The sequence below is a fragment of the Acinetobacter sp. DMC2 genome (assembly GCF_056314305.1).
This window is the reverse complement of sequence record NZ_JBQUYP010000008.1, coordinates 1-57,671: the sequence shown is the minus strand read 5'-3', so window position 1 is coordinate 57,671 and position 57,671 is coordinate 1. Positions and strand designations below refer to the sequence as shown.

General features: G+C 37.8%; 55 protein-coding genes (1 of these 55 running past the window's edge). 26 read left to right on the top strand and 29 right to left on the bottom strand.

Features of this window, described 5'->3' with window-relative positions; translation table 11 throughout:
* Together lldR and lldP are read right to left on the bottom strand one after the other, a co-directional pair.
* Window positions 1-54, bottom strand: partial view of a transcriptional regulator LldR gene (lldR, locus tag ACT53H_RS16960; RefSeq protein ID WP_004711163.1) — the 5' portion only. It extends 699 nt beyond the left edge of the window; the window shows 54 of its 753 coding nt (coding positions 1-54); it begins with the start codon at window positions 52-54; its stop codon lies beyond the left edge, outside the window.
* Between the two features lie 19 nt (window positions 55-73).
* Window positions 74-1,741, bottom strand: coding sequence for an L-lactate permease (gene lldP / locus ACT53H_RS16955; RefSeq protein ID WP_474772169.1), 1,668 nt, complete (start codon window positions 1,739-1,741; stop codon window positions 74-76).
* 374 nt (window positions 1,742-2,115) lie between these two features.
* Between lldP and ACT53H_RS16950 the strand changes: the two genes are divergently transcribed.
* On the top strand, window positions 2,116-3,486 hold the full coding sequence (locus tag ACT53H_RS16950; protein ID WP_476009723.1) for a phosphohexomutase domain-containing protein: 1,371 nt from the start codon (window positions 2,116-2,118) through the stop codon (window positions 3,484-3,486).
* Window positions 3,487-3,529: 43 nt separating this feature from the next.
* Here the strand turns inward: ACT53H_RS16950 and galE are convergent, their stop codons facing one another.
* The 15 genes from galE to tviB all read right to left on the bottom strand — a co-directional run bounded on the left by galE (window position 3,530) and on the right by tviB (window position 20,913).
* Window positions 3,530-4,546, bottom strand: coding sequence for a UDP-glucose 4-epimerase GalE (galE, locus tag ACT53H_RS16945; protein WP_476009722.1), 1,017 nt, complete (start codon window positions 4,544-4,546; stop codon window positions 3,530-3,532).
* Window positions 4,539-6,209 (bottom strand): glucose-6-phosphate isomerase, encoded by a 1,671-nt coding sequence (gene pgi / locus ACT53H_RS16940; protein ID WP_476009721.1) that lies wholly within the window; start codon window positions 6,207-6,209, stop codon window positions 4,539-4,541. Before pgi ends, galE begins: the two co-directional genes overlap by 8 nt.
* Window positions 6,206-7,468: a nucleotide sugar dehydrogenase gene (locus tag ACT53H_RS16935; RefSeq protein ID WP_004795442.1), complete on the bottom strand. Its 1,263-nt coding sequence runs from the start codon at window positions 7,466-7,468 to the stop codon at window positions 6,206-6,208. Before ACT53H_RS16935 ends, pgi begins: the two co-directional genes overlap by 4 nt.
* Window positions 7,469-7,585: 117 nt before the next feature.
* Window positions 7,586-8,461 carry a UTP--glucose-1-phosphate uridylyltransferase GalU gene (gene galU / locus ACT53H_RS16930; protein WP_151964444.1) on the bottom strand — a complete coding sequence of 292 codons (876 nt, stop codon included), beginning with the start codon at window positions 8,459-8,461 and terminating at the stop codon, window positions 7,586-7,588.
* Window positions 8,462-8,472: 11 nt separating this feature from the next.
* A complete protein-coding gene (locus ACT53H_RS16925) occupies window positions 8,473-10,347 on the bottom strand; it encodes a polysaccharide biosynthesis protein (RefSeq protein WP_174739963.1) in 1,875 nt (624 codons plus the stop codon).
* Window positions 10,348-10,488: 141 nt separating this feature from the next.
* A complete protein-coding gene (locus ACT53H_RS16920; RefSeq protein WP_476009720.1) occupies window positions 10,489-11,664 on the bottom strand; it encodes a DegT/DnrJ/EryC1/StrS family aminotransferase in 1,176 nt (391 codons plus the stop codon).
* Between the two features lie 26 nt (window positions 11,665-11,690).
* The gene (locus ACT53H_RS16915; RefSeq protein ID WP_476009719.1) at window positions 11,691-12,350 is read right to left on the bottom strand and encodes a NeuD/PglB/VioB family sugar acetyltransferase; all 660 of its coding nucleotides are present in this window, start codon (window positions 12,348-12,350) and stop codon (window positions 11,691-11,693) included.
* Window positions 12,347-12,955: a sugar transferase gene (locus ACT53H_RS16910; protein ID WP_174739976.1), complete on the bottom strand. Its 609-nt coding sequence runs from the start codon at window positions 12,953-12,955 to the stop codon at window positions 12,347-12,349. Before ACT53H_RS16910 ends, ACT53H_RS16915 begins: the two co-directional genes overlap by 4 nt.
* Window positions 12,956-14,098 (bottom strand): glycosyltransferase family 4 protein, encoded by a 1,143-nt coding sequence (locus tag ACT53H_RS16905; RefSeq protein ID WP_476009762.1) that lies wholly within the window; start codon window positions 14,096-14,098, stop codon window positions 12,956-12,958.
* A gap of 17 nt (window positions 14,099-14,115) precedes the next feature.
* Window positions 14,116-15,051, bottom strand: coding sequence for an acyltransferase family protein (locus tag ACT53H_RS16900; RefSeq protein WP_476009718.1), 936 nt, complete (start codon window positions 15,049-15,051; stop codon window positions 14,116-14,118).
* A complete protein-coding gene (locus ACT53H_RS16895) occupies window positions 15,048-16,274 on the bottom strand; it encodes an O-antigen polymerase (protein WP_476009717.1) in 1,227 nt (408 codons plus the stop codon). The genes ACT53H_RS16900 and ACT53H_RS16895 overlap by 4 nt, the downstream gene beginning before the upstream one ends.
* 10 nt (window positions 16,275-16,284) lie before the next feature.
* Complete coding sequence (locus ACT53H_RS16890) at window positions 16,285-17,379, bottom strand: glycosyltransferase (protein ID WP_476009716.1); 1,095 nt, start codon at window positions 17,377-17,379, stop codon at window positions 16,285-16,287.
* On the bottom strand, window positions 17,372-18,592 hold the full coding sequence (locus ACT53H_RS16885) for an MATE family efflux transporter (protein ID WP_476009715.1): 1,221 nt from the start codon (window positions 18,590-18,592) through the stop codon (window positions 17,372-17,374). The genes ACT53H_RS16890 and ACT53H_RS16885 overlap by 8 nt, the downstream gene beginning before the upstream one ends.
* A gap of 5 nt (window positions 18,593-18,597) precedes the next feature.
* Window positions 18,598-19,620, bottom strand: a complete 1,023-nt coding sequence (locus ACT53H_RS16880) for an NAD-dependent epimerase/dehydratase family protein (RefSeq protein ID WP_174742093.1) — start codon at window positions 19,618-19,620, stop codon at window positions 18,598-18,600.
* A gap of 18 nt (window positions 19,621-19,638) precedes the next feature.
* Window positions 19,639-20,913 (bottom strand): Vi polysaccharide biosynthesis UDP-N-acetylglucosamine C-6 dehydrogenase TviB, encoded by a 1,275-nt coding sequence (gene tviB / locus ACT53H_RS16875; protein WP_174742091.1) that lies wholly within the window; start codon window positions 20,911-20,913, stop codon window positions 19,639-19,641.
* A gap of 358 nt (window positions 20,914-21,271) precedes the next feature.
* Between tviB and ACT53H_RS16870 the strand changes: the two genes are divergently transcribed.
* From ACT53H_RS16870 to ACT53H_RS16850, 5 genes are all read left to right on the top strand, one after another.
* Window positions 21,272-22,372, top strand: a complete 1,101-nt coding sequence (locus ACT53H_RS16870) for a polysaccharide biosynthesis/export family protein (protein ID WP_174739055.1) — start codon at window positions 21,272-21,274, stop codon at window positions 22,370-22,372.
* Between the two features lie 5 nt (window positions 22,373-22,377).
* Window positions 22,378-22,806, top strand: a complete 429-nt coding sequence (locus tag ACT53H_RS16865; protein ID WP_174739057.1) for a low molecular weight protein-tyrosine-phosphatase — start codon at window positions 22,378-22,380, stop codon at window positions 22,804-22,806.
* An 18-nt stretch (window positions 22,807-22,824) separates the two neighbouring features.
* The gene (locus ACT53H_RS16860) at window positions 22,825-25,008 is read left to right on the top strand and encodes a polysaccharide biosynthesis tyrosine autokinase (RefSeq protein ID WP_476009714.1); all 2,184 of its coding nucleotides are present in this window, start codon (window positions 22,825-22,827) and stop codon (window positions 25,006-25,008) included.
* 191 nt (window positions 25,009-25,199) lie between these two features.
* On the top strand, window positions 25,200-25,925 hold the full coding sequence (locus tag ACT53H_RS16855) for an FKBP-type peptidyl-prolyl cis-trans isomerase (protein WP_174730251.1): 726 nt from the start codon (window positions 25,200-25,202) through the stop codon (window positions 25,923-25,925).
* 49 nt (window positions 25,926-25,974) lie between these two features.
* On the top strand, window positions 25,975-26,670 hold the full coding sequence (locus tag ACT53H_RS16850; RefSeq protein WP_217487287.1) for an FKBP-type peptidyl-prolyl cis-trans isomerase: 696 nt from the start codon (window positions 25,975-25,977) through the stop codon (window positions 26,668-26,670).
* Window positions 26,671-26,717: 47 nt separating this feature from the next.
* On the opposite strand, the gene murJ is transcribed toward ACT53H_RS16850, so the two are convergent.
* On the bottom strand, window positions 26,718-28,268 hold the full coding sequence (gene murJ, locus ACT53H_RS16845; RefSeq protein WP_171500752.1) for a murein biosynthesis integral membrane protein MurJ: 1,551 nt from the start codon (window positions 28,266-28,268) through the stop codon (window positions 26,718-26,720).
* A gap of 72 nt (window positions 28,269-28,340) precedes the next feature.
* Entirely contained in the window at window positions 28,341-28,910 is a 570-nt protein-coding gene (gene ampD / locus ACT53H_RS16840; RefSeq protein WP_476009713.1) for a 1,6-anhydro-N-acetylmuramyl-L-alanine amidase AmpD, read from the bottom strand.
* 171 nt (window positions 28,911-29,081) lie between these two features.
* Here ampD and nadC point away from each other — a divergent pair, with 171 nt between their 5' ends.
* Window positions 29,082-29,927, top strand: coding sequence for a carboxylating nicotinate-nucleotide diphosphorylase (nadC, locus tag ACT53H_RS16835; protein WP_016139677.1), 846 nt, complete (start codon window positions 29,082-29,084; stop codon window positions 29,925-29,927).
* Here nadC and ACT53H_RS16830 read toward each other — a convergent pair.
* The 6 genes from ACT53H_RS16830 to ACT53H_RS16805 all read right to left on the bottom strand — a co-directional run bounded on the left by ACT53H_RS16830 (window position 29,924) and on the right by ACT53H_RS16805 (window position 36,067).
* A complete protein-coding gene (locus ACT53H_RS16830; protein ID WP_000938939.1) occupies window positions 29,924-30,091 on the bottom strand; it encodes an ABZJ_00068 family colistin stress protein in 168 nt (55 codons plus the stop codon). The two genes, nadC and ACT53H_RS16830, sit on opposite strands and share 4 nt — an antisense overlap.
* A gap of 404 nt (window positions 30,092-30,495) precedes the next feature.
* Window positions 30,496-32,664, bottom strand: a complete 2,169-nt coding sequence (locus ACT53H_RS16825) for a phosphocholine-specific phospholipase C (RefSeq protein ID WP_476009712.1) — start codon at window positions 32,662-32,664, stop codon at window positions 30,496-30,498.
* Window positions 32,665-32,685: 21 nt separating this feature from the next.
* Entirely contained in the window at window positions 32,686-32,820 is a 135-nt protein-coding gene (locus ACT53H_RS16820) for a hypothetical protein (RefSeq protein ID WP_262444575.1), read from the bottom strand.
* A 133-nt stretch (window positions 32,821-32,953) separates the two neighbouring features.
* Window positions 32,954-33,670, bottom strand: a complete 717-nt coding sequence (rph, locus tag ACT53H_RS16815; protein ID WP_004795487.1) for a ribonuclease PH — start codon at window positions 33,668-33,670, stop codon at window positions 32,954-32,956.
* Window positions 33,671-33,844: 174 nt separating this feature from the next.
* A complete protein-coding gene (locus tag ACT53H_RS16810; RefSeq protein WP_476009711.1) occupies window positions 33,845-35,008 on the bottom strand; it encodes a fatty acid desaturase family protein in 1,164 nt (387 codons plus the stop codon).
* Window positions 35,009-35,041: 33 nt separating this feature from the next.
* A complete protein-coding gene (locus tag ACT53H_RS16805) occupies window positions 35,042-36,067 on the bottom strand; it encodes a ferredoxin reductase (RefSeq protein WP_476009710.1) in 1,026 nt (341 codons plus the stop codon).
* 173 nt (window positions 36,068-36,240) lie between these two features.
* Here ACT53H_RS16805 and ACT53H_RS16800 point away from each other — a divergent pair, with 173 nt between their 5' ends.
* Together ACT53H_RS16800 and ACT53H_RS16795 are read left to right on the top strand one after the other, a co-directional pair.
* Window positions 36,241-36,879, top strand: coding sequence for a TetR family transcriptional regulator (locus ACT53H_RS16800; protein ID WP_476009709.1), 639 nt, complete (start codon window positions 36,241-36,243; stop codon window positions 36,877-36,879).
* 137 nt (window positions 36,880-37,016) lie between these two features.
* On the top strand, window positions 37,017-37,664 hold the full coding sequence (locus tag ACT53H_RS16795; protein WP_004795493.1) for a TetR/AcrR family transcriptional regulator: 648 nt from the start codon (window positions 37,017-37,019) through the stop codon (window positions 37,662-37,664).
* An 87-nt stretch (window positions 37,665-37,751) separates the two neighbouring features.
* Here ACT53H_RS16795 and ACT53H_RS16790 read toward each other — a convergent pair whose 3' ends face one another.
* A complete protein-coding gene (locus ACT53H_RS16790; RefSeq protein WP_013199277.1) occupies window positions 37,752-38,369 on the bottom strand; it encodes a thiol:disulfide interchange protein DsbA/DsbL in 618 nt (205 codons plus the stop codon).
* 180 nt (window positions 38,370-38,549) lie between these two features.
* On the opposite strand from ACT53H_RS16790, the gene ubiG reads away from it, so the two are divergent.
* The 12 genes from ubiG (at window position 38,550) to ACT53H_RS16730 (ending at window position 49,500) form a co-directional block, all read left to right on the top strand.
* On the top strand, window positions 38,550-39,263 hold the full coding sequence (gene ubiG / locus ACT53H_RS16785; protein WP_476009708.1) for a bifunctional 2-polyprenyl-6-hydroxyphenol methylase/3-demethylubiquinol 3-O-methyltransferase UbiG: 714 nt from the start codon (window positions 38,550-38,552) through the stop codon (window positions 39,261-39,263).
* Complete coding sequence (locus tag ACT53H_RS16780) at window positions 39,260-39,961, top strand: HAD family hydrolase (RefSeq protein WP_476009707.1); 702 nt, start codon at window positions 39,260-39,262, stop codon at window positions 39,959-39,961. The genes ubiG and ACT53H_RS16780 overlap by 4 nt, the downstream gene beginning before the upstream one ends.
* A 68-nt stretch (window positions 39,962-40,029) precedes the next feature.
* Window positions 40,030-40,776 carry a YciK family oxidoreductase gene (locus ACT53H_RS16775; RefSeq protein WP_002120710.1) on the top strand — a complete coding sequence of 249 codons (747 nt, stop codon included), beginning with the start codon at window positions 40,030-40,032 and terminating at the stop codon, window positions 40,774-40,776.
* A 216-nt stretch (window positions 40,777-40,992) separates the two neighbouring features.
* Window positions 40,993-41,406, top strand: a complete 414-nt coding sequence (locus tag ACT53H_RS16770) for an RcnB family protein (RefSeq protein WP_004795500.1) — start codon at window positions 40,993-40,995, stop codon at window positions 41,404-41,406.
* Between the two features lie 241 nt (window positions 41,407-41,647).
* Entirely contained in the window at window positions 41,648-41,977 is a 330-nt protein-coding gene (locus ACT53H_RS16765) for an RcnB family protein (protein WP_174732179.1), read from the top strand.
* 120 nt (window positions 41,978-42,097) lie between these two features.
* Window positions 42,098-43,453 carry an amino-acid N-acetyltransferase gene (argA, locus tag ACT53H_RS16760; RefSeq protein WP_174732177.1) on the top strand — a complete coding sequence of 452 codons (1,356 nt, stop codon included), beginning with the start codon at window positions 42,098-42,100 and terminating at the stop codon, window positions 43,451-43,453.
* A gap of 334 nt (window positions 43,454-43,787) precedes the next feature.
* On the top strand, window positions 43,788-44,756 hold the full coding sequence (locus ACT53H_RS16755) for a sulfonate ABC transporter substrate-binding protein (RefSeq protein WP_476009706.1): 969 nt from the start codon (window positions 43,788-43,790) through the stop codon (window positions 44,754-44,756).
* 70 nt (window positions 44,757-44,826) lie between these two features.
* Window positions 44,827-45,810 (top strand): sulfonate ABC transporter substrate-binding protein, encoded by a 984-nt coding sequence (locus ACT53H_RS16750; RefSeq protein ID WP_476009705.1) that lies wholly within the window; start codon window positions 44,827-44,829, stop codon window positions 45,808-45,810.
* A gap of 26 nt (window positions 45,811-45,836) precedes the next feature.
* Entirely contained in the window at window positions 45,837-47,012 is a 1,176-nt protein-coding gene (ssuD, locus tag ACT53H_RS16745) for an FMNH2-dependent alkanesulfonate monooxygenase (RefSeq protein ID WP_476009704.1), read from the top strand.
* The gene (gene ssuC / locus ACT53H_RS16740) at window positions 47,009-47,806 is read left to right on the top strand and encodes an aliphatic sulfonate ABC transporter permease SsuC (RefSeq protein ID WP_005308906.1); all 798 of its coding nucleotides are present in this window, start codon (window positions 47,009-47,011) and stop codon (window positions 47,804-47,806) included. The genes ssuD and ssuC overlap by 4 nt, the downstream gene beginning before the upstream one ends.
* A 13-nt stretch (window positions 47,807-47,819) precedes the next feature.
* Entirely contained in the window at window positions 47,820-48,620 is an 801-nt protein-coding gene (locus ACT53H_RS16735; RefSeq protein WP_476009703.1) for an ABC transporter ATP-binding protein, read from the top strand.
* A 259-nt stretch (window positions 48,621-48,879) separates the two neighbouring features.
* Complete coding sequence (locus ACT53H_RS16730) at window positions 48,880-49,500, top strand: TetR family transcriptional regulator C-terminal domain-containing protein (protein ID WP_013199284.1); 621 nt, start codon at window positions 48,880-48,882, stop codon at window positions 49,498-49,500.
* A gap of 36 nt (window positions 49,501-49,536) precedes the next feature.
* Here ACT53H_RS16730 and ACT53H_RS16725 read toward each other — a convergent pair whose 3' ends face one another.
* Window positions 49,537-50,103 (bottom strand): 5'-methylthioadenosine/S-adenosylhomocysteine nucleosidase family protein, encoded by a 567-nt coding sequence (locus ACT53H_RS16725; protein ID WP_004795515.1) that lies wholly within the window; start codon window positions 50,101-50,103, stop codon window positions 49,537-49,539.
* A gap of 80 nt (window positions 50,104-50,183) precedes the next feature.
* Window positions 50,184-51,317 carry a TDT family transporter gene (locus ACT53H_RS16720; RefSeq protein ID WP_476009702.1) on the bottom strand — a complete coding sequence of 378 codons (1,134 nt, stop codon included), beginning with the start codon at window positions 51,315-51,317 and terminating at the stop codon, window positions 50,184-50,186.
* Between the two features lie 207 nt (window positions 51,318-51,524).
* Between ACT53H_RS16720 and ribF the strand changes: the two genes are divergently transcribed.
* The 5 genes from ribF (at window position 51,525) to ACT53H_RS16695 (ending at window position 57,111) form a co-directional block, all read left to right on the top strand.
* The gene (gene ribF / locus ACT53H_RS16715) at window positions 51,525-52,526 is read left to right on the top strand and encodes a bifunctional riboflavin kinase/FAD synthetase (RefSeq protein ID WP_476009701.1); all 1,002 of its coding nucleotides are present in this window, start codon (window positions 51,525-51,527) and stop codon (window positions 52,524-52,526) included.
* Window positions 52,527-52,587: 61 nt separating this feature from the next.
* Entirely contained in the window at window positions 52,588-55,425 is a 2,838-nt protein-coding gene (gene ileS / locus ACT53H_RS16710) for an isoleucine--tRNA ligase (protein ID WP_476009700.1), read from the top strand.
* Window positions 55,418-55,948, top strand: a complete 531-nt coding sequence (lspA, locus tag ACT53H_RS16705) for a signal peptidase II (RefSeq protein ID WP_003655819.1) — start codon at window positions 55,418-55,420, stop codon at window positions 55,946-55,948. Before ileS ends, lspA begins: the two co-directional genes overlap by 8 nt.
* Window position 55,949: 1 nt before the next feature.
* On the top strand, window positions 55,950-56,432 hold the full coding sequence (locus ACT53H_RS16700; protein WP_004640310.1) for an FKBP-type peptidyl-prolyl cis-trans isomerase: 483 nt from the start codon (window positions 55,950-55,952) through the stop codon (window positions 56,430-56,432).
* Window positions 56,433-56,568: 136 nt separating this feature from the next.
* Window positions 56,569-57,111: an NADPH-dependent FMN reductase gene (locus ACT53H_RS16695; protein ID WP_238612879.1), complete on the top strand. Its 543-nt coding sequence runs from the start codon at window positions 56,569-56,571 to the stop codon at window positions 57,109-57,111.
* A 43-nt stretch (window positions 57,112-57,154) separates the two neighbouring features.
* On the opposite strand, the gene ACT53H_RS16690 is transcribed toward ACT53H_RS16695, so the two are convergent.
* Complete coding sequence (locus ACT53H_RS16690; RefSeq protein WP_476009699.1) at window positions 57,155-57,466, bottom strand: ankyrin repeat domain-containing protein; 312 nt, start codon at window positions 57,464-57,466, stop codon at window positions 57,155-57,157.
* Between the last annotated feature and the right edge of the window lie 205 nt (window positions 57,467-57,671).

Here is a 57,671-nt window from a genome sequence, read left to right as displayed (position 1 = left end):
TCGCTCTTCAATTAATGCCTGCAATTTCATGACCACTTGATCGGAGATTCTCATCGCGTTTCCTTCACTGGAGTTATGGAATCATCCACGGAACCAGATAAGCCTGAACCGTAATAATGATGCCAACAAAGACAGTGAATATGATGCTATGTTTTACCGTGAAACGGAACAAGTCAGATTCTTTTCCAACTAAGCCTACTGCTGCGCACGCAATCGCAATTGATTGCGGAGAAATCATCTTACCTGTCACACCACCGCTAGTATTCGCAGCTACAAGCAACACTTCTGGAATACCAATTTGCTGAGCCGTAGTCGCCTGTAGAGCCGAGAACAAAGCATTTGAAGATGTATCTGAACCCGTAAGGAATACACCCAGCCAACCCAAAAATGGCGAGAAGAAAGTAAACGCATGACCCGTATGTGAAAGAGCCAAAGCCAAAGTTGCAGACAAACCTGAATAGTTCGCAATAAAAGCAAAAGCCAACACCATACCAATTGAGTAAATCGGTGTTTTTAACTCATTTACTGTTTCACCAAAAGTCGTTACTGCCTCACTCGCTTTCATTTTCAAGAAAATAGCGGTGATGATTGCAGCAATAAAAATTGCTGTCCCCGTTGCAGAGAACCAATCGAACTTATAAATCGCTTCGTATGGTTTTATCTCTGACACAATCGGTGGCATTTTTTCGACCAATTTATGTAAATACGGAACTTCAATTTTAAAAATTAAATGTTCCAGTGCACCGTCTTTTGCAAATAGTGCTTTAAATGGCTTAACACTCCAGATAGTGACCATCACCGTTAAGATTGCAAATGGAGACCACGCCTTGGCAATTTTTCCAATACTGTAACGTTGAATCGTAGTAGGTTGCTGAGTTAGAGTTTGACCAGCTTCAGGCTCAAAACGGAAAATATGTTTTGGTTTCCAGAAACGGAACAACACAGTCAAGCTCACCAATGACGCAATTGCAGCGGTAATGTCTGGTAATTCAGGACCAATAAAGTTAGATGTAAGATATTGGGCAATCGCAAAAGAACCACCACCAACCAATACAGCAGGCCAAGTTTCTTTAACACCACGCCAGCCATCCATAATCGCCATGATCCAAAACAGCACAATCAGCGTTAAAAATGGCAACTGACGACCCACCATCTGGCTAATTTCCATGGTGTCTACGCCTGACACCTGCCCTGCCACAATAATTGGAATACCCATTGCGCCAAATGCAACTGGCGCTGTATTTACAATCAAACATAAACCAGCAGCGTAAAGTGGCTTAAATCCTAAACCAACAAGGAGTGCAGCAGTAATTGCAACAGGAGCACCAAAACCTGCCGCCCCTTCAAGGAAAGTACCAAATGCAAAACCAACCAATAGCATTTGTAGACGTTGATCTTCGGTAATCGACAAAATGCTTGAGCGAATAATCTCAAACTGGCCTGTTTTTACCGAAATTTTGTATAGAAAAACTGCCCCAATAATGATCCATGAAATTGGCCATAGACCATAGAAGAAACCATAAATGATTGACGCAAAGGCCATTTGACCCGGCATTTGATAGAAAAATAGTGCAATCAATAATGCAATAATGACTGTGCCCGTTCCCGCGATACTGCCTTTTAAACGAAAAACAGCCAATGCCAAAAAGAAGAAAATAATCGGGATTAATGCAACCGCGCTGGACAGCCAAATATTATTTAAAGGGTCATAAAGTTGTTGCCACATATTGAGCATTGTCATCTCCTTGAAATGCCGGGGCGAATTTTTGTACCTTAAATTCTTAAACATTTAACACAATTGGTATGACCAATTAAAATTTAAGTGCAAATGTTATTCCTTAAACCGCAGATCGCATCATAAACACAGTTATTTGTAAGATCAATCATTAAATAGCCATCACAATTGGTAAGACCAATAGTACTGAATAAAATCAAGCTATTTCGAACTTCCAGTTTTATTTATTAGACTAAAGTCGTAAAAAGTATTCTTATAAATTTAAATCTGAGCTACAGAAATGAAGCGTAAAAATTGAATATAAAAACTATAAACATAACCATTTATTAAGAAATGTATAATAATGCTTAAAACTCAAATCATTTGTATTGAACTGAATAATGACTACTTTAACGTGTTTTAAAGCCTATGATATCCGAGGCAAACTCGGCACCGAATTGAATGAAGAAATTGCCTATAAAATTGGCCGCGCATACGGACAAATCTATAAACCAAAGACTGTAGTTGTAGGTTGTGATATTCGTCTAAGCAGTGAAGATTTAAAACAAGCAACTATCCGTGGTTTAAATGATGCGGGTGTAAATGTGCTTGATTTAGGCATGACAGGAACTGAAGAAGTTTACTTTGCTGCTTTCCACTTAGATGTACAAGGTGGTATTGAAGTTACTGCGAGCCATAACCCAATGGATTATAACGGCATGAAACTGGTACGAGAAAATGCTCGTCCAATTAGTGCTGATACCGGTTTAAAAGAAATTCAGGCTTTAGCAGAAACCAATAACTTTGAAGAAGTTAGCCAAAAAGGTACAACTCAAAGTTATAACATTTTGCCTGAGTTCGTTGATCACTTAATCACCTATATTGAACCTGCAAAAATCCGCCCACTTAAGTTACTGGTAAACGCGGGTAATGGGGCTGCGGGTCATGTGATTGATGCCATTGAAGAAAAATTTAAAGTGCTTAACGTACCAATTGAATTTATTAAAATTCACCATGAAGCAGATGGTACTTTCCCAAACGGAATTCCTAACCCAATTTTAATTGAAAACCGTGACAGTACCCGTAATGCTGTAATTGAGCATAAAGCAGATATGGGAATTGCATGGGACGGCGACTTTGACCGCTGTTTCTTATTTGACGAAAAGGGACAGTTCATTGAAGGTTACTATATTGTTGGTTTATTGGCTCAAGCTTTCTTGATTAAACAGTCAGGCGAGAAAATTGTTCATGACCCACGTTTAGTCTGGAACACATTTGATATCGTGGATGAATATAAAGGTATTGCTGTCCAGTCAAAATCTGGTCATGCATTTATTAAAGATGTCATGCGCGAACACAATGCCGTATATGGCGGCGAAATGAGTGCACATCACTATTTCCGTGACTTTGCTTACTGCGACAGCGGCATGATTCCATGGTTACTCACCGTTGCCCTACTCTCTGAAACAGGAAAATCTCTTTCAACGCTCGTTGAAAATATGATTACCAAGTTCCCTTGTAGCGGTGAAATCAACTTTAAAGTGGCTGATACACAAATCACTATTCAAAAGATTTTCGATTTCTATGCTGATCAAAATCCACAAATTGACCGTACAGATGGTGTAAGTCTAGACTTTGGTGCATGGCGTTTTAATGTCCGTGCTTCAAATACTGAACCGTTATTACGTCTCAACATTGAAAGCCGTGTAGACCGGCAAGCTAAAGCAATGCAGCATTATGTAGATGAGCTGACTGGGTTGATTCAGAACTAATTCATAATAAAAAAGGAGCGATAAGCTCCTTTTTTATTAGTATTTAATTATATCCATTAGGATTCTGCTTCTGCCAGTTCCAACTATCCTTGAGCATATCTTCTAAGCCATATTGAGGCTGCCAACCTAACTCAGCAACTGCACGGCTATTGTCTGCAAAAGAAGTCGCAACATCACCAGCTCGACGTGCTACAAACTCAAATGCTACAGGTATGCCATTAACTTGTTCAAAGGTGTCTTTAACTTGCAAAACAGATGAACCATTACCTGTACCAATATTCCATGCTCGACAACCTTTCGACTGTAAACGGTTATTCAAAGCACACAAATGTGCATTCGCTAAGTCAACCACATGAATATAGTCACGCACACCAGTACCATCTACCGTGTCATAGTCATTACCATAAATAGATAATTTCTCACGACGGCCAACAGCAACTTGAGTCACATATGGCATTAAATTATTTGGAATACCTTGTGGATCTTCACCAATACGGCCACTCTTATGTGCACCTACTGGATTAAAATAACGAAGTAATGCAATTGACCACTCTGGATTAGATGCGGACAACTTTTGTAATAATTGCTCAACAATCAATTTAGTATAGCCATAGTTATTACTTGGTATACCTGTTGGCATGTCTTCATTTAATGGCGATATATTGCCTTCATCATATACTGTTGCAGAAGAGCTAAATACAAGTGTGTAAACACCCGCTTTTTCCATTGAATTAACCAGTTGAATACTACCCGCAATATTATTATCAAAATAAATCAGCGGTTTTTCTTGGCTTTCACCTACGGCTTTTAAACCTGCGAAGTGAATAACAGCATCAATTGAATGATTTTTGAAAACACGATCAAGTTCATCCGCATTACGAATATCACCCTGCACAAAAGTTAAACTTTTTTGGGTGATATCTCGAACTCTATTTAAAGATTCTTCTGAACTATTCGAAAGATTATCAAAAACGATAACTTCATGACCAGTCTGTAAAAGCTCAACACATGTATGTGAACCAATATAACCTGCGCCACCAGTGACTAGAATTTTAGCCATCTACTTTTCCTAACAATATTTTAATTAATCCGCGCGTTGATGCATCAAGTGTTGAAAGATCATTTTGAACACCGTTTAAAATCGGAAGTAACTGATCAGCAATCTGCTTACCTTTCTCAACTCCCCACTGATCAAATGGATTAATATTCCAGATCACAGACTGCACAAAGACTTTATGCTCGTATAAAGCAATCAGCATTCCTAAACTATAGGGGTTTAATTCTTTCAATAATAATGTAGAACTGGGTTGATTACCTTCATATTGCTTATAAATTGGTAAATTCTCTAATTCAGTTGAGTCTAAAGCTTCATTACCAAAAGCTAATAATCTTGATTGCGCTAAACAATTTGAAAGTGCCAGATGATGTTGTTCAACTAGAGCTTCAGCATTTTCAACATAAGTAAAATGATCTGCGTTATAACGTTGAATTGGCGCAATAAAATCACAGCTTACTGCTTGAGAACCTTGATGTAACAATTGATAGAAGGCATGCTGGGCATTTGGTCCAACCTCACCCCATATAATAGGGCAAGTATCAAGCTCAACTTTTAAGCCATTGCGCTGTACTGACTTCCCATTAGATTCCATTTCTAACTGTTGCAGATAAGCCGCAAAATACTTTAATCGCCCATCATAGGGTAATACTGCATGGGTCTGAATATTTAAAAAGTTATTATTCCAGATTCCTAACAATGCCATCAAAACCGGAATGTTTTGATCAAAACTCGTATTTTGAAAATGTTCATCGACTGCATGAGCCCCTGCTAAAAGTTGCTGGAAGCCTTCCACACCAATCGTCAAAGCAATAGGTAAACCGATACAAGACCATAGAGAATAACGCCCACCTACCCAGTCCCACAGTAGTAACTGGTTTTCAGGCGAGATTCCCCATTCAGACATTTTTTCAGATTTTGTAGATACACCAATAAAGTGACTTTTTAATACACGAGCATGTGTTCCTAAGGCCTTTTCAAGCCACTGACGAACTGTTTGTGCATTTGATAAAGTATCAATCGTACCAAAAGACTTAGATGAAATAATAAACAAAGTTGTTTCAGGACGAAGTTGATGGAGCAACTCAGATAACTGACTACCATCCATAGTCGACACAAAGTGAATATTTAAAGGCTTAGCTGTTTTTACCTTAAAATCAGATAAAGCATGCGTGACCATTTGTGGTCCTAAATCAGAACCACCCACCCCAATATTAACAACGTCTTGAATCACCTCACCAGTTGAACCCCGATATTGCCCTGCATGGATTTTTTCCACTAAGGTATACATGCGTTGTAACTGGCTATGAACTTGTTCTGTTAAATCTGGAAATTTTGAATAATCAGCTGGTAAACGCAATGCCCAGTGCATTGCTTCACGTTGCTCAGTACAATTAATTTTATTCTTTGAAAAAAGGCGATGAATCCATTCGGTTAAATTTTTAGTATTTGCAAGAGCTACTAATTGTCCCAAAATATCTTTGGTTAAGCGGTGCTTACTATAATCAAAAAATAATTGATCAAATTTTACAGAATAATTTTGAAAACGATCTGGCTCTAAAGCAAATAACTCTTTTATATGTAATTTTGAGTTTTTTTCACCTAGAGTTTGAAGATGAGTTAAAGGTGAGGCTAATTCCTTTGGAAATTGCTCAATTGATTTACTCATAAGCGACCTACTCCTTCATAAGCAAAACCTTTCGCCTTTACATACGCAGGATCATAAATATTACGTCCATCTAAAATTAAAGGATGCTTCATTAACTGTTGTAGTTGCTTAAAGTCAGGACTCCAATATTGCTTCCATGCCGTGACTAAACATAGCGCATGAGCATCTCGCACCGCCTCATATTGGTCCGTACATAAAATTAAATCTTCACGATGTCCATAAGTTGCAGCTATTTCATCTAAAGCTTGAGGGTCATGCAGACGTACTATTACACCCTGTGCCCATAATGCGGCTAATAAAATATGAATCGGTGAATTATGTATATTCGAAGTATTCTCTTTAAAGGAAGCACCCCAAATCGCAACTGTTTTGCCATTTAGACTACAGTGATAATAATTCCATAACTTACGAAATAAAATTTCTTTCTGCTGCTCATTAATCGCCCATACCTGTTCCAAAAGGCGGCTTTTTGTTCCAGTTTCAGACACAGTACTTGAAAGTGTTAAAATATCATGCGAAAAGTTCTCACCGCCAAATCCTACACCTGGCGATAAATAGGCAGCACCAATACGTGTGTCAGCAGCGATACCATGCTTTACATTCGCAATATCAATACCTAACTTTTCAGCCACCATAGCCAAGTCATTCATATAACTAATGCGGGTAGCTAACATGCCTGAAATACTAAGTTTGGTGAACTCAGCATCTAAAATCGGCATAAATAAATATTGATAACTAAATTGAAAAAAAGGACGCAATAACTCCTGCATAGTTTCACTTGCGTCTCTAGATTCCACACCAACAATGACATGTTTTACATTCAATACACTGTTGATAGCATTCCCTTCCTGAATCACATCAGGAAAATAAACCCACTCATCTTTTGGTAAATGCTGTTTTAATTTCTCTGTACCATGCAAACCAAAAGTAGAGCCATTAATCATTAATCGCGGATGAACAATAGGTCGTTCGCTCAACTTCTCAACTGTTTTTAATGCAAGTTCAATTTGTGTTGGACTAAAGCAAAATAAATAAACTTCAATATCTAAAGGAATCTCAGAAAAAGGGCTCTCTTTTAAAAAACCCGCTTTTCGCTGCTTATTTAAATAATTATTTACATCTTGATCTTGATATGAGAGTACAGAAATATTTTCTTCACAAGTGACACTGGTACACCAGTAAATTTGATTACCATATTCAGCTAATAACGCTGCCATCACACCGGCATGTAACGTTGTTCCAAATACTGCGATTTTCATTGCACACCTGATTTTTTCGTATTTTATAGAATTCTCTTCCCTTTACAGGAAGAGAATATACTGCCCAGCTGCTATATTCAGCAGTTTTTACAAATACTTAAGCAGAACTACAAAACTTTATAATTTAAGTTCTTGAATCAGCTGTTTAAATTCTAATCCTAACTTAGGGTGTGCAACACCATAGTGTAGTACAGCTTTCAAATAACCGAGCTTACTTCCACAGTCAAAAGTTTGGCCTTGCATCCGATAGGCTTCAACGGTATCTGTTTCTTGAAGCATCGCAATTGCATCAGTTAACTGAATTTCATTGCCCGCGCCTTTCGGAGTATTTTCTAAAAGCTGCATAATCTTAGCAGGTAAAATATAACGTCCTACGACAGATAAATTAGAAGGTGCAGAACCTATAGCAGGTTTTTCGATAATTCCCTGCATAGCAATACTTTCACCCTCATTCGGGCTCTGCTTTACATCAACAATTCCATACTGATCTACAAGATGGTCTGGTACTGCTTCAACCATGATTTGAGCAGCTTGACTTGACTCATAGCGTGAAATCATACGTGATAGATCATTCTGTCCTGAATTATCTTGCACCAAGACATCTGGCAACAACACAGCAAAGTCATCTTGCCCAACAATACTTTTTGCACATAAAACAGCATGCCCTAAACCCAAAGGTTGGGGTTGTCTTACACTTACCACACTTACATGAGATGGAATAATCTGCGTAATTTCTTCAAGTAAATCGAACTTTTTCTTTTGCTCTAGAGTCGTTTCTAGTTCAAAGTTTCGATCAAAATAATTTTCAATTGATGCCTTAGATGAATGAGTTACCAAAATAATTTGTTCAATTCCAGCCTCTACAGCTTCACGCACTACATATTCAATTGCAGGACGATCAACTACCGTGACCATTTCTTTGGGAATTGACTTACTTGCTGGTAAAAAACGTGTACCTAATCCAGCTACCGGTAAAACTGCCTTTTTAATCACACATTCACTCTCTAATTAACCATAATGTCTTTACTACGTTTATAACCATCAACATAATGTTCGAGTTGACAAAGAGCCCAATCAATATCTTTTTGAATAGCAGTCATATTATTAACTCGATCAAAAACTTCTTGAATTTCAGAGAGTGGATAGAACTTTTCAAATGATCGAAGAATTCTACTGTGCTCGGTATATTCAGTATTTTCTTGATCAATTAACAATTCTTCGTAAAGTTTTTCTCCTGGGCGTAATCCACTATAGCGAATTTCGATATCCCCTTGAACTGAGTCTTGTTCACGAACAGTTAAGCCACTTAAAGAAATCATTTGTCGAGCTAAATCCTGAATACGAACAGGCTCACCCATATCAAGTAAAAAGACATCTCCACCTTTGCCTAACGCACCAGCTTGAATAACCAACTGAGATGCTTCAGGAATAGTCATGAAGTAGCGTGTTACATCCGGATGAGTCACAGTAATAGGACCACCTTTTGCAATCTGATGTTTAAATAACGGCACTACAGAACCCGAGGAACCTAATACATTACCAAAACGTACAATACTAATTTGAGTTTGCTTTTGAGCTTCAGCCATTGCCTGACAATAAAGTTCGGCCATGCGTTTTGAGGCGCCCATAACATTGGTTGGACGTACTGCTTTATCAGTCGAGATGAGAACGAATGTCTCCACACCTTTTTTCACAGCTGCATTTAAACTATTCGCTGTTCCAATCGCATTGTTCTTTAATCCTGCAATTGGATTACATTCTACTAAAGGTACATGTTTATAAGCAGCGGCATGATAAACAGTTTGTACGCTGTATTGCTCAATAATACGCTCTAATTTTTGTTGATCCTGAACAGTACCTAGAATTGGAACAATTTCACATTGAGCGGTTAGACGTAATTCTCTATCTATACTGTAAAGAGCAAATTCAGTAATTTCATAAATAATCAACATCTTAGGTTGATTTTTAATAATTTGTCGACATAACTCCGAACCAATAGAACCACCAGCACCTGTTACCATCACGATTTTATTATGAATATTTTTTGCAAGTAAATGATCTACAGGGGGTACTGGGTCACGTCCCAATAAGTCAACAATGTCTACTTCACGAATATCAGCAACTTTTAGCTCACCATCAACCAGCTGAGTAAGACCCGGAAGTTCAGTAATTTTAAGATGTGCAGGTTCTAGCTGTTGGATAATTTCACTTTTACGTACGCGACCTACTGAAGGTAATGCCAGTAAAATTTCATCAGTTTTATACTTTTCAAACCGTTGTAAGGCTTTTTCTAAAGATAGTACTTTTAGACCGCCAACCATATGGTCTTGCAAAGATGGATTATCATCAATGAAGAAAACAGGTAAATGGTTACCAGAACGATAAAGCACAGCTGCAATTTGCTGACCAGCATCACCTGCACCATAAATTGCGATACGCTTTCTCTCTTCCCCTGTGAGTAATGTAGCCTTTACAATAAAACGGATAAATGCCCGACTACACCAAACCCAACTAAACATTAAGAAACCAAACATCAATGGAATTGAAGTCGGAACAAAAGCTGCTGAGAATGCATTTAGGCTATATAAAACAACCACCATCAGGGCAACAGCAAGCGCTAATTTTGCAATAAAGGCTTCATTAAAAGTACGGACAATAAAGCGATATACCCCTGTGAGCATTAAACTTAAAATAGCAACGATAGTAACGATCGCTACTCCATAGTTAATACCTGGGATAACTTCAGCGCCTAAATCAAACAGTCGAATGGCATAACATAGCCACAAAATAACAGGAAATGCAAAAAGGTCTACAAGAACCAAAAAACATTGTTTAGCAAGTCTTGGGGCAGACGCAAACTGATAAATAATCTTTTTCACAATACTCTTCTAATCGTTCTAGTAACCGTGCGGTATTTATACTCATTTCTCATATAACTAGAAATAAAATTTACGCAGCGGTTACATAACTTTAAATCAGATCATAATTCAAAAGAAAGCTATGTGAATAGCTTCACATTTTTATGATTGTATAGCTCTACTAACTGCATTAATTGCACTAATTGTCTTTTCTATACTATCTTGGCTTAAAGTCGGATGCACCAAGAACATCAAGCTAGTGTCACCTAATTGCTGTGCATTTTCCAAACGTTTTTCTGGACGCCATGGAGTACCATCAAAAGCATGCTCTAAATAAACTTCAGAACAAGAGCCACTAAAACAAGGCACATCTTGGGCATTAATTTCTTGCATTATACGATCACGTGTCCAACCTTCTGGTAACGTCTCTAAATTCACTTGCACATAACATTTATAATATGCATGTACATAGTCATCAGAAGGGACATGAACGTTAAAGTAAGGAGAGTCTTCAAACGCTTTTAAAATCTTTCCGGCATTTTCAGTACGCTTTTTTGTCCATTCAGTCATACGTGTTAACTGAATTCGACCAATAACAGCTTGCATTTCCATCATGCGCCAGTTAGTACCAAATGAGTCATGCAACCAGCGGAAACCTGGAGGATGTTGTTTATTATAAATACTATCGTAGCTTTTCCCATGGTCTTTATATGACCACATTTTTTTCCAAAGTGCTTCATCATTTGTGGTGACCATACCGCCCTCACCACCAGTTGTCATAATTTTATCTTGGCAAAAAGACCAAGCAGAAATATGACCGATTGATCCTGCAGCTTTACCTTTATATTTTGCACCATGAGCCTGTGCGCAATCTTCAATAACATAGATGCCACGCTCAGCAGCAAGCTGCATAATCGGATCCATATCACACATCCAACCGGCCAAATGTACACAAATAATTGCTTTGGTATTTGGTGTAATGACAGCTTCAATGGTACGTCGTGAAATGTTTTGAGCATCTAATTCTACATCGGCAAAAACAGGATTAGCGCCCGCCGTTACAATAGAACTTGCTGAAGCAAGAAAGGTACGGGATGTCACAATAACATCATCACCTGCACCAATGTCTAAAGCTTTTAATGCAACATCGAGTGCCACGGTACCATTTGCCAAAGCTACCGCATATTTTGTACCAGAAAATTCGGCAAATTCTTTTTCAAAAATTCTACATTCTTGACCAGTCCAATAATTTACTTTATTTGATAGTAATACATTTTTGACTGCGTCAGCTTCTTCTGTAGTAAAACTTGGCCATGGTTCAAATGCAGTGTTTAACATTCTGATTTCCTAATAAAAAATACTTCTTACTTTCTTTCTAAAATTCTGGCGGGGTTACCGACAACTGTTACGCCAGCTGCTACACTTTTAGTCACTACAGCACCCATACCGACAACAGCGCCTTTACCAATCACTAAAGGCTTATCAGGTGTACCCTGTTTAATCACGGCTCCAGCACCGATGTATGCATGGTCTTCAATACGAATATTGCCATTACATTTAACACCTGGAGCAAATGTAACGTAGTCACCAATCACACAGTCATGCTCAACATAACTGTATAAATTAGCATGAAAACATTTACCGATTTTTATATTTGATGTAATTGAAACAAAAGGGCTTAGTGCAGCACCCTCACTGATTTCAACGTTATCCATAATTACTGAATTATCAGCTTGTACGGACCAAAGTTTAAGCCCATCAGCAATCAACTGATTGGCAATTTTTTCACGGATTTGACTATTCGCAATAGCAATTAATACATACTTATTAGAACATTCTATTGATTTAAAAGTTTGATAGTTCACAGCTGTATGTCCGTTTACTATCTTTTCTTCTTGTAAACTATCATCAATAAAATAAATTTCTGCTGCAATACCCTGACGTTGAAGCTGTTGTCTTGCAACAGGCATCAGACTTCGACCACAGCCTGAAGCACCATAAATTGCATAGATTTGGTTACTCATTTATCTGCTTCCGACTTTGAACCTGTAAACTTGGTCATCGTCGCCTCGCCAGCTTCATTGATATCATCTTTAGCGATTACTTTTCTAACGGTTTGTAGCATTATTTTAAAGTCCAACCAAAGCGATCTGTTTTCTACGTACCACGTATCAAGCTTAAATTTTTCATCCCAGCCAATCGCATTACGTCCATTAACTTGGGCGTGACCAGTCATTCCTGGTCGTACATCATGGCGCTTGGCTTGTTCTTTGTTATAAAGTGGTAAATATTCCATCAGTAAAGGTCTTGGACCTACAATACTCATATCACCTTTAATCACGTTCCAAAGCTCAGGCATTTCATCCAAACTGCTTGAACGAAGCATTTTACCAAATGGCGTTAGACGCTCACTATCAGGTAAAGGATTACCCTGTGCATCTGTTGCGTCTTTCATAGTTCGAAACTTAATCATTTCAAATGGTTTACCATGTAAACCTGGGCGAACTTGGCGGAACAATACTGGCGAGCCTAAGTTTTTTTTCACTTTATATGCAACATAAAAATATAAAGGTGAAAGTAGAATTAATGCTACAGAAGCAATAATGATATCAAGTAAACGTTTTAACACTTATTTAATTCCCATTTCTATCATCATATGATGATTCACTTGATGTACATCATATTTATGTAATGCAATTTCCCTAGAGCGTGTTCCCATAATTTCAGCCAGTTCAGGATTCTGAATAAACTTTTTCATTGCCATCTCTAAGCTAGTGACAGACTTTACTTCAACTAAATAACCATTTCCATCGTGCTCTACAGTTTCCCTACATCCAGGGGCATCTGTTGTAATAATAGCTCGTCCCATAGACATTGCTTCTAAGACAGTACGAGGTGTGCCTTCTCTATACGAAGGTAATACATAAATTGAACTTTCAGCAATAGCGGGACGAACATCAGAAAGCTTCCCCCAATATTTAATAATTTTTTCCTCAATCCATGAATCTAATTCTTGCTGTTTTATTGCGGTTGGATTTTCATCTATCCAACCCACTAAATTAAATTCAATTTGAGGATATTCTTTTTTAATTAATTTGGCTGCTTCTACATACTCTCTTATGCCCTTGTCTTCTAATAATCGAGCAATTAATAAAAATGAAACCTTAACTTGACCATTCATAGCACGAGGCAAACTTACAACTTCAAAATCAGTCACATTAACACCAGACCCGTTGACAACTACTGCTGGCACCTTGTTACTTAATAAATTTAATTGTTGGAATAAAGCTAGGTCATCAGGATTTTGAAAAAAAACCTTGGATGATCTTATTAATGCTTGTTTATAAAGCCAATGTACGATTTTTTGGAACGTACTTCTTTTACTTGTACTATCTACATTCTGAAAAGCATATCCCAACCCTGTTATAAGTGAAAAACGATTTGGCACTTTTGCAAAATAAGTAGCAAGCGTGCCGTAGATCACAGGTTTAATCGTATATGACAAGACATAGTCTGGTTTAATTTTCTTTGTAATTTTATAGATTTCAAATAGTGTTTTTATATCTGCAATAGGATTAGTCCCCGTTCTTTGCATTTCAACAGAGTAAACTGAGTAACCAAGAGATTTTAGCTTGTCCATTTCAGGCTGGAACAGCTGAAGATCGGGGGCAATGATATGAATTTCATGGCCTTGATGATGAATAGCCTCTAGTAATTTTCCACGAAAATTTAGAACTGAAGGCAAAAAACTACTAATCATTAAAAATTTCATTTTGTTTTCAACTTCACTCACAAAATAACCTTAATTTTTTTGTTTAACATGATCAATACGATAGAAGCTAAACAACTAAGAATAACTGTTACAAAAAATAATTCAATTGAATTGATATTAAAAGATTTAAGTAAATTTTGAAATAAAGGATGTATCAGATATAAAGCTGTTGAAAAGAGTGCCAACATCTTGCCTTCACCTTTAATATTTAAGTTAAAAACAAATATAAAGATAAAAGGAGATAATAACATTAAGGAAAACATTAGATCTAATGGATCTGTTTTACTTATAAAGAAGTAATTAATAAAAACTTCGAGATATAGGAGAATTAAAGATATTATTACAGCAAATGGAGCAATTTTTTTATATTTAGCAGTTAAATTAAGTTTATGAATAAGAAAACCAAACATCAAAAAAGGATAGCAGACGGTAAAAAAATTCCTATATACAGGATAAAAATTTAATATAGAATCAATCTTTTTTGGTAAAAAATGAAAATTTCCTAAATACTGAATAAAGCACCCTACTACAAATAATCCTATAGCTGAAAAAAGCTGAGTTCGCGTGCTAAAAGACTTTGCAATATACAATAAGATTCCCCCAGCTATTGTACCAGCCAAATACCATAAATGATGATAACCGAATATTAGAAAAAACATATTTTTTATAATAGCTTGACTTGAAAATGAAAATTCAAAGTAAAATAAAGAATAAAAAATCATCCATATTAGATATAGTAAAGTTACTCTTTTCAACCATACACGAATATCTTTAATTAAAAAGAAATAATACCCTGTAATGATTAGAAAAATTGGAACCCCTACTCTAAAAAAACCATTTACTGTAAAAAAAGATAATAAACTACTGAGGTCCGAAAAAATTTTTCCATGTAGAGCAATAATACATATTGCCAAAAAAATTTTTAATAAATCTAATGATATATTTCGTATCATTTTTTTCCACCTTTACTTAGTATTAAACTTAGCCCAAATGAAAACATATAAATAAATAGGTAAAGGTATAAAATATTTCTAATATAAGCAAGAATACTTCCTAATGAGTTTCTCTGTACCCAAAAGGCAACCAAGATAGCCAAAATCAAAAATAAAACGGCTCCAACAGAATTATTTTTTTTATATAAAAACCATAATACTCTTAAAGCTATCAATATAATTAAAGAATAAATAATTATTCCTGGAATACCCATCCAAGCATAAGCTTCAGCCCACGGGTTATAGGCCATTCCATAACTAATACTAGGAAAAAGATATGGTTGAAAGGCATCATTAAAATAACTTGATGAGAAATTAAAATATTCTAATGGAATAGGAAGAATAGCTAAAAATGATTTAAAAGAATTAATAAAGTCTATGCTAAAATTATTAACGACAACTGAATCTAGAATAGTAGAAGTAGATAAGAACTCACTTCCTAGAAATATATATTTTAATGAAAAATCATTTTTCCATTCTCCCAAGGAAGAACCCGCATATAAAGTACTATATAAAGTTTTACTTAAAATAATAGCAATCATTGATGCTAAACCAAATAAGAAAAATTTATATTTCGAAATTAATCTAAATTTATTATTTGAATTATAATAAAGAAGAAAACCTATTATTGCCATTGCCATAGGAGCTCTAGCACCTAATAAAGCAACCACAATTAGCATTATAAAAAACATTATAGTTGACAATTTTCTTTTTTGATGAACAGCAAGAAAAAAACCTACTAAAGGAAAGTACATAAATAGAATAAAATATATAATATTTGTAGAGGCTATTGCCTCCAACTTGTTTGCAGAATTCAATAATAAAGGTATATTAACTAAAAAACCAATAATACAGCATACTAGTGTAAAATTAAGAAATACTCGATCTAAAAAATAATTTAAACTCTGATCATTATCATTATTAATTTTAAAATTATTATTCATTAAAAGAAAAGGAATCGTCATAAAAAAGGCAACCCCCATAGAAATAAGAGTTAACCCATTTGGAACAATGGAAAATTCTTCAGTATAAACATTATAAATACTATTAAAAAACAATGGGATACTATACAGTGTTAAAAATATAATATAAATAGATATAAAATCAAAATATCTTCTCTTAAACAATAATAGTGTCAAAGAAGATATAGAACAAATCATAAAGAAAATATATGCTAAGGACATTTTTTAAATCTCACATTATCTTCAATTGCCACATACTACTATATTCACTCACAATACATTCTAAACTAAAATTCTTTTCAACATGCATACATGCCTTTTTAGAAATATCTTTCTTAAGCAATACATTCATATTAAGATAATCATTTATAAGTTTTATCAATGTAGTTATATCATGGATGGGTGCAATATTATTTTTACCGCCAACAATCTCCTTCGCATCACCTACATCTGTAGAGATACAAATAGCACCTGTTGCCATAGCCTCAATTAAAACATTTGGAAAACCTTCTGTAATAGAAGTCATTAATAACACATCAATACCATGATAAAAAGCTTCCATTTCTTTGACAGCATCAAGCAAAATAACATTAGTTCCAATTACAAATTTTTTAGATAAGTCTTCAATCTCTTTATCTTTTAAGGATAGGCCTTTACCAGCAACTCTAAACTCTATTCTAGGGTCATCTTTAAAGGCGGACATCACCTCAAATAAATATGGAATTCCTTTTGCTTTATGATTTCTGCCAACAAAGCCAATTGTAATAGGGCTACTAAAATCTCTTTCAACAAATCTAAACTTTTCCAAATCAATTCCGTTTGGAATAAAAACCTGATTTTTATTTTTAAAACCAAATCGCATATGTTGTTTTAAAGAAGATTGAGCACAGTAAACAATTCCTGTAGCCTTCTTTGATAAATATTTATTCAAATATATCGCAGCTTTTGTGCTCAAGGACTCTTCTGAAATTGAATTTAAAGAATGGTGTATACCCCAATATATTGGATAGCTCTGTTTACAAAAAGTGTTAGCAATCGTTACCATGAAATTGGCATGATACATCCAACTTTGAATTATGTCTGGTTGAATACTATCAATTTCTTTAGCTAAACTAGATATTGTTTTTGCTGTATTCGTAATTTTCCAATTCAAAGCTTTTGACAATTTAACTTGCTTTAAACTTTCTTCATAAATATCTGAAAGGTTAATAAGTGAAATAAGGTAGTGATCATATTCTGGTTGAGCAAGAATAAGCTTCTGCAACATCATTTCTGCACCGCCAAGTGCTGAAAAGTTAGTAATTACATGCAATACTTTTTTACGCATCTACTTTTCTCACCATATTCCTATATAAAATTAATGTACTCAAAATGAACTGAGCAGCAGAAGATGCAACGGTAGCCCAAGCTGCACCTAACAAACCATAAGCTGGTATTAAAATCCAACATAAGACTAAAGTAAAAATAGTTAGAAATAGAAATAATGGAAGTTGTATTTTTATTAGACCGAGGCTTGTCATCAAATATCCATTTACTACTGACAAGTAAGTAAATAATCCCGCAAACATTACAATATTTAGTATATCTATCCAAATCAAATAATGGGGGCCATAAAGAAGATTAACGAAAAAACCACCTAAAGTAATCGAAACTATTAAACCACTTATTCCTAAAAAACCTGCCATTCCCCACGCCTGCATAGTTAATTTACTTAGCTCATGCATTTTATTTTCTTTAAAAAGAATAGAGAATCTTGGACTAATAAATTGGCATATTGAATTTATTACTATTCCACCTACGATAATGAAATAATAAAAAACTGAAAAAACACCAACATACTCTAAGTTAAAAAATTTCTCTAAAAAAAAGCGAGGTATATTGCTTTGTAAAGCAACTAGCATTACAGATATCCCTAAAGGTAATGCTAAAATAATAATATTTTTAAAATCCACTACATTTAAATAAAAATATTTCTTATTTAAACCAATATTACGAAAATCTATCAGCAGTAAAGTTAATACATAAATTAATATTATACCTATCAAACCAATATTCAATAAATTATAAAAATATAGCAAACTTCCAAAAACTAAAATTAAAGCTAAAGATTTTATCGTAAGAGATAAGCTAATTAATTTCGTTTTCCCTTGAGCATTATAATATGCATAAATAATATCTGAGATTGCTTCTAATGCTTTAATACATCCAAGTAATAAAACTACTTTCCAAACATTACTACTAGATAAAAAAGATAGTAAAAAGGAAACCAATATAGCTAAAAATATACTATAAAATCTCAAAGCAAAATAAGATTTATAGTTAAAATTTGAATTGAGATTAAACTCAGCTACAACAATTGGACGAAGCTGTAAGTTAGTGAGCATAAAAACAGGTGTCACTAATGCCAATGCATATGTATATGCACCTACAGCTTGATTATCAGAAAAATGGCTAATAAAAATTAATATTAGCCATTGAGAAAAAGCAAATAAAATATTCCCACTTAGTAAGAACTTTGCTTTATTTAATAGAGATAACATGCGATTTAATTTAAGAAATGCTTATACCAAACCATTGCTTGTGATATACCTTCAAAAATTCTAAATTTTGGATCATATCCTAGTAATGTTTTGATTTTAGTTACATCTGCTTGAGAATGCCTTACATCACCAGCTCTAAATTCACGATAAACAGGTTCTTTGTTACAAGAGATTCCATTTTCGTTTAAAGCAGATTTAATAGCCTTAAATAAATCATTTAGGGTAGTTCTATCCCCTACCGCCACATTATAGACTTGATTTTTAGCCTCATCATTTGCGATGGCCGCTAAAATATTAGCTTGTACTGTATTTTCGATATAACAAAAATCGCGACTAGTCTCACCGTCGCCATTGATAAATACATCATCTCCTTGAATCATAGCTGCTGTCCATTTTGGAATAACTGCAGCATACGCTCCATTAGGATCTTGACGTTTACCAAACACATTAAAATAACGTAAACCTATTGCTTTAAAACCATATGTACGAGCAAAAACTTCAGCATAAAGCTCATTTACATATTTAGTTACTGCGTAAGGAGATAATGGATTACCAATATTTTCTTCTACTTTTGGTAATGCAGGATGGTCACCATATGTAGAGCTACTCGCAGCATAAGTAAAGCTTTCAACTTGGGCATCTCTTGCTGCAACGAGCATATTTAAAAAACCCGTAATATTGGCACTATTTGTCAATATTGGATCAGCAATTGAACGCGGAACAGAACCGAGAGCAGCTTGATGTAAAACGTAGTCAACGTTTGTACATGCCTTCTGACAATCTTCTAAGTTTCGAATGTCACCATTATAGAAAGTGAAATTCTTCCACTGTTCACTGGTAACTAAACCCTCTACCTCATCCAGATTATATTGATGACCTGTAGCAAAGTTGTCTAAACCAATTACTTTTTGATTTAACTTTAATAAAGTTTCTAACAGGTTTGATCCAATAAAACCCGCAACTCCAGTTATTAACCATGTTTTAGGTGTGTTCTTTAGCTGTTCCAATACTTGTTCATATTGTTTCATATTTTTTCTCAACAAATATTATAGACGGATATCTGACTCAGATTGAGCTAGAACATATTTCAGATCATAAAGAACATGTGATGCTTTACCTAAAGATCGAATTGCCTCAATACCCATTTCTTTAAATTCATTATGAGCAACTGCTAATATTACAGCATCATATTGACCTGCTGTAGGCTGGTTAACCGGAGTAATACCATATTCGTGTTGTGTTTCCTCACTATCAATCCAAGGATCATATACATCAACATCCATATGATATTCTTGTAATTCTTTTACAATATCAATAATTTTAGTATTACGAATATCTGGGCAATTTTCTTTAAAGCTTAGGCCTAATACTAAAACCTTAGCGCCTTCAACTTGAATTTTCTTTTTTATCATTCCTTTGACAAGTTGAGTAACAACATATGCCCCCATTGAATCATTCAATCGGCGCCCTGCTAAAATAATTTCTGGATGATATCCAATTGCTTGCGCTTTATGAGTTAAATAGTATGGGTCTACTCCGATACAGTGCCCACCAACTAAACCTGGGCGGAATGGTAAGAAGTTCCATTTTGTACCCGCAGCCTTAAGTACTTCTTCTGTATCAATACCAAGCTTGTTAAAAATAAGCGCCAATTCATTAATTAAGGCAATATTAACGTCACGCTGTGTGTTTTCGATAACTTTTGCAGCTTCGGCAACTTTTATACTCGCTGCTTTATGTGTTCCTGCTTCAATAATTAAATTGTAAACTTCATCAATATAATCAGCAATTTCTGGTGTTGAACCTGAGGTGATTTTTAAAATATTAGTAACACGGTGAAGTTTATCACCAGGGTTAATACGTTCTGGGCTATAACCCGCAAAGAAGTCTTTATTAAACGTTAAACCTGAAATGTCTTCGAGCACAGGGATACAAACTTCTTCTGTAGCACCCGGATAAACTGTAGACTCGTATACGACAATATCACCTTTCTTTAGAATTTTACCAATACTAGTAGAGGCTTTAACTAAAGGTGTTAAATCTGGCTGTTTATAATCATCAATTGGGGTTGGAACCGTAACAATAAAAAAATTACAATCTTTTAAATCTTCTAAACTTGCGGTGTAACTTAATTGAGCTGCTTGTTTTAATTCTTCTGGTGAAACCTCTAGGGTATGATCTTGACCGTTTTTTAATTCACTTATACGTTTCTCATAAATATCAAAACCCACAACTGGCACTTTTTTGCCAAACTCAACTGCCAATGGCAAGCCTACATAACCTAAACCTATAATCGCTATTCTTAAATCGGCAAGTTGCATAAAAGTTAGCCTTATTCCTTACAAATTGTATATATAATAAAAAATATATCTTGACTGGATATTGTCGTGCGTAACTATATCAGTTTTTTTTCAACAACTATAAAGCAATTGTATAAAAGTGTTTACAAGCTTTTTCACTGGTTATATTTAAGTAATTTTTAAGAAGCTATCCTCCTTTTTCTTAGAAATTCTAAATTATACAAATAAATTAATCATACAAAGCTGTACGATTTTTCTATGTTTTTTAATTTTTTTTCGGCTAGAATCACAACGTCTATATCTAAGATAAGCACTTAGTGCTAAACGATTAACGATATCAAGTGATATCAATTAAAGATAAATACACAAAGGGTTCCGTGTGAAATATTGTCAGTTTTTTTCTGTTCTTGCCTTGAGTTTAAGTGTGGCTAGTTGTGCTGTCACTTCTGGTTTACAAACTTATGATATTCCAGATGAGGGTGTGTATAGAACCGATCTCGGAACTACAGTTAATGTGGTTAAAATCTCTCAAGACACACTACCGGCAATCCAACCTGCACAAACTGATTATCGCAGCAACTACCAATCTTTATTTAAAAATCAGCAACCTATATATCGTTTAAGCTCAGGTGATGTTCTTTCTATCCAACTTTGGGCATATCCTGAAATTACTCCACCTGTAAATAATATAAACAATGAACAATCGATTCAGGCAAGTGGTTATCCAATCGACCAAACTGGCTACATTCAGTTTCCTTTAGTAGGCCGCTATAAAGCAGCTGGTAAAACTCTTGCTCAAGTAAACCGTGAATTACATAATCAATTAGCACGCTTTCTAAAAAATCCAGATGTGATAGTACGTGTATTATCTTATGAAGGTCAGCGCTTTTCTGTTCAAGGTAGCGTGATAAAAGGTGGTCAGTTCTATTTAAGTGATCAACCAGTAAGCGTTTATGCAGCTTTAGGTCTTGCTGGAGGGGTAACTGATAAGGGTGATAATACTTATATTCAACTTATTCGAAATGGCCAAACCTATAATCTAAATACGATTGATTTAGAGAAAGCAGGTTATTCATTACATAAGTTATTAGTTCAACCAAACGATACTATTTATGTAAGTACACGTGAAAACCAGAAAATTTATGTGATGGGTGAATCCGGTAAAAACCAAGCATTAGCAATGCGTGATCAAGGGATGACACTAAGTGATGCATTAGGTGAAAGTTTAGGATTAAACCCTTTATCTGCTAGTGCGAGTCGAATTTATGTATTACGTACCAATCCAAATGACCGAACAACAGAACTCTATCATTTAAACTTAATGAGTATTGGTGATTTCGGGTTAGCCAATCAATTTAAATTACGTAGTAATGATATAGTCTATGTGGATGCGACTGGCTTGACTCGTTGGCAACGTGTTGTCAACCAAATTATTCCGTTCTCAAGTGCGTTATATAACATAGACCGTTTGGGACAATAGTTGTTATGCAGTTTAAAAATATTTTAGTCGTCTGTATTGGAAATATTTGTCGTAGCCCTATGGCTGAGTATTTTTTAAAACAGCAATATCCCCAATTAAATATTGAGTCTGCCGGTATTTCAGGGCTTAGTGGTCATCAAGCTGATGAAAAAGCCCGACTTTGTATGCAACGATTAGGTATTGATATGCAACCACATGTTGCACGTAAACTTACTGCAGAACATATCAAGAGAGCTGATCTGATTTTAGTGATGAGTCAAAACCAGCAAAAACATCTTGAACAGACTTGGCCCTTTGCAAAAGGTAAAACCTATCGCTTAGGGCATTGGCAAAACAAAAATGTGCCAGATCCTTATCAGCATGATCAAACTATTTTTGATGAAACTTGCCAACTCATACAGCAATGTGTTGATGACTGGAAACCTTATATTTAACGCCAAGATTTTAAGCTTATGAACCAAAATACTAATACCGAAGATACAATTGATCTAAAGGAATTATTTTTTTCACTGATTGCTCAGTGGAAACTTATTGCCCTCTGCATTATTTTAAGCCTTGTATGTGCCTTACTCTATTTACGTGTAACACCAGATACCTATTCGGTTGATGCATTAGTTCAAGTTGAAGACAGCAAAGGAGCTTCTGCTGCACTTTTAGGTGATTTATCACAGATGATTGAGCAAAAGTCTCCTGCTCAAGCTGAAATTGAAATCCTAAAGTCTCGGTTAGTTTTAGGCTCGGTTATTAAAGAGTTACATCTAGATATTCACGTTTCTAGTACTGAAAATACGTTTACTCATCGTTTATTAAGTGACACTGAATATAAAGCTGAATACACTAAAAACTCAGTTCTATTTAAAGATGGCACTAAAAGTTTTGATATACGAAGATTTGAAGTACCTCCATATTATTTAGATAGACATCTTGTATTAAGCTTTGATCAAAAAACTTTTAAATTAGTAGATCCTGAGACTGATGAAGTTGTACTCACGGCTCCAATAAATCAAAATAACCAAATCACAGGAGCTTATGGAGTATGGAAAGTCGCAATCTTTACTAAAGATCTGTTAAGTTCAAAATATAATATTGAGAAACTATCTATTCCAGCAGCTGTAGATAATATAAGTTCAAATTATTCTGTAGCAGAACGCGGTAAATTAACAGGTATTCTTGGCTTAAATTACCAAGGACATGACAAAGAACATATTACTCAAGTCTTAAATGCTATTTTAGTAACCTACTCAGCCCAAAATGTTGAACGTCGTTCGGCTGAATCTGCTCAAACTTTAAAGTTTTTGGATGAACAGCTCCCAGACCTTAAAAAGCAATTAGATGATGCAGAGCGTCAATTTAACAAATTCCGTCAACAGTACAATACTGTCGATGTAACCAAAGAATCTGAGCTTTATTTAACTCAAAGCATTACTTTGGAAACTAAGAAAGCAGAGCTTGAACAAAAGCAAGCCGAAATGGCCGCAAAATATACTGCTGAACACCCTGCAATGCGTGAAATTAATGGTCAGCTTACTGCTATTAATAAACAAATTGGTGAATTAAATAATACATTAAAACAATTACCAGATGTACAACGTCAATATTTACAGCTGTATCGTGAAGTTGAAGTTAAAACTCAACTTTATACAGCACTACTCAACTCTTACCAGCAACTCCGTATCGCAAAAGCAGGAGAAATTGGTAATGTTCGCATTGTGGATACGGCAGTTGAGCCAGTCGAACCAATTAAACCTAAAAAGTTACAAGTGCTTATCTTATCTTTATTCTTAGGTGGATTTATTGGGACAGTTATTGCGTTACTTCGCAATATGTTACGTACAGGAATTAAAGATTCTGGACAAATTGAAAATGAACTGGATTTACCAGTTTATGCAACAGTTCCACGCTCTCCAATTCAAGAAAGTCGCATCAAAATTTTAAAAAAGAAGAAGAGTATTCCTATTCTTGCTGTTAAAAATAGTGATGATATTGCAATTGAGAGCTTACGTAGTATCCGTACTGCGATTCACTTTGCATTAGCGAGTGCGAAAAATAATATCATTATGATTGCTGGTCCTTCACCAGAAGTCGGTAAGTCGTTTATTTCGACCAACCTTGCAACAATTTTCGCCCAAGGTGACAAACGAGTACTATTGATTGATGCCGATATGCGTCGCGGTTATATGCACAAATATTTTGACGTTGATGTGAAACCAGGTCTTTCTGAATTATTGAGCGGACAAGCTGATCTACAAAAAGTTTTACATAAGACTCCTGTGGCAAACCTTGATGTGATTACGCGTGGTAAGAGCCCAACTAATCCTTCAGAGATTTTAAGCTCAAACCAGTTTAAAGAATTACTTGAACAGCTACAAAGCCAATATGACCATATCATTATTGATACTCCGCCAGTGTTGGCAGTAACTGATGGTATTATTATTTCTCAATATACGGGTGTGAACTTAATTGTTGCCCGTTATGCTAAGTCACAAATGAAAGAGCTTGAATTAACACTTAATCGCTTCGAACAAGCAGGTGTTAAAGTCAACGGCTTTATTCTCAATGACATTCAACGTGCTAGCGCAGGCTACGGTTATGGTTATAACTATGCCTATGCTTATAAAGCACAAAAAGAAGATTAATCGTAAAGTGATAAGAGAACCGGATCAAATGATCCGGTTTTTTTATTTAAGATTTTTTTAAGTATATCCCTACTAAAACTAACTAAAATATATAAAAAACCACTCGTTTTTTTTCTTAAACATTCTATGCTTAAGCATGCTAAGATCAAAAGCAGCCTTTTAGACTCAAATGATTATTTTTGGAACCTTTTATGAGTAAAGCCTTACCCATTGCTGTCGCTGTAGTTTTAGGCGGTGCTGCACTTGTACCAGTATATTATGCAAGCCAACATCCGACCACAGAAGTCGGAAGCAAGGCAAATAAGAATGCCTCTCCAATTGAAAAAATCAGTTATGTTCTTGGATATGAAGTTGCTCAGCAAACTCCACCTGAGCTAGATACAAAAGCATTTGTGAAAGGGATTCATGATGCTCGTAGCAAGCAGCCAAGTGCTTATACTCAAGAAGAGTTAAAAGCTGCTGTAGCAGCTTATGAAAAAGAATTGCAGCAAAAAATGCAGCAACAAAATAAACCGGAACAAGCTGCTGATGCTACTCCTGAATCTGCAGATGCGCAGTTCCTTGCAGAAAATAAATCAAAAGCTGGCGTAAAAACAACCGCTTCTGGTTTGCAATATATCATTACTAAAGAAGGTACTGGCAAACAGCCAACAGCTCAGTCAGTTGTTAAAGTACATTATGAAGGTCGTTTAATTAACGGTCAGGTTTTTGATAGTTCTTATAAACGCGGTGAGCCAGTTGAGTTCCCTCTTAATCAAGTAATTCCAGGTTGGACTGAGGGACTTCAATTGATGAAAGAAGGCGGTAAAGCGACTTTCTTCATTCCATCAAATCTTGCCTATGGTCCTCAGGAAGTTCCTGGCATTCCAGCAAACAGTACACTGATTTTTGATGTAGAACTTATTTCAGTGAAATAAAAACATTCAGGAGAGTAGAACATTACTCTCCTTTTTTTTGGAAAACAGCATGAAAAAAATCGGTTTAATGATTGCAGCATCAACAATGAGTTTATCTATTTTTGCTGCAACTCCTATAACGAATAAAAGTCCAGCAAAAGAACAATTTAGTTATAGTTATGGCTATTTAATGGGTCGTAATAATACGGATGCACTAACAGATCTGAATCTTGATATTTTTTACCAAGGTCTCCAAGAAGGCGCTCAAAGTAAAACAGCACGCTTAACTGATGAAGAAATGGCAAAAGCGATTAATGACTATAAGAAAACATTAGAAGCCAAACAACTCGTCGAGTTTCAAAAAACAGGTCAACTAAATGCTCAAGCAGGTGCGGCATTTCTTGCTGACAATGCAAAAAAATCTGGTGTGATGACGACTAAATCTGGTCTCCAATACCAAGTGTTAAAAGAAGGTAGTGGACAAAAACCGAAAGCTACCTCTCGCGTTAAAGTGAATTATGAAGGTCGTTTACTAGATGGAACCGTATTTGATAGTTCTATTGCTCGTAATCATCCAGTTGAGTTTCAGCTCAGCCAAGTCATTGCAGGTTGGACAGAAGGTCTACAAACCATGAAAGAAGGCGGAAAAACCCGTTTCTTTATTCCTGCCAATCTTGCTTATGGTGAAGTCGGTGCTGGTGACACGATTGGTCCAAATAGTACTTTAATTTTTGATATTGAATTACTACAAGTTTTACCAAAATAAATTTATTAGATATAAAAAAAGCGATCATTTAAGATCGCTTTTTTATTTTAGTGTTTTAAGTCTCTAGGACGAAAACCGGTGATGATTAAAACAACCAGATAAGCAACTACGCCGACAACACACAATCCCACTACTTCGGCAATACGTAACCACTGTGAAAGTTCACCGTTATACCAATTTAATGCAAACCACAGTGCTGCAATCATGGCAAGGTTTGCCAAACCATATTGAAGCCCTAATTTTTTCCAATGCGAATCAAATCGGAAAATATTACGTTTGTGTAAATAGAAGTAGAGTAGACCCGCATTCACTAAAGCTGAACCTGAAGATGCCAATGCAAGTGCCATATGCTCTGCCTGCCAATCAATCAGCTTAAAGAAACCAATAAATACAACGTTTAAAATAGCATTCGCTGCGACTGACATTAAACCGACACGTACGGGTGTTTTGGTATCCTGCTGCGCATAAAAACCTGGTGCAAAGACTTTAATCAGCATAAATGAAATCACGCCTGCACTCATACATTGCAATGCAAGCGCTGTCATTTGTGTATCATGGAGGTCAAACTCACCACGTTGGAATAATGCCTGAATAATCGGTGTAGAAAGCATAAATAAGGCAATACTTGCTGGTAAGCCAACTAATACAATAATTTTTGCAGCCCAGTCGATCATACCGCGGAACTTTGCTTGATCTTGCTCTGCATGACGGGCGGAAAGTGAAGGTAAAATCACTGTACCAATCGCAACACCAATTAAACCTAAGGGCAACTCAGTCATACGCTCTGCACTATAGAGCCAAGACACTGAACCATCTTGCATGAAAGAGGCCCAAATCGTATTTAATAACAGGTTAATCTGAGTAACAGATACCCCAAATAATGCTGGAAGCATTAATTTTAGAATACGCTCTACACCTTCATGTTTAAAATCAACTTTAGGTGGAATCAGTAGGTTTTTACGCCACAATTCAGGAATTTGTATAGCTAACTGTAATATCCCTGCCACGACCACCGACCAACCTAAGGCTTTGATGGGTTCAGCCATATACGGCGTAAGCCACCATGCACCTGCAATCATTGCGACATTCAGTAAAACTGGTGAAAAAGCTGGTGAAGCAAACGAACCATAACTATTTAAAATACTGCTAGCAAAAGCAGTCAGTGACATAAATAATAAATAAGGAATGGTCAGGCGGAACATGCTGACTGCTAAATCGAACTTTTCAGGATCGCTATGGAAACCTGGTGCGTACATATAAATAATCGCAGGCGCTAAAACCATAGCCACAAAAGTCAGTAAGGTCATGACTGTTAGCAAGCAACCAAATACTCGACTAATCAAGATCTGTACTTCAGCGTGTGCTCGACCTGTTTTATATTCAGTTAATACTGGAATAAAGGCCTGAGAAAAGGCGCCTTCGGCAAACAATCGTCGAAAGAAGTTGGGAATACGAAAAGCGACGACGAAGGTATCAAAATCTTTACCTGCACCAAACACGTTGAGCAATACGACGTCACGTACGAGCCCTAACACTCGTGACAACATCGTCATTGCACTGACAATAAAAGTCGATCGCCACAATGCCATCGTACTCACCTACAGCTATATTCGAAAGACGCTATTGTAATGAAACTAGAAAATCTTTTCGTTGTGAAATGATGAATGAACTCAACTTTTTTTCTGAACTAACAGTTGTCTAAAGTACTGCCATTTAAAATAAGGTCCCGGATCAGTTTTTCGGCCTGGTGCAATGTCTGAATGCCCTGCTATGTGGTTTTTAATTTCGGGATAAGCCTGACGAATAGCATTAACGACATCGGTTAATACTTCGTATTGTACTTCGTCAAAAGGTAAATCATCACTTCCTTCAAGCTCTATCCCAATTGAATAATCATTGCATTCTACTTTGGCTAAATAGCTCGAACGCCCTGCATGCCATGCCCGATCACTAAAATTAACAAACTGTAGGACTTCACCTGTTCTTAAAATTAACAGATGTGTAGAAACTTGCATGCCTTGAATGGTCTGAAAATAAGGATGCACTGACCAATCTAATTTATTTTGAAAAAACTGCTCAATATATCCACCTCCGAATTGAGACGGTGGCAAGCTAATATTATGAACGACGATCATTTGAATTTCGGTACCCGTCGGCCGCTGGTTAAAATTTGGAGAAGGGATTTGTCTCGCCCCTTTTAATTGTCCATCTATAACTTCATACGGTGTGATTTGCTTCATTGAGATGCCAATAAATTGCTTGCCAATTGTTTTAGTTTAAAGCAGTTATCTACTTTTCAAAGCAGTAAATACGATTGTTTATCGCGATTAATCTCATAAAACAGCTTATTTTTAAAGTCGACGGTGCTAATATATCGCAAGTTTTAGGGTCATCTACAAAATGGAAACCGTATGAGCATACCTCAGTCTTTGCTTGAACAATCAATTCAAATCAATATTCAACAAGCATTACAAGAAGATATTGGGGACGGTGACATTACCGCGATGCTTACACCTGAAGATGAGCAGGCAACCGCGACCATTATTAGCCGTGAAGATATGGTTTTAGCTGGCCAGCCTTGGGTAAATGCACTCATCTCAGCTTATGACAATACTGTACAGGTAACTTGGTTAAAACAAGAAGGTGACCGTGTTGCCGCAAATGAAGCCTTTTTAAAACTTGCAGGCTCTGCACGTAGCTTACTTACTGTAGAGCGCCCTGCTTTAAACTTTATTCAAACTTTGTCTGCTGTTGCAACAAAAACTGCTGAATATGTTCAACATCTTGAAGGTTTAAATACAAAACTTCTCGATACGCGTAAAACCTTACCAGGCTTACGTATTGCACAGAAATATGCTGTAGCTATTGGTGGCGGACAGAACCATCGTCTCGGTCTATTTGATGCATTTTTAATTAAAGAAAATCATATTATGGCGGCAGGTGGTATTGCTCAGGCAATTGAAAAAGCCCATCAAATTGCACCGGGTAAACCTGTTGAAGTCGAAGTTGAAACTTGGGATGAGCTAAATCAAGCGCTTGAAGCTGGTGCAGACATTGTTATGCTCGATAACTTCAGTCAACAGCAAATGATTGATGCCGTAAAACATGTGGCAGGTCGCTGTAAACTCGAAGCTTCGGGCAATATCACTATTGAAAACTTACGCGAAGTGGCGACTACTGGCGTTGATTACATTTCTATGGGCGTTCTGACTAAAGATGTTAGAGCTGTGGATTTATCAATGCGTTTTAATGCTTAGATAAAATCTGCATCATTATTGGTATTTTTTTGCGACTTGGTCATGTCTGCCGCTTGTGTTTTTTGCCATGCTGACTGAGTCGCTTGTGCTCCACTATCACGTGGGTCAGCAGCCATTAAAACAAATGTAACTACTGCTAATAATACAATAAAACCTTGTAGCATAAATTTTCCCCATTACTTTAAAAAATCAGGGTTTCAAGGTAAAAGAAAAATATGACGAGGCTTAGGAGATTCTGTTACAAAAGGTAAGTCTTTATTTTTATTATTCATCTAAACGACAAGTTATTAACTCTCTTCATTTATATTTCCCAACATTAGATTGTGCGAGATGTCATCTACAACCTGCCCAAAATTTATAAATATATTGTTTTTGCAATAAATCAGATATATGCAGAAAGAGAACAGGTTTTGTAGATGACAAATGCATTTGGTTACTTTGGGCGAAACCAAAGTAACGAATTAGCTACTTCCACTGGATGAATAAATGATAAGACTCCGTCGTGCTAACTAATTTAAAATAATGATCGACCTAAGACTTCATCTTAACATTCATGCATTACAGCAACTTAAGACTCTAAATACCCCATATATGGATCAGAAATTGAATCTTCTTGAGTTTCAATACGTCCTGCAAAACGGCGGCTGAAAGTAGCATCATCAGCTAAAGTCATAGTGAAGTCGTACCAACCTCCAAATTCAGACATATCCCAAACTAATTCTTTTTCAGAACTATTCGTTTCTATAGTCCATGTCTTATTTGGAAGATAAGCATTTGCTTTGACGTTAAGCTTGACTGACTTATTACCATCGTGACGAACTTTTAAATACAAATTCGCGTCACACTCTTCCACACACACTCTAATTTCTGGTAATGCTTGAGTTTGATTGGCTTGGATCAGATTACCTTCAAACGCGCGGTGGAAACCATTTGGACCAAGTACCCATAAATCGTACTGTCCATTTATAGTATTCCACACATCATCAAGCTGTTTACCCGCCTCAACCATATAGCGACGAGGAGCTACCGTAAGATCTAATCGGTTATACACATGAAAAACAGCTGCCTGCTTACCCGTATTTGAGAACATCAGCTTTACAGTTTTTTGAGTGGCATCGACTTTGGCACTGGTGTGTAAGATATATGGCAAAGCGCGCGATGGTCGAATTCCCATTTCCTGCTGAGGAAATTGTTGCTGACTCGGAACAGGAACTTGTGGCAATAAGGCTTGAGCAACACGAATCGCATCGGCTTCAGCTTTTGTTTTCTTCCCATCTAGTTCAGCAACAGGCAGAAGATTTGGGGTTTTAAAATTAAATGCTGTGGTTAAATCACCACATACGGCACGGCGATATGGGCTAATATTTGGCTCTTGCACACCAAAGCGTTTTTCTAAGAATTGTAAAATAGAGGTATGGTCAAAGACTTGTGAATTCACCCAGCCACCACGGCTCCACGGTGAAATCACATACATTGGAACGCGTACGCCGGGCCCATACACTCGCCCGTCTGTGGCAGGTTGAGATTTTGAAGTTGCTACTGCTGGATGGTTAAAGTATTCATAAGATACTTGCTGTTCAGTTAAAGTCGTTTTTCCATATACGACACCGTTTATATCTTTAGACGGCGCACTCGGTGAAGGAACATGGTCGAAGAAACCATCATTCTCATCAAAGTTCACCAATAAAACGGTTTGGCTCCACAGTTCAGGATTTTCAGTTAATGCATTTAATACTTCCTGAATATACCAAGCCCCCTGCACAGGACTAGATGGTCCCGGATGTTCACTGTAAGTTGCAGGAGCGACTAACCAACTCACTTGCGGCAATTTACCTTGTGCAATATCAGTTTTAAAGGTTCCCAAAAAACCACCATCCGGCATAGTGTTAGCAATACCTTTATAAAGTGGTTGAGTCACATCAATCTTTTCATCGTATGCAGGGCATGTTGGCGTGTCGTTACTGACAGGCTGACCCGATTGTTCATTTGCACGGCGATATTGTTTAAAGCCTGCAAGCGGGTTATCAGTAAAGTTATCCGGCATGTTTTGATAAACTTTCCATGTTACGCCAGCCTGCTGTAAGCGCTCAGGATACGTCGTCCATTCATAACCTTCTGTTGATGGCCCAATCCCATCAAATTCATTTACCACACTGGCAACACCTGCACCTGTAGGGCCATTCGTTCCCGTCCAAATAAACTTACGGTTCGGGTTAGTTCCCGCATGCATGGCACAATGGTAGGCATCACAAATCGTAAAAGCATTAGCTAAGGCAAATTGATATTCGACTTCCTGTTTTTTATAGTAACCCATCGACTGCGGTTTTTTATAAGCCACCCAGTCGCTCATGCGACCATTGTCCCAAGCTGCTTGGCCATCAGACCATGAGTGAGGAGTTCCTGAAACACGCTGAGCATTTCCTAAACGACTATCGAGATGGTACGGCAATACTTTATTTTTCTTGGCATCGTATTGCTCCCAAACCTTTCTACTTTCCGTCATTGGAATAGTAAAGCGGTCACCGAACCCACGCACGCCTTTTAGTGTTCCAAAATAATTATCGAATGAGCGGTTTTCCTGAGTCAAAATCACGATGTGCTTAACATCTTGAATAGTTCCACTTTCAACTTTGGCATCAATAGCCAGCGCTTTTTGAATACTCAATGGGAAACTCGCTAAAGCAGCTGTCCCAAACATAGTTTTTGTAGAATTTAAAAGAAATTCGCGACGATTCATTAGTTCTATCCTAAGTTCTTATTATGGTGCGCAGTGCATTTTGCAATTACTGGTTGGTGGTGTTGTTGGCGATGAATTATCTAGGTCGTTATCATCGTTACAAGCACTCAGTAAAAGTGCTAAAGAAGTAATTAATAGAAGTGAAATTTTTCGCATTGGTTTTTTCCAAACGGTTTAAATGCGAACTACTAATAAAGTGAAAAAGTGACAGGCAAGTGATGTTTTTATGTCGATTTGATGAATACATAAAAAAACGCATCCGAAGATGCGTTTTTTAGAAAGGGTAAAATTACCAGCCTAAAGCTTCTTGTTGCTTTTTAATGAGCTCTGCAATCCCTTTTTCAGCCATTTCTAACATGTCATTGCTTTGTGCACGAGTAAATGGTTTATCTTCGGCAGTACCTTGAATTTCAATAAATTCGCCTGCTTGTGTCATTACTACGTTTAAGTCAGTTTGACAGTTCGAATCTTCTTCATAGCAAAGATCAAGCAATACTTCGTCTTGATACATACCTACAGAAATTGCAGCAACTAATCCTTTAAGCGGATCATGCTTAATTTTCTTTTGAGATAACAAAACATTCATCGCATCAACTAATGCTACAGCCGCGCCAGTGATTGAAGCCGTACGCGTACCACCATCAGCTTGGATCACATCACAGTCGATGGTAATTGTGTTTTCCCCAAGCTTCTTCAAATCGACCATAGCACGTAAGCTACGACCAATCAGGCGCTGGATTTCCTGTGTGCGGCCCGACTGTTTACCACGCGCTGCTTCACGATCACAACGTGAGTGTGTTGAACGCGGTAACATGCCATATTCAGCAGTGACCCAGCCCTGTCCTTTCCCTTTTAAAAACCGTGGAACTGAATTATCGATACTTGCAGTACAAAGGACTTTGGTGTGACCAAATTCGACCAGCACAGAACCTTCAGCATAACGGGTGTAGTTTCGTGTAATTTTCACTTCACGTAATTGGTCTAATGCACGTTGGTCAATACGCATAATCCTTCCTAACTTCTCTTAAATACAAACTTGGGCATAGTATAGCAAAGGATTTTGACAGGTTGAGTTTATTCCCTACATTCAAATGTAAGTCTGCACTTTTCATGACACAAAAATAAAAATAGCCCCTTAAAAGGAGCTATTTGGAATGCCTTAAACAAGGCTCTATCTTTATTAAGCAGCTTTGCCAAACATACCTTTCACCGCCTCAACAAAGTTCCGCTTGGTCGCCACCAAATGGTCAACTATATTGTCAGGCAAAGAGTGAACAGCCAGACGTTTATATACACTCACAATTTGAGATCCAAAGGGTGCTGTATTGTACTGTTGACCGAACTCTGCACAAACTTCACGTACTTTAGGTGCCATCTCTTGATAGCGGTTGGCAGGTACATCAGGAAACAAGTGATGTTCGATTTGATGGCTCAAGTTACCACTCAAGAAATGCATGATTTTACCGCCAGTAAAGTTTGCTGAACCACGAATCTGACGCAAGTACCACTCTGCTTTGGTTTCATTATCAATGTTGTCAGTAATAATTTCAGAGTCTTCTGTGAAATGACCACAATAAATCACGGTCGATGCCCAGTAGTTACGGATCAAGTTAGCAAAAAAGTTACCAGCCAATACTGGCAAGAACATTGGTCCTGCAATGAGTGGGAACAGCACATAATCTTTACCAAACTGACGTACCATTTTTTTACGTAGATTTTTAGATTCTACATATACTTCTTTCCAAGTTTTGGTGCCATCAAACAACACTTTTTCCATCTCTAGACGTTGCAAAGCTAATAGCCATTCAAAACCCGTTGACAATACAAAACCCATTGGCACGTTGAATAAAAAACGGGTTTCCCACTTTTGCTCACGACTCATGCGCATCACACCATAACCGCTAATATCATGATCCATGCCAAACACATTGGTATAGGTATGATGCTTATAGTTATGGGTATATTTCCAGTCTTCACCAGTACACACCGTATCCCAGTCATAGGTTGCACCATTAAGCGTTGGGTCATTTAACCAGTCAAACTGACCATGCATCACATTATGACCGAGCTCCATGTTTTCAACGATTTTAGATATGCCGAGCATAGCCGTACCCAACAACCATACTGGTGGAATCCAACCACCAAACATCAACATGCCACGTGATGCAATTTCGGTATAGCGTACAAAATTACGTACTTTGTAAATATATTTTGAATCTTTTTCCCCGAGATCTTTCATCACTTCAAGACGAATTTCTTCGATACGGCGACCAAAAGCTTCTGTTTGCTCTGGGGTTAAATGTGCCGATTTCGGTGTTGCTTTCAATTCTACTGCCATATTCATAATGGTATCCTCAAATCTCTTTTATGTTTGTTTTTATAGATCAATCGTGACTGGGCTTAATGCCTGGTTCACGCATAACTTAATTGCACGATTTGGTTGATCGTCAATTTCGCCTGTTAATATATTCTGGGTGACACCACTGACTTTGGTACACGTACATTGGTTGCATACACCCATACGGCAACCATGCTGTGGACGTAAGCCAGCCTGCTCTGCACTGCTTAATAATGTTGTCGTGGCAATAAAGTTTTGTTGCGAGCGGCGAAATACGATGGGTTGTGCTTCATTAGACTGTTCGATTTGAACAGGCATGAAAAATTCTTGATGAAGCTGCGACTGAGCACTTTGGTGCGCATAAATTTCATTTGCCTGTTGCATCATGCCGTGGTGTCCACACACATACGTCGCAGTCTTTGCGTAATCAGGAACTAACTTTTGCAATAGGCCTTCAGTTAAATGCTGCTTTTGCTCAGCAGTATTAAAAAAATGATAGTGAAGCTCTGGATGCTTTTCTGACAAAGCTTTTAATTCAGCATGAAAAATTTCTGCACGATTAAAATAAATGACATGAATCTGTTTAAGCTGCTGCTTCAAAGCTTGCTGCAAAAGTGAATAAATTGCAGTAATACCACTACCTGATGCAATTAAAATTGCAGGCTGTTGGCCTTGGTGCAAAGTAAAATCACCTTGTGGCTGTGAAATCTCAATGCACTCTCCGACAGGTAATCGTTGAGCTGCACTAGACACCAAGCCTTGTACTTTAATACCTAAAGAGATTTCACCTTGAGGAGTTACTTCAATAATTGAATAACTACGCTGTTGGTAAACTCCATCAATAAGTAGCGTTAATAAAATACTTTGCCCAGCACGTACCTGATCGAACTTAAAATTACGATTCGGTTTAAGCTTAATAAGCACCATATCGGTATGTAGAGACTGAACTGCAATAACTTCTGCAATTACGCGTTTCCAAGCCCAAGTCACGTTAATTTTCTGCAAAACAAAATCAACGAAATCTTCTCGAACCAAATGTGGCTGATAACTAAGTGTTGCGTTCATACGTTCCTCTTTTGTATCTGGCTATTTATTTGAGTGAACACATGTTCGTATAGTGAACATATGTACACTATATTTATAACTGTTCACTCAGTCAACACTTGTTCACTATTTTTTTTATGAAAGTTTGCTCTTTTTTGTTAGACTCTGGCTCACGGTTTAAATAGGTTCTTTTAATGTCGATACGGGATGAACGAAAACAGCAAAGTCGTCAAGCACTTCTAGATGCAGCCTTGCATCTGAGCACGTCTGGGCGCTCGTTCAGTAGTATCAGTTTGCGTGAAGTTGCACGTGAAGTTGGTTTAGTACCGACAGCGTTCTATCGTCATTTTCAAGACATGGATGAACTCGGTAAAGAATTGGTTGACCAAGTTGCCCTACATTTAAAAAGTGTTTTGCATCAATTAGGTCAAAGTTATTTACAACATAAATCGACCAAAACTCAGACCAGCATTGAGCTATTTGTTCAGGCGGTAAATCATAGCCCTAAGCAGTGGCAATTTATGATTTCCGAGCGTTGGGGCGGTTCAGAAACGGTTCGGGCAGCCATTGCTAGAGAAATCGAATTTCTAATTGAAGATCTAACAACGGATCTGACTAAACTCGAAAATTTTAAACATATTCAACAACCTCAAGACTTAAATGTCTTATCTACCATTTTGACCAATATGTCATTTACATGGGCAATGACGTGGCTCAACCTATCAAAACAATATCAAGGTGAACAGCTCAAGCTGCATCAAGCTGCCTTTATTGAAAATGCTTCTACACAAGTTCGCCTACTCTTTAGAGGGATTGCAAACTGGGAACGGTAGAAGCGGCAAATGACAAAAAACAGGTTATGTGGTAATACGTAAAGAGAGAAAGAAAAAGGCTAAAAATTTCGAGAAAAGTCTTTTTCTTTTTACAGGAAGTAAATTATTAGTTAGGCCAAACTGGTGTGGGAATACCTATGAATCTTGATCGTCATACACAGTTTTTGATGCGCAAAGAAAAAATTCTAAGCGTGGCAGAAAAGTTGTTACTAGAAAACAATCAGGAAATTACTCTAGATGAGTTAGTGGCCGAGCTAGATATTGCTAAAGGCACACTTTATAAGCATTTTAGAAGCAAAAATGAGCTTCTACTTGAGCTCATTATTCAAAATGAAAAGCAAATTTTAGAAATTTCTAAAAAATATAATACAGATTTCAAAGAGTATGCCCCTCATTACATGCTTCACCATTTGCTTACACCTGGAAAAACCATTTTATTGCACCAACTTGAAGAAAATCTGACAATGACAGAGTCTAAGTTGAAGCATCTTTTTGAAGAGCTTTATGAAATCCGCCAACAGCGTATTTTAGCAATTAAAGATATTACAGAAAATTATTTAAAATCATTAAATTATGATATGTCAATCCGTGATTATTTGTCTTATATCTGGTCACTGACTTATGGTGCATCACTGCTTTTAAATTCTACCTATTACCAGCGCTCTATTGGTTCTCGCCAAAAATTAATTAATTTATATATTAATCAGGCATTATCACTACCGACCCAAACAGCTAATTTTGATGTTTTAAATTTTCAAATTGAAGATGAAAACCCACAAAATTAATTGAAAAATTTCGTGATAATTAACGATAAATTAAATATAAAAATGGGCTTCGTATGAAGCCCATTTTTGAAGTAAAGCCTAAATAACTTATTTTGCTTTACGTTCTTTCTCAATTAAATAATTAAGAACTTGAGTAACTTTACCATCTTCACCCTGCACAACATATTTACCATTAACGACAACCGCAGGAACACCTGTTAATTGGTACTGTTGAGCAAGTTTATTTGACTCAGCAACTTTTGCAGTCACAGCAAATGAGTTGTAAGTACTATTAAATTTCTGTTCAGGCACGCCATAACGAGTAAAGAACTTCGCAGCAGAAGCCTGATCAAAAATTTGCTGACCATTCACCTGAATCGCATGGAACAACGGTAAATGCGTGCGTTTACGTACACCTAATGCCTCAGATGTATAATAGGTACGCGCCCCTTGTTCCCACATTTTATTCATTGCAGCTGGTGTACGTACAAAACGCACATCGTTAGGAATCTGTTTTAACCACGTTTGCATATGCGGTTCAAGTTTAAAACAGTGTGGACATCCATACCAAAAGAACTCTCGAACTTCGATTTTCCCCGGAACTTCCACTTTGCCTGGATTGGCAATCACAGTGTAGTCTTTACCAGCAACAAAATCTGCTGCCATTGCACTACCCGATACGGCCATAATTGCTGCGCTTAAACCACCCAAAACCAATTTTTTCATTGCTACAGCTTTTCCTCTAAGTTGTTATGCATTAGCTTATGCTCTAAATATAAAACAAATATGCTAAATTCGTTTTGCTTCTGTGAAGTTTTTTATTGGGTTTATCGCTTTTTTCCCAATAATCGCTACACTAACGGCGAACTATATCCAAAAAGATAACCCAAGTTTAGAGGTAGCACCATGTCGCAATTGAATGTTGATTTACAAGAAATCGCAAAGTTTGAAGCACTTGCTGCCAAATGGTGGGATCAACATTCTGAATTTCGCCCACTTCATCAAATTAATCCACTACGTTTAAACTGGATTGATGAACGTGTAGGCGGCCTTGCTGGTAAAAAAGTACTTGATGTCGGCTGTGGTGGCGGCATCTTGACCGAAAGCATGGCACGTCGTGGCGCAGATGTATTAGGCATTGATATGGGTGAAGCACCTCTAGCTGTCGGCCGTTTACATGCTCAGCAAGAAAATGTTCAAAATATTGAATATCGTCAAATTCCTGTAGAAGAATTAGCACAAGAACAAGCAGGTCAATATGACGTGGTGACTTGTATGGAAATGATGGAACACGTTCCAGATCCGGCATCTATTGTAAAAGCTTGTCAGGCTCTGGTTAAACCGGGCGGCCATGTGTTCTTCTCGACCATTAACCGTAACCCAAAATCTTATTTATTTGCCATTATCGGTGCAGAGTACGTCCTACGCATGTTGCCAAAAGGTACGCATGATTATCATAAATTTATTCGACCATCTGAAATGGCACATGATATTCGTAATGCAGGTCTTACGTTAAAAGAAATGACTGGACTACATTACAACCCACTGACCAAGCATTACTGGTTAGCGCCAAATGTTGACGTTAACTATATGGTTCATACGATTAATACAGGTGCATGATGAAAGCTGTTTTATTTGATTTAGACGGTACGCTTATCGATACAGCTGCGGATTTCATTCGTATTATTCAGCAAATGTGCCGTGATGCAAGACGCCCTGTTGTAGAAGCCGATCTTATTCGCACTCAGGTTTCTGAAGGTGCACGTGCGATGGTGAAATTGGTCTATCCAGAGTTGGATGTAGCCAATCCAATTTTCTTGGCACATCGTCAAAACTTTTTAGATCTGTACGGCAATAATATTGTGGTTGATACAGATCTGTTTGAAGGCATGTATCCACTTCTAGAAGAGTTAGAAGCTGCGCAAATCCCGTGGGGTATTGTGACCAATAAACCACGTGGTTTAAGTGAATCTCTTTTAGAAAAGTTAAATCTGACACAACGCTGTGCGGTTTTGGTATGTCCTGAAGATGTCAGTAAAACCAAACCAGATCCTGAACCAATGTATTTGGCTGCTAAACAGTTAAACACCCAAGCAGATCAAATTATTTATGTGGGCGACCACCCACGTGATATTGATGCTGGTCGCAATGCCGATATGTATACCATCTTGGCAGCTTATGGCTATTTACCTATCGAACACCGTGATGATTTAGCATCATGGCAGGCCGATTCGATTGTAAATACAGTGACAGAATTACACGATATGTTACGTCAAAAGCTTCCTGCTCTACAGGAAAATCAGCGTATGATAAGTTAACATCAGAGTTTTATAGACTTTTTTAACGGCTATTCGTTTTATCAATATAAAAAGAAGGAGGTTTACCAATGAAATATTCAGAATACCAACCTCGTCCGGATCTACTCAAAGATCGAATTATTTTAATTACCGGTGCTGGTGATGGAATTGGGCGAGCTGCGGCTCTAAGTTATGCCCTACATGGTGCAACCGTTGTCCTACATGGTAGAACCTTAAATAAACTTGAAGTGATTTATGATGAAATTGAGAGTCTAGGTGCACCTCAGCCCGCGATTTTACCGCTACAACTTTCAAGTGCCTCTGACCGTGATTATGACTTTTTAGTCGATACGCTCGAAAAGCAGTTTGGACGTTTAGACGGTATTTTGCATAATGCGGGTATTTTAGGTGAACGTGTAGAGCTAGCACATTACCCTACAGAAGTATGGGATGACGTGATGGCAGTTAACTTACGTGCTCCTTTTGCCCTCACTCAAGCTTTATTACCACTTTTGCAAAAGTCAGAAAATGCCTCTGTTGTATTTACCAGTTCAGGTGTAGGCCGTGAAGCACGTGCTTTGTGGGGCGCATATTCTGTCTCAAAAATTGCCATTGAAGCAGTGAGCAAAATTTTTGCAGCGGAAAATACTTATCCAAATATCCGCTTTAACTGCATTAACCCAGGCGCAACACGTACTGCAATGCGTGCTAAAGCCTATCCACAAGAAGATCCGAAAACACTACCTACACCAGAGTCGATCTTGCCTGCTTATCTCTATTTAATGGGTGAAGATAGCTTGGCGCTCAATGGTCAAAGTATTGATGCACAGGATTAAAAGTTAAAGATGAAAAGCTAAAGAAAATTACAGCCGATCATGAAATCTGGCTTGCCTATACCTGAAAAGATATATTCAAGCCTTTTTTATGATTGATAAAAACTCTTGATCTATCCGTAATTTTAATTGAACCATTAAATGATCTTCACAGTTTCTCTGCATTTTGCGCGTAGAGTATTCAACATGAGAGACATCAGATGTAAACGAGGATGCATCATGAAAAAGTTGTTCACAATCTTAACCCTTTCCATAGCCGTACTCACCACAAGTATGGCGAGCTTTGCTGATCCTCCTTTTGACCGAGGCCATGGCCCCAAAGGTCCTAAAGGTGGAGGACCACGCGGTGAATGGAATGATCGTGGGCCAGGATTTGGACGTGATCATGATGAAGATCGTGTCCGTGACGAGCGCCGTATGCGTGAAGAACGTGGTTTTGAACGGCTTAAACAGCATCGCTGGCAGCCTGGTTATGTTATGCCACAGCACTATCGTGGCAATGGCTATAAAGTTGACTATAAAGATAGTAACTTGCCAAAACCAGACCGTAATCAGCAATGGTACAAAATCAACAATGACTATATTTTAGTCGATACTGATTCTAATAGTATTGTGAGTATTCGTGGTTTTTAAAGCGATAGAACCTCGCTATCGCTGAGCAAAAAGGATAAAGCCTTATGGTTTTATCCTTTTTTTATTACTTATATATTTAAAAAAATAAATAGATTTTTATATTCTAATATTTCGTATTTTCTTAATTTCTTCTTATTTCATCGTTAGTTTTCACATTTATTCTTCGTAGCCTCCACGATTTATCTGTAATTGTTCACTAATCTTTAATTATTGAAATTTAATTCATCACTCGAGGTTTACAATGAAAAAATTAACAACAGCGATTGTCCTTTCACTTAGTGGTTTAATTGCAACAACAGCAATGGCAGCACCAAACGATCATAACCACCATGGCAACTACCAAAACCATGAAGTCAAAACCGTTAAAGTAATTAAAAAAGACGACCATCGTAATGTTTGGCGAGCAGGTCAGGTTGTACCCCGTGAATATCAACACTCACGTTACGTGATTGACTATCGTCAGCATCAAAAATTAACTAAACCGGGTCGCTACCAAAAATGGTACAAGGTGAACGGAAATTATGTGTTGGTAAACGAGCAAAGCCATAAAATCATTAGAGTGGTTCACTAATTTAAAAAAATTTAAACACCCAAACTTAGATTTGGGTGTTTTTTTATCTAAAACATGCGGCTTTAATCTTTTTTGTTTAGAATCATCTTTATATCTTTTTGCTGTTGATTCGAGATCGGTATGCCAAGCAAGTCTTTAGAAAAGTCGCATAATAACCCCCAGCATTATGTACACTGGTTTCGACACTCAGCACCCTACATTAATGCCCACCGCGATAAAACATTCGTATTGATGTTTGGTGGTGAAGCAGTCCGTCATCCTAATTTCGAACATATCATTCATGATATTGCATTACTTCATTCTCTTGGTATTCGCTTAATTCTTGTGCACGGCGCACGTCCGCAAATTAATCAAAATCTTAAAGAGAAAGGAATTGAAACTCCTTTTTATGACAACAGCCGTATTACCACACGCGAATCTTTAAGCTGTGTCATGAGTGCGGTAGGCTCTATTCGCCTAGAAATTGAAGCATTGCTTTCTATGGGCTTAGCAAACTCACCCATGTACGGCGCTCGAATCGATGTCGTATCAGGTAATTTTGTGACTGCTAAACCTTATGGCATTCGTGATGGCATGGATTTCCAGCTTACAGGTGAGGTTCGTTCAATAGACACCGATGCAATTGAACGACACCTTGATAATCATAATATTGTGTTACTGGGGCCAACAGGTTACTCCACTACAGGCGAAGTCTTTAACTTACGAGCAGAGGAAGTTGCGACCAAAACTGCAACTTATTTAAAAGCAGATAAACTGATTTTTCTTGGAGAGCAACAAGGTCTTCTGAATGAAGATGAACAAATATTACGTGAGTTAAGCCCACATCAACTGGACTACTATATTCAACAATATCAAACCCTTAGCCCAACACTCACCCTACATTTGCAACAAGCAAAAAAAGCCTCTTTATCAGGTGTACACCGCGTTCATCTCATTTCCTATGCCTATGATGGCGCCCTTCTCGAAGAGTTATTTACTCGAGATGGTATAGGCACCATGATTACCGATGCGCATTATGAAGAAGTTCGTACAGCCCATATTAAAGATGTGGGTGGTTTAATGAATTTATTGCGTCCCTTGGAAGAAGAAGGCATCTTGGTTTATCGTTCACGTGAACGCCTAGAGCAAGAAATCAGCCAGTTCGCTGTTATTGAACGCGACGGTATGATTCTAGCGTGTGCTGCCCTTTATCCAATTCCAACCGAGTTTAACGAAACGCGTTCTGCAGAAATTGCCTGTGTTGCAGTACATCCAAGTTATCGTAAATCAAATCGTGGTAGCCAAATTCTGCAATTTCTTGAAGAAAAAGCCAAAGAACAAGGTATTCGTCAGTTATTCGTTTTAACAACGCGTACCGCTCACTGGTTTTTGGAACATGGTTTTCATCAAGTCAGCGTTGATGAGTTACCTAATGCCCGTCAGGCGCTCTATAACTATCAAAGGAATTCTTTAGTCTTTAAAAAACTGCTTCCCTAGCCTTTGCTCTTTTTAAGATATTCTTATTTCAGATAAGCTTAGTTAAAAAAGTACAACCATAAACGCTATTCATTTATGGTTGTACTTTTTTTAAATCTCTATTTTTAATGTTTTAATATTTTTTTATTTTATTTACATCAACTTACTCCTAATTTATTAAATATATTTCTATTAGATAAATCACTTTTTTGCATAAGTTTATAGCCTAATGTTTTTAGCTTTTTTTTGCATAAATAAAGACCGAATACTTATTTTTTCTGAAATAAAAATCCCTTTAGGGTATCTGCTCATCCAATTATTTTTTCTTTTTCTCTTTCGGGGAGCACGAAATCTCATGGCACTTTTCAACACCACTTCATGGACAAAATATTCAGTCATCGCAGCCAGCCTTGCAGGAGTGATGATGTTAAGTGGTTGTGCCAAAAAAGAGGAACAGGCCACCACAACTTTAAATATTGGTTATCAAAAATATGGCATCCTTCCTATTTTAAAGGCTCGTGGTGACTTAGAAAAAGCACTAAAAGAACAAGGTGTACAAGTAAAGTGGGTTGAGTTTCCTGCTGGGCCTCAATTACTTGAAGGTTTAAACGTAGGGAGTGTTTCACTCGGTGAAGCAGGCGAAGCACCTCCAATCTTTGCGCAAGCTGCCAATCCAAATTTAGTCTATGTTGCAAATCAACCTGCTGCGCCAAAAGCCGAAGCATTATTGGTAAAAAAAGATTCTCCCATTCACTCTATTCAAGATTTAAAAGGCAAACGTGTCGCTCTTAACAAAGGTTCGAATGTTCATTACCTATTGTTAAAAGCTCTAGAAGCCAACAACTTAAACTTAAGTGACATTCGACCTGTTTATTTACCGCCATCAGACGCTCGTGCTGCATTTGAAAAAGGTGCAGTAGATGCATGGGTGATTTGGGACCCATTCTTTGCAGCAGCTGAACATCAAATTCAGGCACGAGTTTTAGCAACAGGTGAAAATTTAGTAAGCAATCATCAGTTCTATCTAGCTGACCGTAAATTTGCAGAAAATAATCCGAAAGTACTCAATACAGTTGTGCAAACCCTTAACCAGACAACTGAATGGGTGAGCTCACATCAGGATGAAGCAGCCAAGCTACTCGAAAAACCTACAGCACTTGAGTTTGATGTACTCAAAACTTCTATTTCACGTATGGGTTTTGGAGTTCAGCCAATATCTGACAAGGTGGCACAAGAACAGCAACAAGTAGCTGATGCCTTTTATACGCAAAAGCTCATTCCAAACAAACTCACCATTCAAGACGCCATTTTAAAACTGAAATAAACCCAGCTTGGGCACGGCAAATAACCATATAAATGCTATGTCTTGCCTCAAGGGGAACAAGGATATCGATATGCAACATCAGTCATTATTTAATAAGAGTCAGTGGGCACAATTAGCTAAACGCATCAGTGCAGTCACTGTATTAGGTTTAACAATTGCTGCACCCGCTTGGGCGATTGACCCAACTGTAAAAGAACTTCGTATTGGTTTTCAAAAAAGCTCGATTAACTTTGCGATTGCCAAACAACAAAAATTATTTGAACAAGAATTTCCTAATGCCAAAGTTACTTGGAATGAGTTCCCTGCCGGCCCACAAATTTTAGAAGCTTTAGCTGTCGGTTCACTTGATGTAGGTGTTACTGGAGATACACCTCCTGTCTACGCACAAGCGGCTGGCAAGCCTTTGTATTACATTGCCTATGAAGCGGCTAAACCACTAGCATCGGCAATCTTGGTTCCTAAAAACTCGCAGCTCAAACAGCTGAAAGACCTTAAAGGCAAACGAATTGCTCTGCAAAAAGGTTCTAGCTCACATTACTTACTTGTACAAGCCGTACGCAAAGCAGGCCTAAACTGGAGTGACATTACGCCAATCTGGCTTACTCCAGCCGATGCTCGCGCAGCATTTCAAAAAGGTGCCGTAGATGCATGGGCAATTTGGGACCCTTACTTCGCCTCAGCACAACTAGAAGATCAAGCTCGTGTTCTTGCGTCGGGTAAAGGTTTAAGCCCGAACTATACATTTTATTTAGCAGCTCCAAGCTTTGTTAAACAACATCCGAAAGCTGTTTCAGGGCTCATCAAACAAATCAATCAAGCCGATAAATGGGTTCAAAGCCATCAAGCAGAAACTGCAAGTGCGATTGGTCAAAGTACAGGACTTAAACCTGCGACCAGTGATTTATTTATTAAACGCCGTCCGCGCCCCTCATCGGCAGCTCCTCTTAACAGCAAAGTGATTGCTGAGCAGCAGCAACTCGCAGACATCTTTACTCAACAAGGCATCATTCCAAAACTAATCAGCATCAAACAAGCTGTTTGGATCGCCAAGTAATTTCAATAGACATATAGGTAATGCACATGAAAATTTTCTGGTTTATTCCTACCCACGGTGATAGTCGCTATTTAGGTACAAGTAAAGGCGCTCGTCAGGTTGACCATGCCTATATGAAGCAAATTGCTGTAGCGGTAGATAATTTAGGTTATGAAGGTGTACTTATTCCAACGGGCCGTTCATGTGAAGACCCATGGATTACGGCGGCTAGCCTGATTGATGCAACTCAGCACCTTAAGTTTTTAGTTGCATTACGTCCGGGTGTAACAACACCAGCTTTGGCTGCTCGTATGGCTGCAACATTTGACCGTTTATCGAATGGTCGTGTGTTACTCAACCTAGTGACGGGTGGCGATGAAGCCGAACTACGCGGTGATGGCTTATATGAAGATCACTCAACGCGTTATCAAACAGCCAATGAATACGTAAAAATCTGGCGTGAAATTTTGACGCGTTCACATACGGGTGAAGCGTTTACCTTCCACGGTGAACGCTTACAAGTGGATGATGCAAAACTGCTTTACCCACCTGTTCAAAAGCCTTACCCACCACTTTGGTTTGGTGGTTCTTCAGACGTTGCTGTCGACCTTGCGGCTGAACAAGTGGATACCTATCTCACTTGGGGTGAACCACCAGCAGCAGTTAAACAAAAGATCGAACATGTTCGCGCCAAAGCTGAGGCTAAAGGCCGTAAATTAACTTATGGTATACGCTTGCATGTCATTGTTCGTGAAACTAACGAACAAGCTTGGGCAGCGGCAAATGAACTGATTCAATATCTAGATGATGCAACTATTGCTGCTGCACAGAAGAAATTTGCACAAATGGACTCTGTAGGCCAACAACGTATGGCAGCTCTCCACGGCGGTAATCGAGATAAACTTGAAGTGTCTCCAAACCTTTGGGCAGGTATTGGTTTAGTCCGTGGCGGTGCTGGTACAGCACTTGTAGGTGACCCAGAAACAGTTGCTGCCCGCATTCAGGAATATGCTGATTTAGGTATTGATACTTTTATCTTCTCAGGCTATCCACATCTTGAAGAGTCGATCTGTTTTGCAGAGTTGGTCTTCCCGTTATTACCAATTGAGACCCGAGCTAAACTTGCTCAGCCAAATTTAACCGGTCCATTCGGTGAGATCATTGCCAATAACTATGTTCCAGACGAGAAGAAGCAAAATAGTTCCGTCAAGGAGCCTGCATGAGCAAAGACGAAAGTATTGTTTCACGTGGAACAAAACAAATCGGGCAGCGTTTGCTGCCTTGGATTTTCCCTATTGTTCTATTGGTTGTTTGGCAAATTGCCTCAAGCTCGGGTCTTTTAGAGAACCGTATTTTGCCTGCACCGACTGCTGTGGTTTCCGCTTTTTGGCATCTACTCGTTAGCGGCGAATTATGGCATCACGTTAAGGTAAGCGCTGGTCGCGCTTTGATTGGTCTTTTGGTTGGTGGCGGCTTAGGTCTGCTCTTAGGTTTACTTAATGGCTCTTCACGCTTCGCCTCTACCCTGCTCGATACGACTCTGCAAATGATTCGTAACATCCCAGCATTAGCACTTATTCCACTTGTAATCTTGTGGTTTGGTATTGATGAAACAGCGAAATTATTCTTGGTCGCAGTAGGCGTTTTTTTCCCGATTTATATTAATACCTATCACGGTATTCGGTCAGTTGATCCACAATTGATCGAAATGGGTAAAAGTTACGGCCTTTCTCGCTGGCAGCTTTACAAAGAAATTATTTTGCCAGGTGCAATGCCTTCTATTTTAGTAGGTCTACGCTTTGCTTTAGGTTTGGTTTGGGTATTGCTCATTGTCGCTGAAACCATTTCAGCTCAAGCAGGTATTGGTTATATGACCATGAATGCACGTGAGTTCTTACAAACAGATGTAGTTCTGGTCGGTATTCTTCTTTACGCCCTACTAGGCAAACTGGCAGATGTTTTAGCACAGCTTTTAGAACGCTATTTATTACGTTGGCACTCCGGATATCAGAAATAAGGGAGCTTAGAACATGACAAATCTGAATTTAAATATTAATCAGAATGAAGTGCAGCTCATTCCGGAAGAACCATCAGAATCTCAAGAACCCGTATTAGGTGCAGAGATTCTGATTGAGCAACTTTATAAATTCTATGGCGAGGTAAAGGTTCTTGAAGATCTTGACCTACACATCCAGCCTGGTGAGTTTTTAGCAATTGTTGGTCGAAGTGGCTGTGGCAAAAGTACGTTACTACGTTTAATTGCTCAACTTGAAAAAGCCAGTTTTGGAGAAATCAAATTCAAATCTGCTCGGCATTTGCGCGAAGGCATTACTAACGATGACATTCGAGTAATGTTCCAAGACCCACGCCTACTTCCTTGGAGGAATATCCTTCAAAATGTTCAACTTGGTTTACCTAAAGCCCAACATGCTTTAGCAGAAGAGTTACTGGAAAAAGTGGGTTTAAAAGAGAAATCAGGGCAATGGCCTTCTCAACTCTCAGGTGGACAACGTCAGCGTACAGCCCTAGCACGTGCGTTATCTCATACACCACGTATTTTGTTGTTAGATGAACCTTTAGGTGCATTAGATGCCCTAACCCGTCTTGAGATGCAAAGCTTGATTGAGCGCTTGTGGAAAGAACAAGGTTTCACAGCCATTTTAGTGACACACGATGTAAGTGAAGCAGTGCAATTGGCTGACCGTATTATCTTATTAGACAAGGGTCAGATTGCTCAAAGTTTCCAAGTTAATTTGCCACGCCCTCGTAAAAAAAGTATTAGTTTTTCCCAACTTGAGCAACAAGTACTCGATGCGGTTTTGGCAACTTAAGGTTGTGATAAGTAATGAGAACTGTTCAACCGAAAAATGCCCAATTTACGAGCAATAAAACTGCTGTTTTATTGCTCTTTTTTAGGGCGAAATTTAAAAAATATTTTTAAGAATAACAATAAACTAGTGAATCTCTCTATTTTTTGCACAATAGTATATCTATTACGCAAATAACTAGCCGTTTTTTGATTAAAAAAGCAAGACACCTGTGCACAAATCAAACAATTTCCCTTACAATGGGAATATTATTTTTTTAATTATGCAGCAGATGGAACAAAAGAAGAGTACCCAAAAGCGCAATCAGCTTCTTGCTGCCGCCCTTGATGTTTTTTCAGTCTATGGGTTTACTGGCGCAAGTCTGGATGAAATTGCCCAACTCGCCGACATGCATAAGTCGAATATTTTCTATTACTACGAAAATAAAGAGTCTTTATACGTAGAAGTGCTCACAACCGTTTTACAAAAATGGTTGGCTCCCTTACAAACTTTAGAAGCTGAATTAGAACCAGCCGAAGCCTTATCTCACTATTTAATACAAAAAATCGAACTCTCTCGTAGCCAACCGAAAGCATCTAGATTGTTTGCTTTAGAAATTATTCAGGGTGCGCCGCATATACTCCCTATTCTCAAAGGACCATTAAAAAAATTATTTAAGCGCAAAGCTAAAGTGATCCAAACTTGGCAAGAAGAAGGAAAGATTTCACCAGATATCGATCCGGAATTATTAATCTTAAACATTTGGGGTCTTACGCAAAACTATGCAGATTTTGCAACCCAAATGGAAATGGTGACTGGAAAAACGCTTCGCAACCGTAGCATGTTCCAACGCTCAATTGAGCATACAGTCCACTTAATGCTCTACGGCGTATTGCCTCGTTAAAACCAAAAAAAGATCGGCAAATTTGCCGATCTTTTTTTAGAAGTGATTTTGATAAAGCGCTAAAAGTTTTTGAGCACCTAATAATAAATTTTCTTCCCAATCTACATGTGCAGTGTCATCTGCACCATCAGTAATATATTTCACCGAAATCAGCCGTACACCTAACTTATGGCAAACTTTGGCTAAAGCATATCCTTCCATATCCACCACATCACAAGCTACTTTTGGCTGACCCGTTTCAAATGAATCTCCAGTTCCGCAAACTGCTTTTGGCAAATCAGCAAAATGTGGTTGAAGATGAATTTCAGCTCGCAAGTGATCATCTAACGGCGTTACACCTACTTCAAACCCTAGGGGTGAAACATCCATATCACGTTGTACAAAAGTCTTCACCTCGACTAAATCATGTCGATTAAATGCAGAGCTTCCAGCTGTACCGAGATTAATTAAAGTTTTACAGCCAGTTTTTTGAATAACCTCAAATGCTTTAAAGGCGGCATTAATCTTACCAATACCACTGTAATGGACTTCAACACCTGCCTGCTCAAACAAACCTTTAGATTCATTAGGAAGTGCCATAATTAAAGCAATATCAGTGTTCATTCAAAAAGCTCAAATCAAAATTAAATAAATTAGAAAATAAGTATAAATCAGGTGCAAAAGCTTTTTGCACCTTTTCATCATTACTGCATTTTTTGTTGTAAGGCGATTAGACACGGAGAAAAGAACAGTTGGCCGCTATATGCGCCTGCTAGCGTTTTCTTCATTACCACACCCCACATTGTCAATAATAAAAGACTCAATGCCACAGCAACGTATTGCAAAAATACAATTTCAACCTGATGCCCTAAATTAAACAGTGCAAGAATAAATACGCCTAATGGAAAGGTTAAGCCCCACCAACCCAAATTGAATGGAATACCTGTCTTTGCATGACGAAGCGTTGTTAAAATTGCAAGACCCAGCCACCATAACCCAAAGCCTAAAAGCACGAGACTACCTACGACTCCTAAAGCTTGAAAGACATTGGAAAATTGGTGAAATCCTACATTTGGTGCCACTCTTTGTGCCTGCTCGCCTAGTAACAAGAGACCTAAAGCACCTGTACCAATCGGTCCTAAAGATAACCAGCTAGAAATTGCGACTTCTTTTTCCGGTAACTGATGTAAAGCCATACGTAGCATTAAAATTGTCAAAATAGCGAATGCTGGTAAAACAGAAATCCCCCAAAGTACGTAGCCCGCCATTAATAAATGAAAGCTATGCAAATTTGCTGGTAAATGAGCTACTAACATGCCCGCAGAACTTGCTGCTACTTCACATGCAACCACAGGTAAAAGCCAGATTGCAGTCATGGTATGTAGCTGATGGTTCTGACGGCTAAACATACAAAACGGCACGATCCACGCAATTGCTAGCGCTAAAAACACATCGATGTACCATAAAGCTTGAGCAATATGTATCGCAACTTCACCGTAAAGCCCGACACCGAAGCTTAAAAAGCCATTTAGTATGGTAGCGAACCCCATCGGAATAGCGCCTAAAAACAAGCTCATATTGGGATGGTTAAATATTTGCTTCGCTTCATGAGGGAAAAGAAACCACCGCAATAAATAAAGACCTGAAAAAACACTGAATAAAATAATATTAAATTGCCATAACAAAGTTGCTAGCGTGAATAAAAATGATTGGGCAAATGGAAGCTGAATTAAAATCATACTTACCACACCAGTACCCATAGTCGCTGTAAACCAATTTGGAGTAAAATGTCGTATAACATCTTTGCTATGATTTAATTGGTAAAAGGGTTTTTTCATCTTAGTTCTCTAATCAAAGAGTGGATAAAGATATAGTAGAGCAAACCATTAATAAGAAAAATTGATTTATTTTTATTTAATTCATCAATATTTTAAATATACAAATATTCATGTTGAAAAATAACTGAGTAAAAACACAACAACAAGACGAATCTGTGAGATTATGGCAATATATAGCCCTTGCAAAAATAGCCATATTTTAAGTTCATGAAACTGCTTCGTCTTAATGCGTTATCGCCCAATTTTCAGTTACCTCAAACAGCGGTAACTATTGGTAATTTTGATGGTGTCCATTTAGGTCACCAAGCGATGATTGCTCAACTCAAAAAAATTGCTGCAGCACAAGGCTTAAAAACATTGGTTATGATTTTTGAGCCACAACCTCTTGAATTCTTTAAAGGCTACGATGCCCCTCCTCGTATTAATTCACTACGAGAAAAGGTCGAATATCTAACCGAGCTTGGGGTTGATTATATTGCGGTTGCTAAATTTGATCAGCATTTCCGTAGCATGAGTGCGTCTGAGTTTGCAGATTTATTAAAAGATAAACTAAATGCGCAGACTTTGGTTCTAGGGGATGACTTTCATTTCGGCAAAGACCGTCAAGGTAACAGCGAATTTCTAAAGAATTACGGCTTTCAAGTCACAAATTTACATACCATTGAACTTGAAGGTGAACGCGTCAGTTCAACTCGTATTCGCCAAGTGCTTCAAGTGGGTAATCTCGCTTTAGCAGCTAAATTATTAGGTCGTCCGTACAGTATTACAGGACGTGTCCAATATGGCGACCAAATTGGACGAACTTTAGATTTTCCAACCATTAATGTTCGCCTCAACCGCCATAAGCCATGTTTAAATGGGATTTATGGTGTTGAAGTCATTTGCGAAACAACTTCGCTCACCGAAAAAGTGCGCCAAGACACACCTGAAAAACCAGGAATTGCTGGATACCATGAAAACAGTCTCTATGGCGCAGGGCATGTCGGTACACGTCCAGCCATTCAGCAAGAACATCCAGAGTGGAGATTAGAAGTACATTTCCCTGATGTTTCTGCTAATCTGTATGGCTTATTTATGCGGGTGACTTTCCTTCACTATCTTCATGGTGAATTGAACTACCCTTCGCTTGAGGCACTTAAGGCAGGAATTGATAATGACGTGCAGCAGTTACGACAATACCGTAACGACACGACACAATTTCCTTTTTAATTCGAATTTTGATTGTAAAACATGTCGGCTCCCTAGCTGATTAAACTGGATGAAAACTTGCATGAGCGATAAGCAAACTCCTGAGAATGCAGTGGACTACAAAGCCACGCTAAACCTGCCGGATACTCAATTTGCGATGAAAGCAAATTTGGCAGTACGTGAAGTGAAATGGTTAGAAGAGTGGTATACCGACAACATTTATCAGCAGATTCGTGCATCGCGTATTGGCAAGAAAAAATATATTTTGCATGATGGCCCTCCATATGCGAACGGTACAATTCACTTAGGTCACGCAGTTAATAAAGTACTCAAAGACGTGATTGTAAAAAGCCGTACTTTGGCAGGTTTTGATGCACCTTATGTTCCGGGTTGGGACTGTCATGGCTTGCCAATTGAGCTAAAAGTTGAAGAAAAAGTAGGTAAAGTTGGCGAAAAAGTTGACGCAGCTACTTTCCGTAAACTTTGCCGTGAATATGCTCTAAAACAAATTGATTTACAGCGTACTGACTTTAAACGTCTTGGTATTTTAGGTGATTGGGATAATCCTTATCTCACCATGAACTATAAACAAGAAGCCGATATTGTTCGTACTTTAGGCTTAATCCAGAAAAATGGTCATATCCAGCCGGGCTTAAAGCCAGTGAACTGGTGTATGGACTGTGGTTCAGCACTTGCTGAAGCTGAAGTTGAATATGAAGATAAAAAATCTGACGCAATTGATGTTGGTTTTGGCGTTGTAGATCTTAAAGATTTAAGTGCCCGTTTAAACGTAGAAGTTCAAGACCCGACAGATATCGTGATCTGGACGACTACGCCGTGGACATTACCAGCTAACCAAGCGGTTGCTTTGCATGCCGAAATTGAATATCAATTGGTACAAGTGACCACTGAGCGCGGTAAGCAAAACTTCATTCTAGCTAAAGACTTAGTTGCTTCAGCAATTGAGCGTTACAAGCTTGAAAACCCAGTTATTTTAGCTGACTTTACAGGTTCAGCTCTTGAAAACCTTACATTACAACACCCTTTACTTACCGATCGTCAAGTTCCAGTAATTTTGGGTGAACACGTTATTGCAACAAGCGGTACAGGTGCAGTACATACAGCGCCTGGCCATGGTGCAGACGACTATAAAGTAGGTCTTCAATACAATCTTAAAGTAGACAATCCAGTCGGTGGTAATGGTGTTTATTTACCAACTGCTCCAATCTATGCTGGTGAGCACATCTATAAAGCCAATCCAAAGATTATTGAAGCTTTGGGTGCTGTAGGCCGTTTATGGGCTCATCAACCAATTAAACACAGTTACCCACACTGCTGGCGTCATAAGACTCCTATTATTTTCCGTGCTACACCACAATGGTTTATTAGCATGGATCAAAAAGGTTTACGTGAAGGCGCGCTTAACGCTATTGAAAGCGATATCGAGTTTGTACCGAACTGGGGTAAAAACCGTATTGAATCAATGATTGAGGGGCGTCCGGACTGGTGTATCTCACGTCAACGTACTTGGGGTGTTCCAATTCCTTTCTTCGTTCATAAAGATACGAATGAATTACACCCTCGTACACCTGAACTCATCGAAGAAGTTGCTCAACTGATCGAACAAGAAGGTATCGAAGCATGGTTCAAACGTGAAGCAAAAGACTTCATAGGTGAAGATGCTGAACAATACAACGCCGTTCGCGATACGCTTGATGTATGGTTCGACTCTGGTACAACACATTACGCTGTACTTGAGCAACGTGAAGAATTAGAAAGCCCTGCTGATTTATATTTAGAAGGTTCAGACCAACACCGTGGTTGGTTCCAATCTTCCTTATTAACGTCTATGGCAATTCACAATCGTGCACCATATAAAGCCTTGTTAACACATGGTTTTACAGTGGATGAAAACGGCCGTAAGTTGTCGAAATCTTTAGGCAACTACATTCCGCTTGAAGAAATCATCAAACAGCTTGGTGCTGATGGTTTACGTCTATATGTAGCTTCTAGCGACTATCGCTATGAAATTGCAGCTTCTAAAGAAATCTTTAACCGTGTAAGTGATAGCTACCGTCGTATTCGTAATACCTTACGCTTCTTGCTTGCGAACCTAAATGGTTTCAAACCAAGCACAGATGCTTTAGCAGTAGATGACCTTATCGCTCTAGATCAATACATCTTGCAACGCGCGAATGAAGTACAACAAACCATTATCACTGCTTACGAAGAAATGAACTTCCATGTGGTGTGTAGTGCGTTAACAAGCTTCTGTATTAATGACTTAGGTGGTTTCTACCTAGATATTATCAAAGATCGTCAATATACAACTAAGGCTGACTCACAAGCACGTCGCTCTGCACAAACAGCGCTTTATCATATCGTTCAAGCATTTATCCGTTGGATGAGCCCAATCTTAAGCTTTACTGCTCAAGAAGCTTGGCCACTGATTCCAGAACAAACTGAAAAGTATGTATTTACTTCAGAATGGTACGACTTGCCTGTTTCATCAAAAGCAAACTTGCTTTCTGAAGAAGATTGGCAAACATTGATTAGCGTAAAATCTGCAGTAAATAAACAGATTGAAGCAGCTCGTAACGCTAAACTTGTCGGCAGTAATCTTTCAGCCAAAGTTGAACTTTGGGCAAATGAATCATTACAAACAGTTTTAAACCAACTGGCTGATGAACTCCGTTTTGTTCTTATTACTTCTCAAGTAGTAGTATATCCATTTGCTGAGCAAGGTGAAGCAACTGAAATGGAAGGCTTACGTGTACAAATATCTGCAGCTGAAGGTGAAAAATGTGCACGTTGCTGGCACGTCCTTCCAGATGTAAATACACATGCCGATCATCCTGGTTTATGTGGTCGTTGTATTGTGAACGTCACTGGTCGTGGCGAAGTGAGAAAATATGCCTAATTCACAAGCTAAAAAAGGCTTATTCCAGTTTTATCCACACAATCTCATTTGGCTTGGACTTTCTGTCCTTGCCATTGTGTTGGATCAATGGACAAAATGGATTGCAAGTACACATCTGAACTATGCAGATCCAGTGCCTGTGCTTCCATTTTTAAACTGGACACTATTACATAATTATGGTGCAGCTTTTAGCTTTTTATCGGATGCAGGAGGATGGCAGCGCTATTTCTTCACATCTTTAGCAGGCTTAGTTTCAATCCTTTTTGTATTTTGGTTGCTTCGTATGCCTAAAAAAATGGTGGTGCTACCTGTAGCCATCGCTTTAATTTTAGGTGGAGCTTTAGGCAATTTAATTGACCGTATTACCCTAGGTTATGTGGTCGATTTCATTCATGTTTATTACCAAAATCATCACTTTCCAGCTTTTAATATTGCGGACAGTGCCATTACCTTAGGTACCATCTTGCTACTCATCGATACATTCTTCCTTGAGAAGCAACGCAACCAAAATTCGGATGCATAATATGACCGAAATTATCCAACCTAACGAAGAAATTCGTATTACAGACGGCTCTAAAGTCGATCTACACTTTTCTGTTGCTATTGAAAATGGTGTAGAAATCGATAATACACGTAACCGTGAAGAACCTGTTACCTTGACTATTGGTGATGGAAATCTGTTACCAGGCTTTGAAAAAGCATTATTTGGTTTACGTGCGGGTGATCGTCGTACCGTACATCTTCCACCAGAAGATGCATTTGGTCCATGGAATCCAGAAAATATTCAAACTTTCGATACAGTTAAGTTTGAACAACGCCCTATTCCTGGTCATATGATTGAGTTCGAAGACAAGGCAAAAACAACTTTATTCGGTGTAGTGAAGTCAGTTAATGATGACATTACAGAAATTGATTTTAACCACCCGTTAGCTGGGAAAAACATTACCTTTGAAGTAGAAATATTCAAGGTTACTCCTGAAGGCCAACAAGGCATTAAACTCATGTAAATAAAAAAGCCCTCTCAATGAGGGCTTTTTTATTATCCAATTTTTTTCATAACATAAGAATCCTTACAAATTCTATATTCTCAGCTACCCATGTAATGAATTAAGTTATAAGTATAAAAATCCTCGGGAAAAATGCATGCTGGTCTATATTGTCGTGGGAAGTGTTCGTGAAGGACGTACAGCAATTAAAATTGCCAATTGGGTAGAATCAACAATCCCAACATTGGGTCTAAGTGATTTCCAAACCGAAGTAGTCGATTTAAAAGAATGGGATTTACCTCTATTTTCAGGATCTCATCCACCCGCTACCGGAATTTATGATCAACCTAAACAACAAGAATGGGCAGACAAAATTGCTCAAGCAGATGCTTTTATCTTTATTAGCCCAGAATACAACCATGGTTACAGTCCAGCTCTAAAAAATGCTCTGGACTATGTAGGCAAAGAATGGAGTGGTAAACCAGCTGCATTTATTGGTTATGGTTCAACGAATGGTTCTCGTTCTATCAGCCAAATACGTCAAGTCACCTCAAGTTTAAGTATCATTGATCCCAATGCTGTAATAGAGATACGAGATATCTTTAAACGCAATAAAGATGAAAAATTCGAAGCTAATGAGTTTGAAGTAAAAGGGCTTCAATCTATTGTTGAGAAACTACAGAAATATCACTTATCTTAAATTTAAAAAAGGCCTCTATAAACAAAATAGGGGCCTTTTATTTTTATAAGCTTTTTAAATAATTTACTACGTCTATATTACCAGCCATTTCTGCAAGCTGTAGCGCTGTATATTCGCTTTTATAAGCGACTTGAGCACCTTTTTCTACCAAGAGTTTAACTATCTCTAAATGATCATTTTCAGCAGCTGCTTGCAAAGCACTATAGCCTTCATCATCTGCCTGATTAGGATCTTGTCCTTCTAATAGTAATTGCTCTACCTGATCTAGGTCCCCCAAAGAAGCCCAATAGACTAATTCAGGAAGAGAAAGTTCTTCATCATCTTCAGGTATTGAAGAGAAGGAATTAATTTTCACGCAAACACCTAAAAATAACAAACTTCATCATTATTATATTCATAGAACATGCTTGATATGCAAATCTGATTTTAAAGCTGTACTTTCATTAGCTTAAACTCTTCAATTTCATTATTCTTCCATAAAAGAACACCCCGGCCTCTTTCGGGGTCGGGGTGTTTGAATAATGAGCTGGCGATGACTTACTCTCACATGGGAAACCCCA

What these genes read in the sequence shown, in the direction of transcription:
- lldP (WP_474772169.1), bottom strand. Translation starts at nt 1,741, where the DNA reads ATGACAATGCTCAATATGTGGCAACAACTTTATGACCCTTTAAATAAT.
- ACT53H_RS16950 (WP_476009723.1), top strand. Translation starts at nt 2,116, where the DNA reads ATGACTACTTTAACGTGTTTTAAAGCCTATGATATCCGAGGCAAACTC.
- galE (WP_476009722.1), bottom strand. Translation starts at nt 4,546, where the DNA reads ATGGCTAAAATTCTAGTCACTGGTGGCGCAGGTTATATTGGTTCACAT.
- pgi (WP_476009721.1), bottom strand. Translation starts at nt 6,209, where the DNA reads ATGAGTAAATCAATTGAGCAATTTCCAAAGGAATTAGCCTCACCTTTA.
- ACT53H_RS16935 (WP_004795442.1), bottom strand. Translation starts at nt 7,468, where the DNA reads ATGAAAATCGCAGTATTTGGAACAACGTTACATGCCGGTGTGATGGCA.
- ACT53H_RS16920 (WP_476009720.1), bottom strand. Translation starts at nt 11,664, where the DNA reads ATGTTAAACACTGCATTTGAACCATGGCCAAGTTTTACTACAGAAGAA.
- ACT53H_RS16915 (WP_476009719.1), bottom strand. Translation starts at nt 12,350, where the DNA reads ATGAGTAACCAAATCTATGCAATTTATGGTGCTTCAGGCTGTGGTCGA.
- ACT53H_RS16905 (WP_476009762.1), bottom strand. Translation starts at nt 14,098, where the DNA reads ATGAAATTTTTAATGATTAGTAGTTTTTTGCCTTCAGTTCTAAATTTT.
- ACT53H_RS16900 (WP_476009718.1), bottom strand. Translation starts at nt 15,051, where the DNA reads ATGATACGAAATATATCATTAGATTTATTAAAAATTTTTTTGGCAATA.
- ACT53H_RS16895 (WP_476009717.1), bottom strand. Translation starts at nt 16,274, where the DNA reads ATGTCCTTAGCATATATTTTCTTTATGATTTGTTCTATATCTTCTTTG.
- ACT53H_RS16890 (WP_476009716.1), bottom strand. Translation starts at nt 17,379, where the DNA reads ATGCGTAAAAAAGTATTGCATGTAATTACTAACTTTTCAGCACTTGGC.
- ACT53H_RS16885 (WP_476009715.1), bottom strand. Translation starts at nt 18,592, where the DNA reads ATGTTATCTCTATTAAATAAAGCAAAGTTCTTACTAAGTGGGAATATT.
- ACT53H_RS16880 (WP_174742093.1), bottom strand. Translation starts at nt 19,620, where the DNA reads ATGAAACAATATGAACAAGTATTGGAACAGCTAAAGAACACACCTAAA.
- tviB (WP_174742091.1), bottom strand. Translation starts at nt 20,913, where the DNA reads ATGCAACTTGCCGATTTAAGAATAGCGATTATAGGTTTAGGTTATGTA.
- ACT53H_RS16865 (WP_174739057.1), top strand. Translation starts at nt 22,378, where the DNA reads ATGCAGTTTAAAAATATTTTAGTCGTCTGTATTGGAAATATTTGTCGT.
- ACT53H_RS16860 (WP_476009714.1), top strand. Translation starts at nt 22,825, where the DNA reads ATGAACCAAAATACTAATACCGAAGATACAATTGATCTAAAGGAATTA.
- ACT53H_RS16855 (WP_174730251.1), top strand. Translation starts at nt 25,200, where the DNA reads ATGAGTAAAGCCTTACCCATTGCTGTCGCTGTAGTTTTAGGCGGTGCT.
- ACT53H_RS16850 (WP_217487287.1), top strand. Translation starts at nt 25,975, where the DNA reads ATGAAAAAAATCGGTTTAATGATTGCAGCATCAACAATGAGTTTATCT.
- ampD (WP_476009713.1), bottom strand. Translation starts at nt 28,910, where the DNA reads ATGAAGCAAATCACACCGTATGAAGTTATAGATGGACAATTAAAAGGG.
- nadC (WP_016139677.1), top strand. Translation starts at nt 29,082, where the DNA reads ATGAGCATACCTCAGTCTTTGCTTGAACAATCAATTCAAATCAATATT.
- ACT53H_RS16830 (WP_000938939.1), bottom strand. Translation starts at nt 30,091, where the DNA reads ATGCTACAAGGTTTTATTGTATTATTAGCAGTAGTTACATTTGTTTTA.
- ACT53H_RS16825 (WP_476009712.1), bottom strand. Translation starts at nt 32,664, where the DNA reads ATGAATCGTCGCGAATTTCTTTTAAATTCTACAAAAACTATGTTTGGG.
- ACT53H_RS16820 (WP_262444575.1), bottom strand. Translation starts at nt 32,820, where the DNA reads ATGCGAAAAATTTCACTTCTATTAATTACTTCTTTAGCACTTTTACTG.
- rph (WP_004795487.1), bottom strand. Translation starts at nt 33,670, where the DNA reads ATGCGTATTGACCAACGTGCATTAGACCAATTACGTGAAGTGAAAATT.
- ACT53H_RS16810 (WP_476009711.1), bottom strand. Translation starts at nt 35,008, where the DNA reads ATGAATATGGCAGTAGAATTGAAAGCAACACCGAAATCGGCACATTTA.
- ACT53H_RS16805 (WP_476009710.1), bottom strand. Translation starts at nt 36,067, where the DNA reads ATGAACGCAACACTTAGTTATCAGCCACATTTGGTTCGAGAAGATTTC.
- ACT53H_RS16800 (WP_476009709.1), top strand. Translation starts at nt 36,241, where the DNA reads ATGTCGATACGGGATGAACGAAAACAGCAAAGTCGTCAAGCACTTCTA.
- ACT53H_RS16795 (WP_004795493.1), top strand. Translation starts at nt 37,017, where the DNA reads ATGAATCTTGATCGTCATACACAGTTTTTGATGCGCAAAGAAAAAATT.
- ACT53H_RS16790 (WP_013199277.1), bottom strand. Translation starts at nt 38,369, where the DNA reads ATGAAAAAATTGGTTTTGGGTGGTTTAAGCGCAGCAATTATGGCCGTA.
- ubiG (WP_476009708.1), top strand. Translation starts at nt 38,550, where the DNA reads ATGTCGCAATTGAATGTTGATTTACAAGAAATCGCAAAGTTTGAAGCA.
- ACT53H_RS16780 (WP_476009707.1), top strand. Translation starts at nt 39,260, where the DNA reads ATGATGAAAGCTGTTTTATTTGATTTAGACGGTACGCTTATCGATACA.
- ACT53H_RS16775 (WP_002120710.1), top strand. Translation starts at nt 40,030, where the DNA reads ATGAAATATTCAGAATACCAACCTCGTCCGGATCTACTCAAAGATCGA.
- ACT53H_RS16770 (WP_004795500.1), top strand. Translation starts at nt 40,993, where the DNA reads ATGAAAAAGTTGTTCACAATCTTAACCCTTTCCATAGCCGTACTCACC.
- ACT53H_RS16765 (WP_174732179.1), top strand. Translation starts at nt 41,648, where the DNA reads ATGAAAAAATTAACAACAGCGATTGTCCTTTCACTTAGTGGTTTAATT.
- argA (WP_174732177.1), top strand. Translation starts at nt 42,098, where the DNA reads ATGCCAAGCAAGTCTTTAGAAAAGTCGCATAATAACCCCCAGCATTAT.
- ACT53H_RS16755 (WP_476009706.1), top strand. Translation starts at nt 43,788, where the DNA reads ATGGCACTTTTCAACACCACTTCATGGACAAAATATTCAGTCATCGCA.
- ACT53H_RS16750 (WP_476009705.1), top strand. Translation starts at nt 44,827, where the DNA reads ATGCAACATCAGTCATTATTTAATAAGAGTCAGTGGGCACAATTAGCT.
- ssuD (WP_476009704.1), top strand. Translation starts at nt 45,837, where the DNA reads ATGAAAATTTTCTGGTTTATTCCTACCCACGGTGATAGTCGCTATTTA.
- ssuC (WP_005308906.1), top strand. Translation starts at nt 47,009, where the DNA reads ATGAGCAAAGACGAAAGTATTGTTTCACGTGGAACAAAACAAATCGGG.
- ACT53H_RS16735 (WP_476009703.1), top strand. Translation starts at nt 47,820, where the DNA reads ATGACAAATCTGAATTTAAATATTAATCAGAATGAAGTGCAGCTCATT.
- ACT53H_RS16730 (WP_013199284.1), top strand. Translation starts at nt 48,880, where the DNA reads ATGCAGCAGATGGAACAAAAGAAGAGTACCCAAAAGCGCAATCAGCTT.
- ACT53H_RS16725 (WP_004795515.1), bottom strand. Translation starts at nt 50,103, where the DNA reads ATGAACACTGATATTGCTTTAATTATGGCACTTCCTAATGAATCTAAA.
- ACT53H_RS16720 (WP_476009702.1), bottom strand. Translation starts at nt 51,317, where the DNA reads ATGAAAAAACCCTTTTACCAATTAAATCATAGCAAAGATGTTATACGA.
- ribF (WP_476009701.1), top strand. Translation starts at nt 51,525, where the DNA reads ATGAAACTGCTTCGTCTTAATGCGTTATCGCCCAATTTTCAGTTACCT.
- ileS (WP_476009700.1), top strand. Translation starts at nt 52,588, where the DNA reads ATGAGCGATAAGCAAACTCCTGAGAATGCAGTGGACTACAAAGCCACG.
- lspA (WP_003655819.1), top strand. Translation starts at nt 55,418, where the DNA reads ATGCCTAATTCACAAGCTAAAAAAGGCTTATTCCAGTTTTATCCACAC.
- ACT53H_RS16700 (WP_004640310.1), top strand. Translation starts at nt 55,950, where the DNA reads ATGACCGAAATTATCCAACCTAACGAAGAAATTCGTATTACAGACGGC.
- ACT53H_RS16695 (WP_238612879.1), top strand. Translation starts at nt 56,569, where the DNA reads ATGCTGGTCTATATTGTCGTGGGAAGTGTTCGTGAAGGACGTACAGCA.